Annotated in this window: 48 protein-coding genes and 8 pseudogenes; 26 read left to right on the forward strand and 30 right to left on the reverse strand. The window is 57.6% G+C overall.

Annotated features, from left to right (window positions below; translation table 11 throughout):
• From L9059_RS23305 to L9059_RS23320, 4 genes and pseudogenes are all read right to left on the reverse strand, one after another.
• Positions 1-245: pseudogene (locus tag L9059_RS23305) on the reverse strand (hypothetical protein); the annotation flags it as partial.
• 218 nt (positions 246-463) lie between these two features.
• Positions 464-2,806 (reverse strand): FdhF/YdeP family oxidoreductase, encoded by a 2,343-nt coding sequence (locus L9059_RS23310; protein WP_247293249.1) that lies wholly within the window; start codon positions 2,804-2,806, stop codon positions 464-466.
• Positions 2,803-3,639: a formate dehydrogenase accessory sulfurtransferase FdhD gene (gene fdhD, locus L9059_RS23315; protein WP_247293250.1), complete on the reverse strand. Its 837-nt coding sequence runs from the start codon at positions 3,637-3,639 to the stop codon at positions 2,803-2,805. Before fdhD ends, L9059_RS23310 begins: the two co-directional genes overlap by 4 nt.
• Before the next feature lie 91 nt (positions 3,640-3,730).
• Positions 3,731-4,618 carry a LysR family transcriptional regulator gene (locus L9059_RS23320; RefSeq protein ID WP_045061330.1) on the reverse strand — a complete coding sequence of 296 codons (888 nt, stop codon included), beginning with the start codon at positions 4,616-4,618 and terminating at the stop codon, positions 3,731-3,733.
• Between the two features lie 138 nt (positions 4,619-4,756).
• Here L9059_RS23320 and lysM point away from each other — a divergent pair, with 138 nt between their 5' ends.
• Entirely contained in the window at positions 4,757-5,212 is a 456-nt protein-coding gene (gene lysM / locus L9059_RS23325) for a peptidoglycan-binding protein LysM (protein WP_247293251.1), read from the forward strand.
• A gap of 80 nt (positions 5,213-5,292) precedes the next feature.
• On the opposite strand, the gene yrfG is transcribed toward lysM, so the two are convergent.
• Complete coding sequence (gene yrfG, locus L9059_RS23330; protein ID WP_247293252.1) at positions 5,293-5,955, reverse strand: GMP/IMP nucleotidase; 663 nt, start codon at positions 5,953-5,955, stop codon at positions 5,293-5,295.
• An 89-nt stretch (positions 5,956-6,044) separates the two neighbouring features.
• Between yrfG and nudE the strand changes: the two genes are divergently transcribed.
• Positions 6,045-6,611, forward strand: a complete 567-nt coding sequence (gene nudE / locus L9059_RS23335) for an ADP compounds hydrolase NudE (protein ID WP_247293253.1) — start codon at positions 6,045-6,047, stop codon at positions 6,609-6,611.
• On the forward strand, positions 6,608-7,435 hold the full coding sequence (gene cysQ / locus L9059_RS23340) for a 3'(2'),5'-bisphosphate nucleotidase CysQ (RefSeq protein ID WP_247293254.1): 828 nt from the start codon (positions 6,608-6,610) through the stop codon (positions 7,433-7,435). The genes nudE and cysQ overlap by 4 nt, the downstream gene beginning before the upstream one ends.
• Before the next feature lie 10 nt (positions 7,436-7,445).
• On the opposite strand, the gene L9059_RS23345 is transcribed toward cysQ, so the two are convergent.
• The 3 genes from L9059_RS23345 to L9059_RS23355 are packed head-to-tail and all read right to left on the reverse strand — an operon-like array spanning position 7,446 to position 11,140.
• Complete coding sequence (locus L9059_RS23345; RefSeq protein ID WP_247293255.1) at positions 7,446-7,901, reverse strand: thioesterase domain-containing protein; 456 nt, start codon at positions 7,899-7,901, stop codon at positions 7,446-7,448.
• Between the two features lie 39 nt (positions 7,902-7,940).
• Positions 7,941-9,335, reverse strand: coding sequence for a sigma-54-dependent transcriptional regulator (locus L9059_RS23350; protein ID WP_247293256.1), 1,395 nt, complete (start codon positions 9,333-9,335; stop codon positions 7,941-7,943).
• On the reverse strand, positions 9,332-11,140 hold the full coding sequence (locus L9059_RS23355) for a sensor histidine kinase (RefSeq protein WP_247293257.1): 1,809 nt from the start codon (positions 11,138-11,140) through the stop codon (positions 9,332-9,334). The genes L9059_RS23350 and L9059_RS23355 overlap by 4 nt, the downstream gene beginning before the upstream one ends.
• A gap of 144 nt (positions 11,141-11,284) precedes the next feature.
• On the opposite strand from L9059_RS23355, the gene L9059_RS23360 reads away from it, so the two are divergent.
• The 4 genes from L9059_RS23360 (at position 11,285) to L9059_RS23375 (ending at position 16,962) form a co-directional block, all read left to right on the forward strand.
• Positions 11,285-14,197, forward strand: a complete 2,913-nt coding sequence (locus L9059_RS23360; RefSeq protein ID WP_247293258.1) for an aminotransferase — start codon at positions 11,285-11,287, stop codon at positions 14,195-14,197.
• Positions 14,198-14,514: 317 nt separating this feature from the next.
• Positions 14,515-15,393: an N-carbamoylputrescine amidase gene (aguB, locus tag L9059_RS23365; protein WP_247293259.1), complete on the forward strand. Its 879-nt coding sequence runs from the start codon at positions 14,515-14,517 to the stop codon at positions 15,391-15,393.
• A gap of 5 nt (positions 15,394-15,398) precedes the next feature.
• On the forward strand, positions 15,399-16,505 hold the full coding sequence (gene aguA / locus L9059_RS23370; RefSeq protein WP_247293260.1) for an agmatine deiminase: 1,107 nt from the start codon (positions 15,399-15,401) through the stop codon (positions 16,503-16,505).
• 244 nt (positions 16,506-16,749) lie between these two features.
• Positions 16,750-16,962: an HAD family hydrolase gene (locus L9059_RS23375; RefSeq protein WP_247293261.1), complete on the forward strand. Its 213-nt coding sequence runs from the start codon at positions 16,750-16,752 to the stop codon at positions 16,960-16,962.
• Between the two features lie 134 nt (positions 16,963-17,096).
• Here L9059_RS23375 and L9059_RS23380 read toward each other — a convergent pair whose 3' ends face one another.
• Positions 17,097-19,190, reverse strand: coding sequence for a TonB-dependent receptor (locus tag L9059_RS23380; protein ID WP_247293262.1), 2,094 nt, complete (start codon positions 19,188-19,190; stop codon positions 17,097-17,099).
• A gap of 380 nt (positions 19,191-19,570) precedes the next feature.
• Here L9059_RS23380 and L9059_RS23385 point away from each other — a divergent pair, with 380 nt between their 5' ends.
• The 3 genes from L9059_RS23385 to L9059_RS23395 all read left to right on the forward strand — a co-directional run bounded on the left by L9059_RS23385 (position 19,571) and on the right by L9059_RS23395 (position 22,260).
• Complete coding sequence (locus L9059_RS23385) at positions 19,571-20,857, forward strand: OprD family porin (RefSeq protein WP_247293263.1); 1,287 nt, start codon at positions 19,571-19,573, stop codon at positions 20,855-20,857.
• Between the two features lie 377 nt (positions 20,858-21,234).
• Positions 21,235-21,456 (forward strand): tautomerase family protein, encoded by a 222-nt coding sequence (locus tag L9059_RS23390; RefSeq protein ID WP_247293264.1) that lies wholly within the window; start codon positions 21,235-21,237, stop codon positions 21,454-21,456.
• Between the two features lie 93 nt (positions 21,457-21,549).
• Positions 21,550-22,260: an SDR family NAD(P)-dependent oxidoreductase gene (locus L9059_RS23395; protein ID WP_247293265.1), complete on the forward strand. Its 711-nt coding sequence runs from the start codon at positions 21,550-21,552 to the stop codon at positions 22,258-22,260.
• Positions 22,261-22,375: 115 nt separating this feature from the next.
• Here the strand turns inward: L9059_RS23395 and L9059_RS30765 are convergent, their stop codons facing one another.
• The 3 genes and pseudogenes from L9059_RS30765 to L9059_RS23410 all read right to left on the reverse strand — a co-directional run bounded on the left by L9059_RS30765 (position 22,376) and on the right by L9059_RS23410 (position 24,613).
• A complete protein-coding gene (locus L9059_RS30765) occupies positions 22,376-22,498 on the reverse strand; it encodes a DUF6124 family protein (RefSeq protein WP_345894381.1) in 123 nt (40 codons plus the stop codon).
• 584 nt (positions 22,499-23,082) lie between these two features.
• Positions 23,083-23,394, reverse strand: a pseudogene (locus L9059_RS23405) (cysteine hydrolase family protein); the annotation flags it as partial.
• A gap of 166 nt (positions 23,395-23,560) precedes the next feature.
• Complete coding sequence (locus L9059_RS23410; protein WP_247293266.1) at positions 23,561-24,613, reverse strand: GGDEF domain-containing protein; 1,053 nt, start codon at positions 24,611-24,613, stop codon at positions 23,561-23,563.
• A gap of 505 nt (positions 24,614-25,118) precedes the next feature.
• On the opposite strand from L9059_RS23410, the gene L9059_RS23415 reads away from it, so the two are divergent.
• Together L9059_RS23415 and L9059_RS23420 are read left to right on the forward strand one after the other, a co-directional pair.
• Positions 25,119-26,177 carry an aromatic ring-hydroxylating oxygenase subunit alpha gene (locus tag L9059_RS23415; protein ID WP_247293267.1) on the forward strand — a complete coding sequence of 353 codons (1,059 nt, stop codon included), beginning with the start codon at positions 25,119-25,121 and terminating at the stop codon, positions 26,175-26,177.
• 88 nt (positions 26,178-26,265) lie between these two features.
• Positions 26,266-27,216, forward strand: coding sequence for a PDR/VanB family oxidoreductase (locus L9059_RS23420; protein ID WP_247293268.1), 951 nt, complete (start codon positions 26,266-26,268; stop codon positions 27,214-27,216).
• A 9-nt stretch (positions 27,217-27,225) separates the two neighbouring features.
• Here L9059_RS23420 and L9059_RS23425 read toward each other — a convergent pair whose 3' ends face one another.
• The 3 genes from L9059_RS23425 to L9059_RS23435 form a co-directional block, all read right to left on the reverse strand.
• Positions 27,226-27,939, reverse strand: a complete 714-nt coding sequence (locus tag L9059_RS23425) for a GntR family transcriptional regulator (protein ID WP_247293269.1) — start codon at positions 27,937-27,939, stop codon at positions 27,226-27,228.
• An 84-nt stretch (positions 27,940-28,023) separates the two neighbouring features.
• A complete protein-coding gene (locus tag L9059_RS23430; RefSeq protein ID WP_247293270.1) occupies positions 28,024-29,274 on the reverse strand; it encodes an OprD family porin in 1,251 nt (416 codons plus the stop codon).
• A gap of 67 nt (positions 29,275-29,341) precedes the next feature.
• Positions 29,342-30,676, reverse strand: coding sequence for an MFS transporter (locus L9059_RS23435; protein ID WP_247293271.1), 1,335 nt, complete (start codon positions 30,674-30,676; stop codon positions 29,342-29,344).
• A 636-nt stretch (positions 30,677-31,312) separates the two neighbouring features.
• On the opposite strand from L9059_RS23435, the gene L9059_RS23440 reads away from it, so the two are divergent.
• The 5 genes from L9059_RS23440 to L9059_RS23465 all read left to right on the forward strand — a co-directional run bounded on the left by L9059_RS23440 (position 31,313) and on the right by L9059_RS23465 (position 36,197).
• Positions 31,313-31,609 (forward strand): ArsR/SmtB family transcription factor, encoded by a 297-nt coding sequence (locus L9059_RS23440; RefSeq protein ID WP_247293272.1) that lies wholly within the window; start codon positions 31,313-31,315, stop codon positions 31,607-31,609.
• Positions 31,610-31,664: 55 nt separating this feature from the next.
• The gene (locus tag L9059_RS23445) at positions 31,665-32,675 is read left to right on the forward strand and encodes a zinc-dependent alcohol dehydrogenase family protein (RefSeq protein ID WP_247293273.1); all 1,011 of its coding nucleotides are present in this window, start codon (positions 31,665-31,667) and stop codon (positions 32,673-32,675) included.
• Between the two features lie 327 nt (positions 32,676-33,002).
• Complete coding sequence (locus L9059_RS23455; protein ID WP_247293274.1) at positions 33,003-33,887, forward strand: LysR substrate-binding domain-containing protein; 885 nt, start codon at positions 33,003-33,005, stop codon at positions 33,885-33,887.
• Positions 33,888-33,987: 100 nt separating this feature from the next.
• On the forward strand, positions 33,988-35,097 hold the full coding sequence (aguA, locus tag L9059_RS23460; RefSeq protein WP_247293275.1) for an agmatine deiminase: 1,110 nt from the start codon (positions 33,988-33,990) through the stop codon (positions 35,095-35,097).
• Between the two features lie 2 nt (positions 35,098-35,099).
• Complete coding sequence (locus tag L9059_RS23465; RefSeq protein ID WP_247293276.1) at positions 35,100-36,197, forward strand: extracellular solute-binding protein; 1,098 nt, start codon at positions 35,100-35,102, stop codon at positions 36,195-36,197.
• A 212-nt stretch (positions 36,198-36,409) separates the two neighbouring features.
• Here L9059_RS23465 and L9059_RS23470 read toward each other — a convergent pair whose 3' ends face one another.
• The gene (locus L9059_RS23470) at positions 36,410-36,997 is read right to left on the reverse strand and encodes an NAD(P)H-dependent oxidoreductase (protein WP_247293277.1); all 588 of its coding nucleotides are present in this window, start codon (positions 36,995-36,997) and stop codon (positions 36,410-36,412) included.
• Positions 36,998-37,090: 93 nt separating this feature from the next.
• Between L9059_RS23470 and L9059_RS23475 the strand changes: the two genes are divergently transcribed.
• Positions 37,091-37,753: a TetR/AcrR family transcriptional regulator gene (locus L9059_RS23475; RefSeq protein ID WP_247293278.1), complete on the forward strand. Its 663-nt coding sequence runs from the start codon at positions 37,091-37,093 to the stop codon at positions 37,751-37,753.
• 430 nt (positions 37,754-38,183) lie between these two features.
• On the opposite strand, the gene L9059_RS23485 is transcribed toward L9059_RS23475, so the two are convergent.
• Positions 38,184-39,155, reverse strand: a complete 972-nt coding sequence (locus tag L9059_RS23485; protein ID WP_247293279.1) for a LysR family transcriptional regulator — start codon at positions 39,153-39,155, stop codon at positions 38,184-38,186.
• A gap of 102 nt (positions 39,156-39,257) precedes the next feature.
• Between L9059_RS23485 and L9059_RS23490 the strand changes: the two genes are divergently transcribed.
• From L9059_RS23490 to L9059_RS23510, 5 genes and pseudogenes are all read left to right on the forward strand, one after another.
• Complete coding sequence (locus tag L9059_RS23490; protein ID WP_247293280.1) at positions 39,258-40,361, forward strand: alkene reductase; 1,104 nt, start codon at positions 39,258-39,260, stop codon at positions 40,359-40,361.
• A 143-nt stretch (positions 40,362-40,504) separates the two neighbouring features.
• A complete protein-coding gene (locus L9059_RS23495) occupies positions 40,505-40,888 on the forward strand; it encodes a nuclear transport factor 2 family protein (protein WP_247293281.1) in 384 nt (127 codons plus the stop codon).
• Positions 40,889-41,095: 207 nt separating this feature from the next.
• Positions 41,096-41,751 (forward strand): annotated as a pseudogene (locus tag L9059_RS23500) (alpha/beta hydrolase fold domain-containing protein); the annotation flags it as partial.
• 13 nt (positions 41,752-41,764) lie between these two features.
• Positions 41,765-42,016 (forward strand): annotated as a pseudogene (locus tag L9059_RS23505) (nuclear transport factor 2 family protein); the annotation flags it as partial.
• A gap of 105 nt (positions 42,017-42,121) precedes the next feature.
• Positions 42,122-42,322 (forward strand): annotated as a pseudogene (locus L9059_RS23510) (hypothetical protein); the annotation flags it as partial.
• A 198-nt stretch (positions 42,323-42,520) separates the two neighbouring features.
• On the opposite strand, the gene L9059_RS23515 reads toward L9059_RS23510, so the two are convergent.
• On the reverse strand, positions 42,521-43,306 hold the full coding sequence (locus L9059_RS23515) for a PhzF family phenazine biosynthesis protein (RefSeq protein ID WP_247293282.1): 786 nt from the start codon (positions 43,304-43,306) through the stop codon (positions 42,521-42,523).
• A gap of 5 nt (positions 43,307-43,311) precedes the next feature.
• Positions 43,312-44,013, reverse strand: coding sequence for a helix-turn-helix transcriptional regulator (locus L9059_RS23520; RefSeq protein ID WP_247293283.1), 702 nt, complete (start codon positions 44,011-44,013; stop codon positions 43,312-43,314).
• 377 nt (positions 44,014-44,390) lie between these two features.
• Here L9059_RS23520 and L9059_RS23525 point away from each other — a divergent pair, with 377 nt between their 5' ends.
• On the forward strand, positions 44,391-45,140 hold the full coding sequence (locus L9059_RS23525; protein WP_247293284.1) for a 3-oxoacyl-ACP reductase family protein: 750 nt from the start codon (positions 44,391-44,393) through the stop codon (positions 45,138-45,140).
• A gap of 265 nt (positions 45,141-45,405) precedes the next feature.
• Here L9059_RS23525 and L9059_RS23530 read toward each other — a convergent pair.
• The 3 genes and pseudogenes from L9059_RS23530 to L9059_RS23540 all read right to left on the reverse strand — a co-directional run.
• Positions 45,406-45,507: pseudogene (locus L9059_RS23530) on the reverse strand (manganese efflux pump); the annotation flags it as partial.
• 235 nt (positions 45,508-45,742) lie between these two features.
• Positions 45,743-46,156, reverse strand: a complete 414-nt coding sequence (locus L9059_RS23535; protein WP_247293285.1) for a DoxX family protein — start codon at positions 46,154-46,156, stop codon at positions 45,743-45,745.
• 305 nt (positions 46,157-46,461) lie between these two features.
• Positions 46,462-46,746, reverse strand: a complete 285-nt coding sequence (locus tag L9059_RS23540; RefSeq protein ID WP_247293286.1) for a hypothetical protein — start codon at positions 46,744-46,746, stop codon at positions 46,462-46,464.
• A 988-nt stretch (positions 46,747-47,734) separates the two neighbouring features.
• On the opposite strand from L9059_RS23540, the gene L9059_RS23545 reads away from it, so the two are divergent.
• Both L9059_RS23545 and L9059_RS23550 read left to right on the forward strand, forming a co-directional pair.
• A complete protein-coding gene (locus L9059_RS23545; protein WP_247293287.1) occupies positions 47,735-47,995 on the forward strand; it encodes a PaaI family thioesterase in 261 nt (86 codons plus the stop codon).
• Positions 47,996-47,997: 2 nt separating this feature from the next.
• A complete protein-coding gene (locus tag L9059_RS23550; RefSeq protein ID WP_247293288.1) occupies positions 47,998-48,189 on the forward strand; it encodes a hotdog family protein in 192 nt (63 codons plus the stop codon).
• Between the two features lie 343 nt (positions 48,190-48,532).
• Here L9059_RS23550 and L9059_RS23555 read toward each other — a convergent pair.
• From L9059_RS23555 to L9059_RS23590, 8 genes and pseudogenes are all read right to left on the reverse strand, one after another.
• A pseudogene (locus L9059_RS23555) lies at positions 48,533-49,105 on the reverse strand (transposase); the annotation flags it as partial.
• Between the two features lie 193 nt (positions 49,106-49,298).
• Positions 49,299-50,270, reverse strand: a complete 972-nt coding sequence (locus L9059_RS23560) for a threo-3-hydroxy-L-aspartate ammonia-lyase (protein ID WP_247293289.1) — start codon at positions 50,268-50,270, stop codon at positions 49,299-49,301.
• Positions 50,271-50,325: 55 nt separating this feature from the next.
• Entirely contained in the window at positions 50,326-50,724 is a 399-nt protein-coding gene (locus tag L9059_RS23565) for a RidA family protein (protein ID WP_247293290.1), read from the reverse strand.
• A gap of 89 nt (positions 50,725-50,813) precedes the next feature.
• Positions 50,814-51,440: a helix-turn-helix transcriptional regulator gene (locus L9059_RS23570; protein ID WP_150807006.1), complete on the reverse strand. Its 627-nt coding sequence runs from the start codon at positions 51,438-51,440 to the stop codon at positions 50,814-50,816.
• Positions 51,441-51,486: 46 nt separating this feature from the next.
• Positions 51,487-52,818 (reverse strand): cation:dicarboxylate symporter family transporter, encoded by a 1,332-nt coding sequence (locus L9059_RS23575; RefSeq protein ID WP_247293291.1) that lies wholly within the window; start codon positions 52,816-52,818, stop codon positions 51,487-51,489.
• Between the two features lie 997 nt (positions 52,819-53,815).
• Positions 53,816-54,019: pseudogene (locus L9059_RS23580) on the reverse strand (hypothetical protein); the annotation flags it as partial.
• A 410-nt stretch (positions 54,020-54,429) separates the two neighbouring features.
• Complete coding sequence (locus tag L9059_RS23585) at positions 54,430-55,602, reverse strand: site-specific integrase (protein ID WP_247293292.1); 1,173 nt, start codon at positions 55,600-55,602, stop codon at positions 54,430-54,432.
• Positions 55,599-55,811, reverse strand: a complete 213-nt coding sequence (locus L9059_RS23590) for a DUF4224 domain-containing protein (RefSeq protein WP_247293311.1) — start codon at positions 55,809-55,811, stop codon at positions 55,599-55,601. Before L9059_RS23590 ends, L9059_RS23585 begins: the two co-directional genes overlap by 4 nt.
• Between the last annotated feature and the right edge of the window lie 209 nt (positions 55,812-56,020).

Raw genomic sequence — 56,020 nt, forward strand, 5'->3', positions numbered from 1 at the left:
GCGCCCAGCGCACCACCGATGGCGGCTTCGCCACGGCTGCGTTTGTCTGCACCGACGGCGCTACCACCCGCGCCGCCCAGGGCCGCGCCGATGGTTGAACCTGTATTGCCGCCTAACGATTGACCGACGACTGAGCCCAAAACCCCGCCCAATGCGCCGCCCACGCCTGCTTCGGTGGTGCCTCCGGCAGAAGCTAAGCCACTGACCAGGCCAAGGGACAACAAGAGAATCGAGGAGAACTTCATAGAGGAACCTCAAGGTGATGACGGCGCGATCCTGAGGCTGGGTGACACAGGTTACAATCGAAATCCGACGAGTGACACGGCTTGTACACAATTGCGTAAGTTATTGTTTTTTTTGGGGAACTTAATGCTTTTTCACTGGTCTTTATCTACTTAAGACAGGCCGTTTCCACACAGAAACGGCCTTTTTTGTGGATGTTTGGGGGTTGGGGAAACAACCCTTACCTGGCCATGATCAGCCCGGTTGCGCTCGCCGCTTCCAGCCGAATCGCCACGAACTTTGACGTCGGCGTATGGCTGCCATCTCCCGTGCTCTCCAGCGGCACCAGAGGATTCACTTCCGGATAATAAGCGGCCGCCTGTCCCGCCGGGATATCAAACGCCAGCAGTGTAAAGCCCTTCACCCGACGCTCACGCCCATCGTCCCAGATTGAAATGATGTCCGCCTTTTGCCCTGGCTTGAAGCCCAGGCGAATGATGTCCGCTTCGTTGACAAACAGCACATCACGCTGCCCCTTGACCCCGCGATACCGGTCATCGAGCCCGTAGATGGTGGTGTTGTACTGATCGTGGGAACGCATCGACTGCATGATCAGATCCGGCAACACGCCCGTGGCGCGGGTCCGTTCGTGAACCAGGTCCTTGGGCAGGATATTTGGGCGGAAGTTGGCCCGGCCCGACGCAGTCTTCCACTTGCGTGCACCGGCGCTGTTGCCCAGGTAAAAACCGCCTGGACTCTTCACTTTCTCGTTGAAGTCCTTGAAGCCTGGAATGGTATCGGCAATCAGGTTGCGAATGCGGTCGTAGTCGGCCACCAGCCAGTTCCAGTCCACTGGCTGGCTGCCCAGGGTCGCGGCGGCGATACCGGCGATGATCGACGGTTCCGAGCGCATCTGGTTCGACAGCGGTTGCAACTGGCCATTGGAGGCATGGACCATGCTGAACGAGTCTTCAACGGTCACCGCCTGCGGGCCTTCGGTCTGAATATCGATATCGGTGCGGCCCAGGCACGGCAGGATCAGCGCGTCCTTGCCGTGGGCCAGATGGCTGCGGTTGAGCTTGGTGCTGATCTGCACGGTCAGGTCGCAGCTGCTCAGGGCCTTGAAGGTACGTGGGCTGTCCGGCGTGGCCTGGGCGAAGTTGCCACCCAGGCCGATAAACACTTTGGCGCGACCTTCGGCCATCGCGTGGATCGCCTCGACCACGTTGTGGCCGTTCTCGCGCGGCACCTTGAACTGGAAACGACGCTCCAGGGCATCGAGGAACGTCACCGGTGGGCGTTCGTTGATGCCCATGGTCCGGTCGCCCTGCACGTTGCTGTGGCCGCGCACCGGGCACAGGCCTGCACCTGGCCGGCCGATGTTGCCGCGCAACAGCATCAGGTTGGCGATTTCCTGGATAGTTGGCACGGAATGACGGTGCTGGGTGATCCCCATTGCCCAGCACATGATGACGTTCTTGCCCGAGGCGTACATGCGCGCCGCTTGCTCTATTTCCACCAGGGCAAGGCCTGATTGCTCGACGATCTGCTCCCATGGGGTGTCATCGATTGCGCCCAGGTACTCCAGCACGTTGACGCTGTGCTCATTGAGGAAGTCGTGATCGAATACTGCTGGCCCGCCACTCTTCTGCGCGTCGCGCTCCCATTGCAGCAGGAATTTGGCCATGCCGCGCAGTAAGGCCATGTCGCCGCCGAGCGCCGGACGGAAGTACGCGGTATTGGTTGGCTTGTCGCCATTAGTGAGCATTTCGATCGGGTGCTGCGGGTGCTGGAAGCGTTCCAGTCCACGCTCTTTGAGCGGGTTGACGCATACCACCTGGGCGCCGCGCTTGACCGCTTCCCGCAGCGGCTCGAGCATCCGCGGGTGGTTCGTGCCGGGGTTCTGGCCCCAGACGAATATCGCATCGGCGTGTTCGAAATCGTCGAAAGTCACCGTGCCTTTCCCCACGCCGACACTTTGCGCCAGCGCCACGCCGCTGGCCTCGTGGCACATGTTCGAGCAGTCGGGGAAATTGTTGGTGCCATAGGCGCGCACAAACAATTGATACAGGTATGCCGCTTCGTTGCTGGCACGCCCCGAAGTGTAGAACTCGGCCTGATCCGGGCTGGACAAGCCCTGCAGATGTTTGCCAATCAGGGCGAAGGCGGCTTCCCAACTGATCGGCTTGTAGCGATCGGTTTCGGCGTCGTAGCTCATTGGTTCGGTCAGGCGGCCCTGATATTCCAGCCAGTAGTCGCTCTGCTCCAGCAGCGAGGTGACGCTGTATTTGGCGAAAAAAGCAGCGTCCACCCGGCGTTTGGTCGCTTCCCAATTCACGGCCTTGGCGCCGTTCTCGCAGAACTTCACCATGCCGCTTTCCGGCGAATCGCCCCAGGCGCAACCCGGGCAGTCGAAGCCGCCGTTCTGGTTGGTCTTGAGCATCATGCGCAGGTTCTTCAGCGCGTTGTCGCTGGTTAGCCACGCCTGGGCCACACTGATCAGCGCGCCCCAGCCGCCAGCCGGGCCTTTATAAGGCTTGTAGCGGGGGACGGGTTTCTGGTCGGCTTGATGATGTTGGCTCACGCTAGGTTCTCCATCGCAGGGCTGTAGACCCGCGGCGCACTTTTCTGCGGCAGGTGGATGAGATTGAGGTTGTGTCGGCGGGCCCACTGCACAGCAAGGCCAGTAGGCGAGGACAGGCTGACAAGGGTCTGGATGCCTGCGCGCAACACTTTCTGGATCAGTTCGAGGCTGCAACGGCTGGTGACGATTGCCAGCCCTGCGCTGATCGGGATGTCTTGGCGGATCAGTGCGCCAATCAGCTTGTCGAGGGCGTTATGCCGGCCGATGTCTTCGCGACCCAGCAACAACTCGCCCCGGTCATTCATGAACACGGCTGCATGGACAGCACCGCAATGTTGGCCAAGCGGCTGGAAAGCGCCGATGCGCTGGCGCAGGCCGTCGAGCCATGCGACCGGAGGCAATGGAGCGCCTGGCAATACTTTTAGGTCTGGCAATGCCTGCTCCACCGCCTCGACTCCGCACAGCCCGCAACCGCTGGTTCCAGCCAGTTGTCGGCGTTGCTGCTTGAGGTTCCAGAAGGCACGGTTGGCGAGGGTGACTTGCGCGTACTGCGCCGAACCCGAGCCGCTGAGTTGCAGGTCGTAGATGTCGCTGGGGTCCGTGATGATGCCGCTGCCGAGGCTGAAGCCGACGATGAAGTCTTCCAGGTCGGTAGGCGTCACCAGCATCACGGCTTGGCTGATGCCGTTGTAGGCGATCGCCAGAGCAACTTCCTCGGCCAGCTCGGTACTTGCCGATCCGGACAGATCAAGGTTGCTGTAGCTGTAGGTCTGACTCGCAGGCGCGGGCGTTTCGAGGGCAGGTGCCGCGCAGGCTGGGCGCTTGGCGTTCATGGCATCACCACGGTTTGATCAGCTTTAAGCCTAGGCGCGTCAAACGGTCGCGTCTAATCGCTAATACTGATGTGCCGATAGATGGCGTCGATCAAGCGTCTGTGGATGATTTTTGATAAATCGCAAAACACGCCTCGGCCAATGCCGATCGAGGTGCACTACGCCGCATGATCAACCCCAGGCGCGCAAGAGTCTGGGCGTTTTCAATGGGTTGCAGGCGCAGATGGTCGGTGAGGTTTTCCAGTCCGCCGTCCAGCGGCATCACGGCGCAGCACAAGCCACCGTGCACAGCTTGTAACAGTTGATGCACGGCGTCGGTCTGCAGCAGAGGCTGGGGACTCAGGCCACGACTGTGAAAATTGTGGTCGATGGATTGGCGAAAGTGCATGCCGCTGGTAAGCATGCCCAGCGGCAGTTCGATCAACGACTCCCAACTCAGCGGTGCCTCGCTGAAACTGTAAAAGCGCTGATCGTAGAGCAGGCCCATGCGGGTTTCGCTGAAGGCCAGGGAGTCAAAGCGTTCACCGTCGAGGCGTTCGAGGTAAGACACGCCGAGGTCCAGGCGATTGTTCGCCAGTTGTTCGAGAATTTGCTCGGAGCTGAGTGCCGACAATTCGAAGCGCAGATTCGGGTGTTCAGCATGCAGGCGCTGCATCAGCGGCAATGGATCAAAACTGGATAACGGCACCACTCCCAGGCGCAGGGTGCCGACCAGATTACCGCGGCAGGCGGCCGCCTCGGCTTGCAGCCCGTCGTACGCCGCCAGCACCGTGCGCGCCCACGCCAGCACTCGCTCGCCCGGAGCGGTAAAGCCCTCAAACCGTTGGCCGCGGTTGACCAGTGGTAATTCGAGCTCTTCTTCAAGGCTGCGCAGACGCATCGACAAGGTCGGTTGGGTGATGTGGCAGCGCGCGGCGGCCTGGCCGAAATGTCGCGTTTCGTCGAGTGCGATGAGGAATTTCAGCTGCTTGATGTCCATCTTCGCTCCAGAGCGCAGGAAGGGGCCGATTCTAGCCCCTGGCGGGAAGCGGCGTCATTGGTCGGGTTGGAACCACGGTGTGCAACCTTGGTCTAGGCTTTTGCGTCTGGACCCCTTAATTACCATGGAGAGCACACGATGAGCCTTTTCAGTTTTCTAAAAGAAGCCGGTGAAAAAATCCTCGACGCCCTGACGCCGGACAAGGCCGAAGCCAACAGCGAGGCGCTGAGCAAGCACGTCAAGGATGCGCTGACGGGGATCGATACGTCGAAGATCCAGGTGAAGGTTGAGGGCGACAAGGTAATCGCCAGTGGTGAAGCCGCCACCCAGGAAGAGAAAGAAAAAATCCTGTTGTCCCTGGGCAACGTGGCGGGCGTCAGTGGTGTTGAAGACCAGATCACCGTGACTGGGCCGGTAATGGTGGCCGCGAAGTTTGTCGTGGTCGAGAAGGGCGATACGTTGAGTGCGATTTCCCTGCGGGTGTATGGCAATGCCAACCTGTACAACAAGATTTTCGAGGCCAACAAGCCGATGCTTAAGGATGTGAATAAGATTTACCCGGGGCAGTCGTTGCGTATTCCTGAGAAAGATTGAGATTGCCATCGCGAGCAGGCTCACTCCCACAGGGGGGGAGTCTGTAGGAGTGAACCTGCTCGCGATGCAGCCGACTCGGTCTAGAGCCCTGCAACCAGTTCCCGATAGTTCTCAACCGCCGCAAATTCCTCCGTGTCCTTGGGGCCCTTACGGCTATCCGGCTCGCGCACCGCCAGCAGATGCGCCACTCCAAACTCCCGCGCACTGCGCAGAATCGGCAAGGTGTCGTCGATGAACAGGCTGCGCGCCGGGTCGAAGCCGATATCCGCCTGCAAGGCATCCCAGAACTGCGGATTTTCCTTGGGAAAGCCGTAATCGTGGGAGCTGATGAGCCGCTCAAAGTACGGTGCCAGTTCAATCCGCTCAAGCTTCAGTGACAGCGAATCGCGGTGGGCATTGGTGATCATCACCACCCGTTTGCCAGCGCTCTTGATCGCCGCCAGGAAAGTGTCTGCATCCGGACGCAGGGCGATGAGGTGCGCCGTCTCCAGTTTCAACTCGCGAACTGACAGCTTCAGCTCGGTGCTCCAGAAATCCAGGCAATACCACTGCAACTGTCCCGCATTGCGTTCGAACAGCGGCTGCAATTCCATCTCGGCCATGGCCAGGCTGATTCCGTGCAGCTGCGCATAGCGTCGCGGCAAATGCTCCAGCCAGAAATGGTTGTCGAAGTGCAGGTCCAGCAAGGTGCCGTCCATGTCCAGCAAAACGGTATCGATGTCATGCCAGGGCAGCAGGGGCATAAAAACTTCTCCAGCGGTAAAAAGGATATCCGAGGTCAACATTCAGGATAGGCCGGGTATAGTAACTCGCTATCACCTAGGAGCCGCTCATGCGCCAGAAACCCACTATCCTCGCCCGCGAGATCGTCGCCACCAGTCGCCTGTTCTGCGTCGAAGAGCTGAAGTTGCGCTTCTCCAATGGCGTCGAGCGCACTTACGAGCGGCTGGTCGGCAAGGGCGCCGGCTATGGCGCGGTGATGATTGTGGCGATGCTGGATGCGGATCATGCAGTGCTGGTCGAGGAGTACTGCGGCGGCACTGATGAGTACGAGATGTCTTTGCCCAAGGGTTTGATCGAGCCCGGCGAAGACGTGCTGGCGGCGGCTGAGCGCGAGCTCAAGGAGGAGGCCGGGTATGGCGCGCGGCAGCTGGAGCACCTGACCGAATTGTCGTTGTCGCCCGGTTACATGAGCCAGAAGATCCAGGTGGTGCTGGCAACGGATTTGTACGAAGACTCTCTGGAAGGCGACGAGCCCGAGCCGATGGGCGTGAGCAAGGTCAACCTGCGTGAGCTATCGGCGCTGGCGCAAAACCCGCAATTCACCGAAGGCCGGGCCTTGGCCGCGCTGTATCTGGCCCGAGATCTGCTGACACAACGCGGGGTGTACCTGCCATGAATTTCCCGCATCCGCTGATGGCGCCAGTGATCGAGCTGGCCTTGCAGGCAGGCGACGCCATTTTGCCGTTCTGGCGCACCGGTACTGCCGTGACTGCCAAGGCCGACGATTCGCCAGTCACTGCGGCGGATCTGGCGGCTCACCATTTGATTCTGGACGGGCTGACGGCGCTGGATCCAAGCATTCCGGTGCTCTCGGAAGAAGACGCCAACATCCCCCAGAACGTGCGCGCCGGCTGGCAGCGCTGGTGGCTGGTCGATCCGCTGGACGGGACCAAGGAATTCATCTCGGGCAGCGAGGAGTTCACGGTCAACATCGCATTGATCGAACAGGGCCGCGTGGTGTTTGGTGTGGTGTCGATGCCGACCAATGGGCGCTTTTATGTCGGTGGCGCGGGTATGGGGGCATGGCGTGGTGCTAAAGATGCCGAGCCTTTGCCCATTCAGGTTCGCCAAGTGCCGCCGGCAGGTGAAGCATTCACCGTAGTCGCCAGCCGCCGGCATTCGAGCCCGGAGCAGGAGGCTTTGCTTGCAGGCTTGAGCGCCAGCCTGGGTGAACTGGAGTTGGCCAACATCGGCAGTTCATTGAAATTTTGCCTGCTTGCCGAAGGCGCGGCGGATTGTTATCCGCGCCTGGCGCCGACTTCGCAGTGGGATACGGCGGCGGCCCAAGGTGTGCTGGAAGGGGCTGGGGGCGAAGTGCTGGAGTTGAGCGGGGAAACGTTCAGTTATCCGGCGCGGGAATCATTGTTGAACGGGTTTTTTCTGGCGCTGCCGGCCCAAGCGGCCTGGCGACAGCAGTTGTTGGAGTTGGCTCGGGGTTAAGGATTTTGATCTACCGGTGCAAAACGTACTGCCCGCTAAACGTCACCGCATCCTCAGCACCCTCAGCATTCACAATCCGCGAATGCAGGGTCAACCTCGCTCGCCCGTACCGCCGGTACATCGCCAGGAATTTCTTCCACGCCGCCGCCCCCGGTGCCTGGCAAATCGCAATCGCGTCCATGCTTACCGGCAGCGGATAACTGATTTGCCCCTCCTGAATCACGATGTGCCCGTCTTCAATCCCTTCCTCGCGCAAACGCAAATGTAACCAGCCCCAGCCCGCCAGCACCGCGCCGCAATACAGGCTGCCCCCAAACATCGTGCTCTTGTGGTTGACGTTGGCCTCCAGCGGCAGGTGCAGACGTAACTGCTGGTCGTGCCAGTCGAGCACCTTGAGGCCCATGTCCCGCGTCAGGGGAATGTCGTGATGGAGGATGCTTTCCAGGTAACGACTGTCGCGGCTCATGAACACTCTCTTGTTTGTTGGAGATGAATGGACAGTAGCTCAGTCGAGATCTTCGGTGGCGCTCTGGGCGCCGCTATCGGAAAAGTTGAGCCCGTGCTTGCGCAGTTTGTCGTGTAGCGTTTTACGCGGGATGCCGAGCGCTTCCGCCAAGCTGCGAACCGAACTGTGGGAGCGCACGAGTTCAGCGGCGATCAGGCTTTTTTCGAAGTTTTCCACCTGTTCGCTCAAACCGCCACTGACCACCTCCACGGTGGCCCCGGTCGTGCCATCCGGTGTGTTGTTGTCCAAGGCCAGCTCCAGGCCCAGAGCGAAGCGCTCGGCCGCGTTCTGCAGTTCGCGCACGTTGCCTGGCCAGCTGTGTCGCAGCAGCAGGGCGCGCTGACCCGGCTGTAGTTCATGGGGCGGCAGACCGTGGCGGGCGCTGGCCTCGTCGGCGAAATGCTGGAACAGCATCAGGGCATCTTCGCCGCGCTCGCGCAGCGGCGGGATGCGCAGGGGCGCGACGTTAAGGCGGTAGTACAAGTCAGCCCGAAAACGGCCCTGGTCGGCGGCTTGGCGCAGGTCTTCCTTGGTTGCAGCGATGACGCGGATGTCCAGCGGGATCTGCTGGTTGCCGCCAAGCCGCTCAACCACCCGTTCTTGCAGCAGGCGCAGTAGCTTGACCTGCACATCCAGGCTCATACTCTCGATTTCATCGAGAAACAGCGTACCGCCGTTGGCGAATTCGAACTTACCGATGCGTCGCTTCTGCGCCCCCGTGAACGCGCCGGGCTCGTGCCCGAAGAGCTCGCTCTCCACCACCGATTCAGCCAGGGCGCCGGCATTGATCGCCACGAATGGCCCGTTACGCCGGCTCGACAGATCGTGCAATGCGCGGGCGACCACTTCCTTGCCCGCGCCGGTTTCGCCGAGGATAAGTACATCCGCCCGGGTGGCCGCCAAGGCGCCGATCTGCTCACGCAGGCGCAACATGGGGGCCGACTGTCCAACCAGGCGGGCGCTCAGCTCGTTGCGATCGCTCAGGGCCAGGCGCAGGCTGCGGTTATCCAGCACCAACCGGCGCAAGGCCAGCGCCCGACGTACGCTGTCGAGCAACGCATCGCTGGCAAAAGGCTTTTCCAGGAAGTCGTAGGCCCCGGCGCGCATCGCTTGTACGGCTAGCGGCACGTCGCCGTGACCGGTGATCAACAGCACCGGCAGCTCCGGGTCCTGTGCATGCAGTTCGGTCAGCAATTCGAGGCCGTCCATGCCCGGCATGCGAATATCACTGACCACCACGCCCGACCAGTCGCGCTCCAGTTGGGCCGCCAGGCCCTTGGCTTCGGCCAGTGGCAGGATCTTCAGGCCGGCAAGGTCGAGCGTCTGGCTCAGCGCCTGGCGCAAGTGGGGGTCGTCGTCGATCAGCACGACCTGGATACGGTTGTCGATGGTCATGCACTTCGGTCCTCGGACGGTTGCAGGCTCACGCCCGGTGCGCCTGCGCGTAATTTCAAGGTGATCAGGGCGCCACCTTCCCTGTGGTTGGAGAACAACAGTTCACCACCGAAGGCGCGCATCAGTGTTTCGCAGATCGCCAGCCCCAACCCCAGACCCTGGGTGCGGGTCTTGGTGGTGTAAAAGGGTTCGCTGCCTCGGCCCAGGGCTTCCATGCAAAACCCCGGGCCGTTGTCGCGAATGTACAGGTTGACGCCGTCGGCAGTGGATTGGGCACTCAACCATAGTTTACGCGGCTGGCCTTTTTCCGTAAGCGCGTCCAGGGCGTTCGCCAGCAGATTGCCCAGCACCTGGCGCAAGCGGGTTTCTCCCGCTTCGACCCACAAGGTGGCGGCCGGCAAATCGCGGATCAGTTCGACCTCCATGCTGCGCCGGCGCTTGGCGAGCAGGGCCAGCGCGTCGTCCAGCGCCGGTTGCAGGGCAACACTTTCCGGCGCATGGCGATCGCGGCGGGCGAACGCGCGCAGATGGGCGATGATCGACGCCATGCGCGCGGTCAGTTCGCTAATCAACTTGAGATTGCCGCGGGCGTCGTCGGTGCGCTGGTGATCGAGCAGCACTTCGGCGTTTTCCGCATAGCTGCGGATCGCCGCCAGTGGTTGATTCAACTCGTGACTGATGCTGGCGGACATCGTCCCCAGTGCCGACAGCTTGCCGGCCTGCACCAGGTCATCCTGGGCGCGCACCAACTCCTGCTGGGCCTGTTCGCGTTCCAGCACTTCCTCCTTGAGGCGTCGGTTGAGGCCTTCGAGGTCGCTGGTGCGCTCGGCAACCCGGCCTTCGAGTTCGTGGCGGGCCTTGGCCTCGAAAGCGATTCGGTCCAGGTAATGGCGCCGGCGCTGCATCATCAGGCCAAGCAGCAGCATCAACACCAGCAAGGTGGCGCCGCCAATGGCAACGACCGTGCGCACCGGACGGTCGATCAGGGTGCGTGGCGCGAGGATGTTGACCGTCCAGCCCGTCTCTTCGATCTGGTGGGACTGTGTCAGCCACGCACCGGGGTTGAGCTTCAGCGGCTGGGGATCGCGAGTGGGGTAGGGTTGAATCGCCGTGATTGCTTTGTGCTGCGCCTCACTCAACGTGCGGGTAGAACGAAAGCGCCATTCCGGTCGTGAGGTAAGGATAACCACGCCGTTTTGATCGGTGGCCAGCAGCTGTTCCGGGGTGTTGCCCCACAGGCTTTCCGTATGGTCGAGGTCAACTTTGATCACCAGCACGCCGATGATCTTTTCGCCTTGACGGACGGCGGCGGCGAAGAAATAGCCACGCTTGGCGGATGTCGTACCGAGGCCGAAGAAACGCCCGAGACGTCCGGCCATGGCTTCGCTGAAATACGGACGGAAGGAAAAATTACGCCCGACAAAGCTGTCGTGTTTGTCCCAGTTGGACGCCGCCAGGGTTTTACCGGTGGTGTCCATCAGGTACATGACTTCGGCACCGGTCTGGGCGCAAATATTTTTCAGCAGGCGGTTGGCGTTGCCCTGGCTGACGTCGTCGTCGGGCGCGCCCAGAACGGTGCGCAGGGCTGGAAGGTCGCCGAGAATCTGCGGCAGGACCTCATAGCGGTGCAGGGTGCCCAGCAGGTTGGCCACGTATAGATCGAGCGTCTGGCGGTTCTGTCCGGCCAGTTCGCTGCGGTAATAGCGTTCGGCCAGATGCTCCAGCGGCCACAGTAACGGCGCCAGGCATAGCGCGAGCAGTGCGAGGCTGCGCCAGCGGGGTCTGCGGGGGAGAGTCGGGGTCATGAGGTCGAGCGCCTGTAGCGTTGATGGTCGGCATTCTTGCGCAAAGTGCCGAGTGGCGCGAGGGGTGTGTCATTGCAAGGGGGTTGCGTATCGCGCCGAGCAATGGCGATATAAGTGCCTGATCAAATTCTCAGGGGTCGTTGTATGCCGCTCGCCACGTTGATTCATCGCGCCAGTTTGCCCAGCCCACAAGTGTCGGCCGAGCTGGCGCTAGGGCTGCTCGAAGAGCATTACGGGTTGAGTGGAAACCTGCAGGCCCTTGGCAGTCAGCAGGACCTCAACTACCGAGTCGACAGCGATCAGGGGCGCTTTGTCCTTAAAATCTGCCGCGGCGACTATGCCGTGCAAGAGTTGCAAGCCCAGCATGCTGGCCTCCAGCACCTGGCCGAAAAGGCCGGGGTGCCGGTGCCCCAAGTCATTTGCGCCAGGACCGGCGCCGACCTGCTCACTCTGCAAGTGGCCGATCAGACCGTACATGTGCGTCTGTTGGGTTACATCGAAGGCCAGCCGCTGACAGGCCTCGATCATCTGCCTGGTGCAGTCGTTGCCGGGTTCGGACGCCTCTGCGGCGAAATGGACCTGGCGCTGGCCGGCTTCGATCATCCCGGCCTGACCCGCACGCTGCAATGGGATGCCCGTCACGCGAACGCGCTGATCGCGCACTTGCTGCCGGTGATCGAAGATGACACGCAGCGCCGGCAAATCGCCGATGCGGCCGAACGAGCCGAGCGGCATCTGCAACCGCTGGTGGACAAGCTGCCGGTGCAGGCCATCCACATGGACATCACCGACGACAACGTGGTCTGGCAACGCGATTGCGAACGCCTGTGGCAATTGCAGGGCGTGATCGACTTCGGCGACCTGATCCGAACCTGGCGCATCACCGATCTGTCGGTGACCTGCGCGGCCTTGCTGCACCATGCCGGTGGCGATCCGTTTTACATCCTGCCGGCGGTGCAGGCGTACCACGCGGTCAATCCACTGGCGCACGAAGAACTCCTGGCGCTGTGGCCGTTGATACTGGCCCGCGCCGCCGTGCTGGTGCTCAGTGGCGAGCAGCAGGTGAGCATCGATCCAGGCAATGCCTACAGCCGTGACAACCTGACCCACGAGTGGGAAATCTTTCGCGTGGCCACTTCGCTGCCATTGGAATTGATGGAGGCGGCGATCCTGGCTTCGGTCGGCCAGCACCTGCCGGGCATTGGCAGTGAAGGGTTTGCCCCGCTGCTGCCGGGCCTGGTTGGACGTGAATTTGCCCTGATTGACCTGGGCGTCTTGAGCCCGCATTTCGAAGCCGGCAACTGGGAGCAGCAGGGCATTGATCAGCGCCTGCTGGACGAGGCGGCTGCCGTGCATGAGCTGGCGGCCAGTCGCTACGGGCAATATCGCCTGTCGCGCACCCAGCCGGATTCGTCCAGCGAGCCGGACACTTGCCCGCTGCATGTCGAATTGCGAGTGCCCATCGGCACGGCAGTCGAGTCGCCATTTGCTGGCATGGTCCATGAGCCCGAGGCGGGTGTTCTGCAGCTCGACGGTCCGCAGTTGAGCCTGCGGTTGTGGGGCGTCAAGCCGTCGCTGCACACAGGCGCAGCACTGGTCAAAGGCCAGGTGCTGGGTTCGGTGTGCGGGCCGTTGCGGGTGCAACTGTGCCGCGGTGCCTCGTTAAACGCGCCGTTGTTTTGCACACCTTCCCGCGCTGCCGCCTGGCAGGCGCTTTGCCCTTCGCCGGCGAGCCTGCTGGGGCTGGCCTGTGATGCGGAGCAGGAGCTCGACTCGCAGACGCTGCTGGCACGCCGCGAGGCCAGCTTCGCGCGTACGCAAAAACACTATTACGTCGACCCGCCACGCATCGAGCGGGGCTGGCGCAATCATTTGATCGACATGCAGGGCCGCTCCTATCTCGACATGCTCAACAACGTCGCGGTCCTGGGGCACGGACATCCGCGCATGGCGGCGGTCGCCAGTCGCCAATGGTCGCTGCTCAATACCAACTCACGTTTCAACTACGCGGCGGTCGCCGAGTTTTCCGAGCGACTGCTGAAGCTGGCGCCTGATTCCATGGACCGAGTGTTCTTGGTCAACAGCGGCAGCGAAGCCAATGACCTGGCCATTCGTCTCGCCTGGGCTTACAGCGGCGGGCGCGACATGCTCAGCGTACTGGAGGGCTATCACGGCTGGACGGTGGGCGCGGACGCCGTCTCGACCTCGATCGCCGACAACCCCCAAGCCTTGAGCAGCCGCCCCGACTGGGTGCACCCGGTAACTGCGCCGAACATCTATCGCGGCGAATTTCGTGGCCCCGACAGCGCTCCCGACTACGTGCGCAGCGTCGAGCACAACCTGGCGAAGATCGCCGGACAGCATCGCCAGCTCGCCGGGTTCATTTGCGAGCCGGTGTATGGCAACGCGGGCGGTATCTCGTTGCCGCCGGGCTATCTGAAGCAGGTTTACGCCCTGGTGCGCGGCCAGGGTGGCGTATGCATCGCCGATGAAGTGCAGGTCGGTTACGGTCGCATGGGTCACTTCTTTTGGGGTTTTGAAGAGCAGGGCGTGGTGCCGGACATCATCACCATGGCCAAGGGCATGGGCAACGGCCAGCCATTGGGTGCGGTGATCACCCGCCGGGAAATCGCCGAAGCGCTAGAGGCCGAGGGCTATTTCTTCTCGTCGGCGGGTGGCAGTCCGGTGAGCTGCCAGATCGGCATGGCGGTGCTGGACGTGATGGAAGAGGAGAAACTCTGGGAGAACGCTCAGGTCGTGGGCGGGTACTTTAAGGAGCGACTTGAGGCCTTGATCGATATTCATCCACTGGTGGGGGCGGTGCACGGTTCCGGGTTCTATCTGGGGGTGGAGCTGATTCGTAACCGCGAGACCCTGGCGCCGGCGACGCAGGAGACTGCGGCGCTGTGTGATCGGCTGCGCGAGCTGGGCATTTTCATGCAGCCGACGGGGGATTATCTGAACGTGCTGAAGATTAAACCGCCGATGGTGACGTCGCGCAGGAGTGTGGATTTCTTCGTGGATATGCTGTCGAAGGTGCTTGCAGAGGGCCTTTGACCCTGATGCCCATTGCGGTGTAGGCGCTGTCGAGTGCAACGAGGCTGCGATCTTTTGATTCTGTTTTTTAAGATCAAAGATCGCAACCTCGTTGCACTCGGCAGCTCCTAAGCGTGCGGGGCAGGCTAAAAAATCGATTATTATCGGTGTTTTTAGCGTGAGCATTCGGTTATTTTAAAATATTCGCTTCTAAAGCCGATTTTTATCGGCTATAAAGTCGCCATTGCCTCGGCATGGTGAAATTCCGCCTGGGCTTCCGCTTTCTGTCATGGGTCGGCGTCACACCCGACCCCAACTGCTTGCCCAGGAGATGATTCATGAGTCGTATCGTTACCGTCGCCGCTACCCAGATGGCTTGTTCCTGGGACCTTGAGGCCAACCTCGAGACTGCTGAAAGGCTGGTCCGCGAGGCTGCAGCCAAGGGCGCGCAAGTCATCCTGATTCAGGAACTGTTTGAAGCGCCGTACTTCTGCCAGAAGCCGAACGCGGATTACCTGCAACTGGCCACGACGGTTGAAGACAACGTCGCCATCAAGCACTTCCAGAAAATCGCCAGGGAACTGCAAGTGGTTCTGCCGATCAGCTTCTACGAACTGGCGGGCCGCGCGCGTTTCAACAGCATCGCGATCATTGATGCAGACGGCAGCAATCTCGGGATTTATCGGAAAAGCCACATCCCGGACGGCCCTGGCTACCATGAAAAGTATTACTTCAATCCGGGTGATACCGGCTTCAAGGTGTGGAATACCCGCTATGCGAAAATCGGCGTGGGCATCTGCTGGGACCAGTGGTTCCCCGAGTGCGCCCGCAGCATGGCGTTGCAAGGAGCGGAAATCCTCTTCTACCCAACTGCCATCGGCAGCGAGCCGCACGACAAGAGCATCTCGTCCCGCGACCACTGGCAACGCGTGCAACAAGGCCATGCCGGCGCCAACCTGATGCCGCTGATCGCCAGTAACCGTATCGGCAATGAAGAGCAGGACGGGTACGACATCACCTTCTACGGCTCGTCGTTCATCGCCAACCAGTTCGGCGAGAAGGTCCAGGAGCTCAACGAAACCGAAGAAGGTGTATTGATCCAGAGCTTCGATCTCGACCTGCTGGAACATACCCGCAGCGCGTGGGGCTCCTTCCGTGACCGCCGCCCGAACCTGTATGGTGCTATCAAAACCCTAGACGGTGCCCTGGAGTCCTGATCGTCATGACCACTTTAAACAGCACGCCCCGCGCCGATGGCTTCTACATGCCGGCCGAGTGGGCGCCACAAACCCAAACCTGGATGATCTGGCCAGAGCGCCCGGACAACTGGCGTCTGGGTGGCAAACCGGCGCAAGCCGCCCACGTTGCAGTGGCCAAGGCCATCGCCCGTTTCGAACCGGTGACAGTGGCAGTATCTGCCGGCCAATATGAAAATGCCCGTGCGCGCCTGGACGTGCCAAATATCCGGGTCGTCGAGATGTCCAGCGACGACGCCTGGGTGCGCGACACAGGTCCTACTTTCGTGATCAACAACAGTGGCGAAGTCCGCGGCGTGAACTGGGACTTCAACGCCTGGGGCGGCTTCGACGGTGGTCTCTATTCACCGTGGAACCGCGATTCGCAAATCGGCGGCAAGATCCTCGAGATCGAACGCAGCCCGCGCTATCGCACCGAAGGCTTCGTGCTGGAAGGCGGTTCGATTCACGTCGACGGCGAAGGCACGCTCATCACCACCGAAGAGTGCCTGCTCAACCGCAATCGCAATCCGCACCTGGACCGCGCAGAAATTGAAGCGGTGCTGAGTGCCAACCTGGCTGTGGATAAAATCATCTGGCTGCCGGATGGTTTGTTCAACGACGAAACCGACGGCCATGTGGATAACTTTTGCTGCTACATCCGTCCGGGTGAAGTGCTGTTGGCCTGGACCGACGATCCGCAGGACCCGAACTACCCGCGTTGCCAGGCTGCAATGAAAGTGCTGGAAAGCGCTACTGATGCCAAAGGGCGCCCCTTCACGGTGCACAAGATGCCGATTCCGGGCCCGCTGTATGCGACCGAGGAAGAATGTGCGGGCGTGGATCCGGTCGACGGCACCCAGGAACGAAATCCTACTGTTCGATTGGCCGGTTCCTACGTGAACTTTCTGATCGTCAACGGCGGCATTATCGCCCCAAGCTTCGACGATCCATTGGATGGTCCGGCACGGGAAATTTTGCAGAGTCTGTTCCCACAGCATGAAGTGGTGATGGTGCCGGGGCGTGAACTGTTACTGGGCGGCGGCAACATTCACTGCCTTACCCAACAGCAGCCAGCGTCGCACAATGAGTGAGTGGTGTTGTAACAGATTGAGTTGAATGGAAAATTTTCATCTCAATGATTTTCCTGCTTGCTGATACGAGAAGCCCGCAGTCCATCAGGACTGCGGGCTTTTTTGTGTCCGCTCATCGACAACGTCAACACATTGGCACATCTCTTGTATCGATCTATGGGTTAAACAGGGAGGGGAGAACTGCGATGTTCTGTCACAAACCTTGGATAAGTTAGCCCCTCACAAAGCGGGAGAAAGTGCGGAGATGAACGCCGAAGTAAACGTAGTGAGCGAGCAGGCGTCGCATCCCCTGGCAGTCAACAACGAATCGCTCCAGCTCTTGGCGCACTGGTTGAAATCCAATGGAACGCGTCAGATTAGGGAACCTGATCCGCGCCGGATGATGATCGAGCGCTACCCCGCTGATTTATTCAGCGAAGCGGAACTGGAAGCGTTGTGGGATGTGATGGAAGGATAAGAAGCAAACAACGGATTGATAAAAGCGCTGCCGGGATGGCGGCGCTTTTTTTTGCTTTCGAGCCGGGAGCGCGACCCCTGTAGGCGCTGCCGGAGGCGCGGGCCGCGATCGGACGATCCCTTGATCTTGCTCTCTTAAAAACTATAGGTCCCAGTGACAACCAGGCTACGCGGCGCCCCCGGCTGAATTTGGAACTGACTGGTCGCCGACTCGTAATATGCCTTATCCGCAATATTGTTCAATGCCGCGCGCAGGTCCCAATCCTTCTGCCGGAACCCAGCCAACGCATCCCAACGACCATAACCCGGCATCACCACCGTGTTGAGGTTATCGGCATACCGATCACCGACCAGTGTCAGACCGGTTTCCGCGTACCACCCCATCTCCGGTTTCCAGGTCACGAACAGGCTGCCGTTACGCTTGGCCACGTCACTGATGCGCTTGCCCTCGAAGCCGTTGTTGTCCTTTTCGACAGTCGCATCCTGAAGGCCGATGCCACCGCGCATATACCAGTTACCGGTGATACGGCCGGTTCCGGTCAGTTCGATCCCTCGGGACCGTTGCTTGCCGGTGAGCAAGGTGATGGTCGGATCCAGCGGGTCGCGGGTGCGGCGGTTGTAGAGTTCCAGTTCGTAGATCGCCAGGGTGGTGCTCAGTCGGTCGTCGAGCCAGTCGGACTTCACGCCGATTTCTTTCTGCTTGGTGAGCTCCGGGCTCAGGTCATTGCCGTTACCGGTGGCGCCCGGCGTGATGCCGATGAGTCCTCCGCCCACAGGCGAGAAGGCCTTGGACCAGGACGCATAGAAGGAATGATCCTGCAGCGGCGTCCACACCAGGCCTACACGGGGGCTGTTGCTGTGGCTGTCACGGTCTTCGGAAATGTCCCGCAGCTGGTTGGTTGATTCGATGTCGAAGGTGTCGTAGCGCAGGCCGGCCAGAATCTGCCATTGATCGTTCAAGCGCAGCTGATCCTGCACGTACACCGCGCGGCTTTCGACTTCGGTGTGGTTGTTGCTCGACACCTGCATGCGCCCGGTATGGCGCAGCTCGCGGTTGGGGTTAAACAGGTCGAGTGTCGGTACCGGTGAGCTGCCTGGCCCCGATGTGGCGGCGTTGTACAGCGTCGGATCACGACGCTGGCTGCCAATTTCGATACCCGTGAGCAACCGGTGTTCCAGGCCGAAGGTGTCGAACCCACCTTCCATCTCGACGTTGTTGAAAACGTTACGAGTGGTCAGGTCCTGTTGCCAGTGCTGGCGCGTGACCTGGTGGGTGACCGGGTTGTAGCCGGTCTGGTAGGTGTTATCAAAATCACTGTTGAGCTTGAATACGCCCAGGGTGTGGCGAAGCTGCCAGTTATCGCTGAGTTCGTAACTGAGTTTGGAGCGCAGGGATTGAGACTTGTCGTCGATGAAATCGTGATCGCTGCCGTAGGTGGTATCGCGTCCTACATCTGCCGGGCGGCCATTTACCCCAGGCACTCCGCGATCCGGGGTTCGGTTGTAACGGCTATATTCGTACTGCACCAGCCAGTTGAGGTCCGGGGTCAGCTGCCAGCTCATCGACGGTGCGAACAGTTGGCGATTGCCGCTGACGCCATCGCGGAAGCTGTTTTCGTCCATGTTGCCCATGTTCAGGCGCAGGCTGATGTTGTCGGTTGGATCGGTGCTCAGGTCGGCGTACAGGCTGCGTAGATCTTCGCTGCCGCCTTGCGCTTCAATGCTGGAGCGGCGGCCGAATTCCGGCTGCTTGCTGACCCGGTTGACGATCCCGCCCTGGCTACCCCGGCCATACAGCACCGCTGCCGGGCCTTTGAGTACCTCAATGCGTTCGATGTTGTGCAGGTCACGCACGTACTGACTGTCGTCGCGAATGCCGTCGAGGTAAAAGTCGTTGCTGGCGTCGAAGCCGCGAATGCGCAGGCTATCAAAACGGGTGTCGGCGCCGCTGCTGACGTTGGGGATGCCACTGAGTGCCGTGCCCAGGTCGTTGGTGCCGTAGTCCGTCACGTTCGCGGTTTTCACCGAGTCGATGGCCTGGGGAACGTACCGTACCGGTGTCGCCGTGCGGGTCGCCGTGCTGGTTTCTTTCACTCGCGGGTCATCGGCCTCAGCTTCGGCGCTGATGGAAGTCGCCGGTAATGTGGTAGGTGCGGCGTAGGAAAAACCGGCAGAAAGCAAAGCTGAGAGACCCAAGCTGAAGGGCACAAGGCGAAGAGGGGCAGGCATTTATAGGAGGCGTCCGTGGGATTTTTGGGATGTTGCTAAAACGGCGCGAATGATAATGCGTGCTATTTACTTTCGATGTTTATTCCTGAAAAGCTCCTTGGTTCGATTGTTACTAATTATGTCAAAAACCTTACATTGATGATTCTTTAGACTTTTTTCGCCTATTCACAGACGATTCTTGAAATTGACACATAGTTAAGGCCGCGGCTAGGATTCGCCCAACGCCTGTGGCCAACCGCCATGACTGACAAAATAATAAAAGGCCCGCCTCGATTTCTCGTGGGCGGGCCTTTTTGTTTTGCGTTGAAAAAAGAGCGCAATAGCGCCGTTTCGGCTGTTTGGCACAGCGCGTATCAACCGGTAATAAGGAAAAGAACAAAATGTTGAATAAGCGAATCAGCCTGATCGCTCTGGGGATGTTGAGCGCTACACAGGCTATGGCTAACGACCAGGCCGAGTCCAAGGGTTTTGTTGAAGACAGCAGCCTCAAAGTACTGCTGCGCAACGCCTACATCAATCGTGATTACAAAGACGGCAACCCGGACAAGGCCGAGTGGGGCCAAGCGGCCATCGGCACTTTCTCGTCCGGCTTCACCCAAGGCACAGTGGGTGTCGGTGTTGACGCCTTCGGTCTGTACGCACTGCGTCTGGACGGCGGCAAAGGCCGCAGCGGCGCTGGCGGTATCGACTTCTTTAAACGGGGCGACAGCGGCAATGCGGCGAACGACCTGTCCAAGGCTGGCGCTGCGGTCAAATTCCGTCTGTCCAGCACCACGCTGACCTACGGCGACCAGATGCCGGCCCTGCCGGTGCTCAACTACGACAGCTCGCGTCTGCTGCCGGAAAGCTACACCGGCACCCTGATCACCTCCAAAGAGATCAAGGGCCTGGAACTGAACGCCGGTCGTTTCACCGCCGAATCGCGCAAGAGCGCTGAAGGCCGTGACAGCGGTGGCCTGAAGTCGATCAACGTATTGGGCGGCAGCTACCAGTTCACCGAGCAATTCAAGGCTGCGGTTTACGCGTCCGACGTTGAAGACGTGTTGAAGAAACAGTACCTCAACGCCAACTACGTGTTCCCGATCGACAAGGATCAGTCCCTGGCCCTGGACTTCAACGGCTACCGCACCAAGCTGGAAGACTCCTACGTCCGCGACAGCGGCGCCACTGGCGACGACAACAAGATCTGGAGCCTGGCCGCCACCTTCGCCACCGGCCCGCACTCGTTCACCATCGCCCACCAGCGCAGCACCGGCGACAGCAACCTGGGCTACGCCTACGGCGGCTATCAGCGCGGCCAAGGTCGTGTTGGCGACGGCGGCAACACCATCTACCTGGCGAACTCCTACTGGTCCGACTTCAACGCCGAAGACGAACGCAGCTGGCAGCTGGGCTACGGCCTCGACTTCGGCACCTTCGGCGTGCCTGGCCTGAGCTACAACTTCGCCTACGTGCGCGGCGACAACATCACCACTTCCACCAGCGAAGGCGGTACCGAGCGCGAAATCTTCAACCAGTTCAAATACGTCGTCCAAAGCGGCCCGGCCAAAGACCTCAGCGTGAAACTGCGCAGCTCGATCCTGCGGGTTTCGCAGAAGTCGAGCGAGTACAACGTCAGCGGCAACGAAGTGCGTGTGTTCGTGGATTACCCGATCAACATCTTCTGATGCGGATTTGAGTTTACGAGCATGAGAAAACCCCGACTGGTTCGGGGTTTTTTCATTTCAGGACGGTGGGTTTTCGTCTGCAGGATGTCATGTCGCTGAAATCGCCTTTCGAGAACACGTGTCGCGAACATGTCGGCGGCGGCGACACGTTCCAATAACGTGTCGCTAAAAGTGGCAAATTGCGACACGTGATGGGCTCATTTCTTCATGTGCGACGTGGAGCGGATCGGAAAGCAAGCATGCGTCACCCATCGCATTGATTACCCCACGTAACTAATGATGTTCCCGCCCCCATCTTTATCCCCCCCACCCGACTCCCTACATTGAGCTCCAACACCTACCCATCATTCCGACGGGCAGGTCACTGGAGATTCCTCATGCCTTTCGTCAGCGTTCGCATTACCCGCGATGGCGTTACCCCAGAGCAGAAAGCTCAGGTGATTGCCGAAATCACTGAAACCCTGGAACGCGTCCTCAACAAACGCCCGGACCTGACCCACATCGTGATCGAGGAAGTCGACACCGATAACTGGGGCTACGCCGGCATGACCACCACCCAGTACCGAAAGCAATTGGCTGAAGAGGAGGGCAAGTCATAAACGCGTCGATTTCGTCTCCGACGTGGCGGGCCCCTGGTGCTGAAGCCTGATCACTTATTAATTTAAACCATCATTTATTAGTAGAGGTTCATCATGAGCAATTCGAAAAAAGTCATCGTCATCACAGGCGCATCCCAAGGCCTCGGCGCCGGCATGGTCAAAGCGTTCCGTGATCTGGACTACCAGGTGGTCGCCACTTCGCGCTCGATCAAACCCTCCACCGATCCGGACATCCTCACCGTGGCCGGCGACATCGGCGAACCGGAAGTCGCGCAACACGTCATCCGTGAAACCATTGCCCGTTTCGGTCGCATCGACACCCTGGTCAACAACGCTGGCATCTTCGTCGCCAAGCCGTTCACCGCCTACACCGCGCAAGACTATGCGGCAGTGCTGTCGGTGAACCTGAATGGCTTCTTCTACATCACCCAGCTCGCCATCACCGAGATGGAAAAGCAAGGCAAAGGGCACGTGGTCAACATCACCACCAGCCTGGTCGATCACGCCATCGATGGCGTGCCGTCGGTACTCGCATCGTTGACCAAAGGCGGCCTGAACGCGGCGACCAAATCCCTGGCCATCGAGTACGCCAAGCGCGGGATTCGGGTGAATGCGGTATCGCCTGGCATCATCAAGACGCCGATGCATGGTGAGGAGACGCATGCGGCGCTAGGTAGCCTGCACCCGATGGGTCATATGGGTGAGATCGATGATATTTCGCAGGCTGTGGTGTATCTGGACAGTGCCAATTTTGTCACTGGAGAGATTTTGCATGTTGATGGTGGGCAGAGCGCGGGGCACTGAGGTTTGGTGCTTCGTCCTTGGAAAAAACCAAGCCCTCTTATGAGGGCTTGGTTTTGCAGGGGCGAAACTAAAGACGAGGTTTACCTGCAGAGCCTCATCTCACGCAACGGAACGCTTAGGCGATCGGGTCGAGTTGATCCAGAGCCCGGTTCATCGAGAGCTCTGCCAGCATGAGAATCTGATGAACGCCCAGCAGGGCATTGCGACTTGGCCCGGTTTCTCGGTCGGCAATATCCATGGTGATACGCTGGCGGAGGCCAGGGATTCGCTCACGGAGCCCAGGAGGGTTTGGATATCGACTGTGGGGTTGATGGTGTACATCGTGGAAGGGGTGCGGGGGGTGGACTGGATTTCTGCGTTCGGAGGATCGGGAGTTACCTTATCCATTTCAAAGTTCCAAATTGGGTGCCAATCCTTTCCACCGCTAAGAGGAAAGGGTGGCAGCTGCACGCAGGTTAGCGGACCGGGGAACTTCGCAAAGCCGGTGCGCCCGAAGGCGCCCTGCGTACAGCCACCATCAAACCGCAGGTATGGAGAACACCTGTGGGATGGTTGCACGTGCAAACGAAATACCGCGAGCCGCTAAGCCCGACCACTGATGAGCATTGGCAGGTCAACGATAGAGCCCGGTCTACGGCCGCACAAGCCGGCGGATTCTGGGGTAGCCGTAGGCAATGTCGCAAGGGTTTGTAGCTTTCAGGAAGTGACTTGTCATGCAATCAAACAAGCTTTGCTAAGCAGGCCGTACGTCTGATGATCGTGCCTTTCCAGCGTGCATTCCTAACGCCCAAGTCTGGCGCATTACCGCACTTTCGGGCTCTGCTAGAAGCTCCACGCCTCAGCTCGAACTTGCCGGCAGAACGGGCCATCAAGCGTTGGATTGTGATGAGCGCCGATGTTCTCAGCTTCTATCACTGGCGTATCCGAACAAGCATGGCTTTCGGCGATGAGTACCGCATCGAAGCCAAGATCACGAGCAGCACGGAGTTTTCATCCCAGTGACTACCACACCGGTAGCGCCGCAAGAGCGCAAGTTGTCAGCCAGGTCGGTCATTCAAAGGCGCTGGGCCGCCGTTTTTCGAACACCACTTCTCCACCCGGCAGCTTCAGTGGCGTTTGAACCAGCGACACAAGGGCATGAACAAGGCCCTGTCCATCGCTGGCTGACCTTTGAAGTTCGTTTGCTATTGGCTCACGAAACCTCGTAATTCTCTGGTTTTGACGTATCTAGCGCGTTTTCACACAGCCAGGCCCCATTGCCGCCGCTCGGCACTGGCAGAATTCGATTAAAAGCAGATATCTAAGCCTCGGCTACCTCTACCCTGTTGCGTCCAGCTAACTTGCCTTCGTAGAGCGCGTAATCGGCCCGTGCAATAGCGTCGCTGAGCACCTCATCAGCACGATATTGAGTGACGCCGATGGAAAGAGTCACGCTTACTTTTTTGCCATTGCTGTCAATCTCCAATGCCTGGACCGCCTTGCGTATACGTTCTGCGCTATCAGTTGCATTGCTAAAATCCGTATCCGGCAATATGGAAAGAAATTCTTCGCCGCCCCAGCGGCCGATAAAGTCTTGCTCTCGCATTGAACGTTTGAGTAATTGACTCACCGCCTCGAGTACACGATCACCGGTATCGTGACCGTATCGATCATTGACCTGCTTGAAGTGATCTATATCCATCAACATCAAGGTGAGATTGCTGGGGCGCCTATGATGCCGTGCCAAAATTTTCTCGGTCAGCGCAATCATGTGCCGACGGTTGAATAGCCCGGTTAATGAGTCCGTCGTTGCCATACGCGCCAGGCTCTTGTGAGCGCGGGTTACCGTGACCACATAGAACAACGCAAGATAGCTGAACATGCAGAAAACTATTGTCAGGTTGAAAACATGCACACCCAACAGGGCATTGGAGGAGATGGGTTGCAGAGGACTTACGAACCACATCAATACATCCAGGCCTACGTAGTAAGCCCAAAGGCAGCCGGCGTATATCCAGGCGCTACGGGCACGCATACTGACGAACAGGGCGGGAATAAACATTAACAAGAAATAGTGAAAACCACTTCCCCAGCCGACTAGAACTGTGCCCAGCCCGGCGTGCACGAGCACTTCAATACGTATCAGTAGAACTGCCAGCCGATTTCGTCGCTGCTTGAACGCGTGATAGGCATAGACATACATGGCCACACTGACCACGTTTATCCACGCCAAAATGGGAGAGCCCAGAATGAGAAAAATGAAAAAAAACGCAACGTCTACGCTGCCCGCCAATTGGCAGCAACGCATGGAAAGTTGCCAAAATTCTGGCCGAGCGTCGCGGTTGGGCAGGCTTTCTGAGAGTGTCCCTTGCATCGAACCTGTTACCTCAATATCCGGGTATACGTCGGTTTTTTAGGTTGGCTATCTCAAACCAGCAAATGAGGCGTAAAAAAGGTTTCGCAGGGCGTTTAGGATGAAGGTACGAGTCTAAGCATCAGTTGTCTAGTGGCTACTGGCCGCTTTTTAGCGGGAAAGGGGGCCGGAAAGGTCGGGAAAGGGACGTCGTGTGCGTTGCGCACGGCGCGCTGTTCAACCCGATGATGGTTCCTGGGTGCTCGGCCCCCCTCCGCCAGTCGGGCCTGCACTTCCTCCAATACAGCTTCACGCTTACAGCGTCGAACGCGTCATTCAGTGCGCAGTGTGTATTGCTATCTCAAAATGCAGCCCTGGCATTTCAAACTCGGTTAACGGTCTATTTCAGGTGTTTTTCAGACTTCAATGGATCCATTGATGTCTGAGTTCAGGCGTAATGCTTGACTGATTTGAGAGTATTCAGATTTAATGGATCCATAAAAACAAGCCTGCCCTGGAGATCTTCATGTATCCGAGAAACACTTGGTATGTCGCCTGCACCCCTGACGAGATCGCTTCCAAGCCTCTGGGGCGGCAAATATGCGGTGAGAAAATCGTTTTCTATCGAGGCCTTGAAGGGCGCGTTGCCGCTGTCGAGGATTTTTGCCCACATCGCGGCGCTCCCCTTTCGCTTGGTTATGTCGACAATGGCAACCTGGTCTGTGGATACCATGGCCTGGTCATGGGCTGTGACGGTAAGACCGTCGCAATGCCGGGTCAGCGCGTACGGGGTTTTCCGTGCAACAAGACTTACGCGGTCGAAGAGCGTTACGGTTTCATCTGGGTCTGGCCTGGGGAGCAGGACAAGGCTGATCCTGCACTGATCCACCCTCTGGAATGGGCTGTCAGTGATGAGTGGGCCTACGGCGGTGGGCTGTTCCATATCAACTGCGACTATCGACTGATGATCGATAACCTGATGGATCTCACCCACGAAACCTACGTGCACGCCTCGAGCATCGGCCAGAAAGAGATCGATGAAGCGGCGCCAGTCACCACCGTCCATGGTAACGAGGTGGTCACCGAGCGGCACATGGAAAACATCATGGCGCCGCCGTTCTGGCGTATGGCCCTGCGTGGCAACAACCTGGCCGACGACGTGCCGGTAGACCGTTGGCAGATCTGCCGCTTCAGTCCGCCCAGCCACGTCTTGATCGAGGTGGGCGTGGCCCACGCCGGCAAGGGCGGTTACAACGCCGAGCCGCAACACAAGGCCGCGAGCATCGTGGTCGACTTCATTACCCCGGAGACCGAAACGTCGATCTGGTACTTCTGGGGCATGGCACGCAATTTCAATCCCGGCGACGAAGCCCTGACCGCCACCATCCGCGAGGGCCAGGGCAAGATTTTCAGCGAAGACCTCGACATGCTCGAACAGCAGCAGAAAAACCTGCTGGCCAACCCTGAACGCAACTTGCTCAAGCTCAATATCGATGCCGGGGGTGTGCAGTCCAGGCGCGTGCTGGAACGTCTCATCGCCCTTGAACGAGCAACGGCGGTCGAGCTGATTGCGGCGGCCAAATAGCCAAGGGCAGCGCCCTTTAGCGCTACGCCAGTCCACTCCCAATGATCCTGTTCGCGGCCACTGCGGTGGCCGGTCTTGAAGGTGCGCCATGATTGAAGTCGTCGTGTCATCCCGCAACAACGAAGCGTTGGATATCTGCAGCTACGAGTTGACCTGTGCGCAAGGCGGGGCATTGCCCGGCTTCAGTGCCGGGGCCCATATTGACGTGCACCTGCCCGGCGGACTGATCCGCCAGTACTCGCTGTGCAATCACCCGCAAGAGCGCCATCGCTATGTGATTGGCGTACTCAGGGACGCCGCCTCGCGCGGTGGTTCCCAGAGCCTGCATGAGCAGATCAACAGTGGCGATCGGCTGTTGATCAGTGAGCCGCGCAATCTGTTCCCTCTGGTGGCTGAGGGACGGCGCAGCCTGTTGTTTGCCGGCGGCATCGGCATCACCCCGATTCTCTGCATGGCCGAGCAACTGGCCCACAGCGGCGCCGATTTCGAGCTGCATTACTGTGCTCGCTCCAGTGAACGAGCGGCTTTTGTCGAGAGACTCAAAGGGGCATCCTTTGCCGATCGTGTGCACCTGCATTTCGATGAACAAGCCGACTCTCGCCTGGACGCCGCCAGGGTTTTGACCAATCCGCGGCCTGACGTGCACCTGTATGTCTGCGGCCCCTCAGGCTTCATGCAGCATGTACTCGACAGCGCCAAGGCTCAGGGCTGGGGCGATGGGCAGTTGCACCGTGAGTACTTCGCCGCGGCGCCGGTGGATACCGCCGCCGACGGGGCGTTCCAGATCAAGCTAGGCAGCAGCGGGCAGGTGTTCGACATTCCCGCCGACAAGACGGTGGTCCAGGTGCTGGAAAGCCACGGTGTCGAGATTGCAATTTCCTGTGAGCAGGGTGTCTGCGGAACCTGCCTGACCCGTGTACTGGAGGGGGTACCGGATCACCGTGACCTGTTCCTCACCGAAGACGAGCAAGCGGCCAATGATCAGTTCACGCCCTGCTGTTCGAGGGCTAAATCCGCGCTATTGGTGCTGGATCTCTGAACGCGCCGGTCATTCGCCGCGCGCGATTACTTTTACCCGCTCGCCATTGCTGATTGCACCGAACACTTCGGCGTAGCGCAGCGTGGCGTTGGCGTGTTCACGCATAATGGCTTCAGCGCGTGCGCCCTGGCGGCTGACCAGCGCGTCGTAGACCGAGTGGTGTTGCATGTGCGCGAAGTTGAAGCGCCGGTATTCACGCGCCATGTCTTCACGATCGATCGCCAGCGCTGACACGGAGGCGAAAGGGCGATGGTCGTTGCGCGACAGGGCTTCGGCAATGGCCGGGTTGGCGCTGCTTGCGACGATCACTTGATGAAAACGCATGTTCAGGTCATGGAATACCTCAAGGTCTTCTTCTGTCACAAAGCCTTTGTCGAACAGTGCATCACCCTGCACCAGGCATTCGAGCAGCGCCGCCTGCGCTTGCTCACTCAACCCGCGCTCGGCGCTCTGCCGCGCCGCCAGACCCTCCAGCACCCCGCGTACTTCCACGGCGCCGGCGATATCGTCGGCGCTCACTGAGCGTACCTGATAGCCCCGTCCGCCATGGCGCACCAGCAAGCCTTCCTGCTCCAGGGTCAGGAAGGCCATGCGCACCGGCATGCGCGAGACGCCGAAGCGTTCCGCCGTCGGAATCTCCATCAGCCGTTCGCCGGCCGCCAGTTCGCCCGAGGCGATCATTTTGCGCAGTGCGACCAGCACCATTTGACCCGGTTTGCTCATGCAGGCGACTTCCAGAGGGGGGGCGCCATAGTAACGCAAGGAGAGGGGCAGATGCAGGGGCGACAAGCGCCCCCGGCGGGAGGATCAGAGTGACAGTGGGTAGCTGACGATCACACGGGTCTGATCGAGGTCACTGTTGAAACTGCGGCGGTTGGTGGCATTGTTGACCCGCATGCTGAGGTTCTTCAGCGGGCCACTTTGCAGGGTGTAGCTGAGCTCGGTGTCGCGCTCCCATTCCTTGCCATTGCTGCCAGCCTTGGTGGTGGCGTTGGCGCCATGGCCGTAACGGGTCATCAGCAGCAGGCCGGGAATGCCGACGGCGACGAAGTTATAGTCATAACGAGCCTGCCAGGAACGTTCATCGGCGTTGCTGAAGTTGCCGTTGAACATGTCATTGCCCAGGGTGCGCCCACTGCTGCCATACACGGACATCCAGCCGGTATCGCCGCTGACTTTTTGTAGCCCCAGATACAGGGTATGGCCATCCACGTTGGCCGAGAACAGCCCGTAGGCGGTATGGCTTTGCACGTTGCCGATACGAGCGCTGCCGTCATCCTTGTCGATGAAATAGCCCAGGTTCGCGCCGAGGGTCCAGTCACCGAACTTCTGTTTATGCAGCAGGTTCAGATAGCTTTGCTGGTAGATGTCTTCGAGTTGCGAGTGCCAGGCGCCAATCAGCGTCTGTTGTTCGTTGAAGCGGTATTCGGCGCCCCCATAGTTGAAACTGTCCGACTTGACGGTGGGAGCCGCCCAGGCCGAGAGGTCTTGCATGTCCGAGGAATTACGCAGGCTCACGGCGGTGTATTGACCTGCCTGCAGGCTCAGGCCTGAGAGCTCTCGGGACACCAGCATGGTGCCCTGGAAGGTCTGTGGCAGCAGGCGCCCGTCATCGTAGCGCAGTAGCGGAACATCCGGCATGAGCTCGCCGAGCATCAGTTCGGTGTCGGAAACACGCATTTTTGCCGCCACCCCCGCACGCCCATAGTTGTCGGCGGAGTGACCATCGTCGTGCACCGGCAGCAGCTCCGATCCGGAGCGTTGAGGGCCGCTGTCGAGCTTGACGCCAAGCATTGCTATACCGTCAAGGCCAAAGCCGACAACACCTGGGGTATAACCGGAACTGAACTTGAGGATCGCGCCCTGGGCCCATTCCTCGATCTTGCTCTTGCTGGCGCCGGGATCTTTGAAATCACGATTGAAATAGTAATTTCGCAGCATCAGGCTGGTCTTGGAGTCCTCGAAAAAACCACTGCTTTCAGCTTGCGCCGAAGGAATCAGGGCAAGCGCTATTGCACCGCCGAGCAGAGCCCGGGGAGGGAGGGAGAGGTAAGTCATTATTGTTGTTTTCCTGGAGGATGTAGTCAGTAGCGGGGACGGCCCCCACTACCTCTTTGCCAAGGTGTCAGGCCTGGCTGAGTTGGGTGCCAGGCTGTGGTTGGGCGGCAGGCCGCAGTGCCAAAAGCACAGCGGCAGCGATGATGAAAACCACCGCAAACACCCCATACAGGTGCAGGGGTTGCCAGCCGCTGTCCAGCAACAGACCGGCGACGGTCGGCGACAGGATCGCGCCAATGCGTCCGATACCGATGCCCCAACCAACCCCCGTCGCGCGTACCGAAGCGTCATAGACAATCGGCGACAACGCGTACAGGCCCGCCACGCAGCCGTTGGCAAACAGGCCGATCAACAGACCCAGGCCGAGCGCCATTGATACCGATGAAGCCGAGCCGACGAACAACACCAGCAAGCCTGCGGTCACCAACATGAACAGCGACAGCACGCGAGTCAGCCGCCAGCGCGAAGCCATAGCGCCAATCATTGCCGCGCCAAAAATACCGCCAACACTCAGCAACACCCCGCCGCTGATGCCTTGTTGTGCCGATAGCCCTGCCGCTACCAGCAGCTTTGGCGTCCAGCTCATCACGAAGTAGAAGCCGAACATCACCAGGAAGAACAGCAACCAGATCAGCAGGGTGGTGCGCCGCGAGGCCGGTGAGAGCAACTGCGCCAGGCGTCCGCGGCCTGAGGTCGGCGCTGTCATGGCGAGGGGCAGGACGTGCAGTTCCGGCTGGCCGAGGCGGGTGGCCAGACGATTGATCCGGGCCAAGGCGTTGACGGGACGGCGGGCGATTAGAAAATCCAGCGACTCAGGCAAGTACAGCAGCACCAGGGGAATCACCGCCAGGGTCACGGCGCCACCGAAGATGAACACCGAGCGCCAGCCAAAGTGCGTCAGCAGCCACACCGACAACAAGCCCCCAAGCGTCGCGCCCAAGGCATAACCGGTGGACTGCAGGCTCACCGCCAATCCTCGCCAGCGTTTGTTGGCGTACTCACTGGCAATCACGTTACTGCTGGCCAGGATCCCGCCAATACCCAGGCCGGTCAGCCCGCGCATGAGCGCCAGTTGCACGGGCGTCTGGGTCAGCGCGGACAACAGCATGCCGACCCCCGAGAGCAGCAAGCAAAACAGAATCAGAGGGCGACGACCAAAGCGATCCGCCCATGGGGCAATGAACAGAGAGCCTGCCGCCATGCCAAACAGCCCAGCGCTCAACAACAGGCCGATCTGTGCACCGTTCAAGTCCCATTCGGCAGACACCGAGGAGGCCGTGAAGGCCATTACCAGCACGTCGAAGCCATCAATCATATTCAGGACAATACAGATGCCCACGGCCAGCCACTGGAATGGCGCCATTGGACGCTCGTCCACCACTCTCTTCAGATCGACGGTCATGGTCGCCCCTCGAAACGAGGCTGCGTACAGGTGAAGCTGGAATAGCACACGAAGGTGGCTACAAGCCAAGGCTTGAGCCAGATTGAGAAGTCACTCATCACGAGACCCTTGTTATTTTTATGAGCGGGCAGGTGTGGTACCTGACACCGTGTGGCGCCAGTCAATCAATTTATGGATCCATTGAAAAGTGATTGCTATAAAAATACTATCTGGATTTTTTAATTAATCGGATAAAATCGTTTAAAAACAATTGTTTGCATTGTTTATGAAAGTGTTCGATTATCGGTCGAATGAAGAATTTTGTTTGTGGGGGATCCATTAAGAGTGGGTGAGGGGCTGATTGGGTAGACCCCGGGGACATACTTTGCGTTTTAAGCCGCAGCACCGCAGACATCGTTTACACCGTTCGCTTTTGGCTGTTTCTGCCCCTCGCCAAGGGCAGTCAGCAGCCATAGGCGGACGATCAGGCATAGACCGGGGATGTCTACGAGCGCGGGGTCGTCCAAGCAGTCACTCAATGCGTTTACAAAAGTAGGGTCGATTCAGCTGGATGCGTTTTTTTGATTTCAACCCCCCCAGGGAAGGGTAATCGATTACTTATTGAACATTTTGTAAAAACCCGTAACATTGCCCGCCATGATACTCGAACAGCTCAAAGCCCTGGGCAATGACACTCGCATGCAAATGATGGAGTGGCTCAAAGACCCACTCAGTAATTTCCCACCTCAGGATCATGGCGATCCTGCCATAGGGGTGTGCGTAACCCATTTGCAGCACAAGGCAGGGCTTTCACCTTCTACCGCGTCTGCACACTTAGCTATCTTGCAACGTGCAGGCTTCGTGCTAACCACCCGCATCGGAAAATGGACTTACTATCGACGCAACGAGGAGGCGATTGATGACTTTGCGGCTAGGTTGACCATCGAGTTGTAATTTTTAACCTTTCATTTCGTTATTTCGCGTAATTAGAAAACACAAGGAAGCCCCTATGAGCATCAAAACAATCTTCGTCCAACCCGGTGGCGGCTATGAAAAGGTTGTGGTTGGCAGCAGCGAAGCCCGAGCCGCAGCGCATGGCGAAATCACCGTGCGCCTGCACGCCAACTCGCTTAACTACCACGACTTCGCGGTGGTCAGCGGTATGTGGGGCCCTAGCGAAAAACGCATCCCCATGGCCGATGGTGCAGGTGAAGTCATTGCTGTCGGCCCAGATGTCACTGAATTCAAGGTAGGTGACTCGGTCGTCAGCACCTTCTTCCCAGAGTGGATCAGCGGCGCGCCACTGGTTGAAGGCTTTGTTAGCGTGCCAGGTGATGGCATTGACGGCTACGCTCGTGAGCAAGTGACGGCCAAAGCCACATCGTTCACCCTCGCGCCGACTGGATACAGCCATGCTGAAGCGTCGACGCTTACCACCGCCGGCCTGACTGCATGGCGCGCCCTGATGGCCGATGATTCACTCAAGCCGGGCGACACCGTGCTCGTCCAAGGCACTGGTGGCGTTTCAATTTTCGCCCTGCAGTTCGCTAAAATGGCCGGTGCTACCGTCATTGCTACCTCTTCAAGCGACGAAAAACTTGAACGTCTGAAAGCGCTAGGCGCTGATCATGTGATCAATTACCGCAAAGACCTTAACTGGGGCGAAACTGCACGCGCTCTAACGGGTGGCCGTGGTGTTGACCACATCATCGAAGTCGGCGGCCCTGCGACGCTTGAGCAATCGATGATTGCAATTCGGGTTGCTGGTCACATCTCCGTCATCGGGATATTGAGTGGCGTAAGCGGTGCAATGAATTTTGTACCGGCTCTGATCAAGCAAGTGCGCCTGCAGGGTGTATTGGTGGGCAGCCGCAGCCAGCAGCAAGACATGGTCCGAGCCATCAATGTTAACGGTATGCGCCCGATTATTGATCGTCATTTCCCTATGAGCGAGATTGTCGAAGCGTTCAAGTATCAGGAAACCAACCAGCATTTCGGCAAAATTTGCCTGGATATCTAAGCGCGCATGAATGGGCATTATCCGTATGCCTATCTCAAAGATGTGCGGGCGCCGCTGCCGAAGGAGCGCGCGAGATAGACTGGGCCATTGCTGCCTGTCGCACCGGCAGCTTTTGGTCGTTTTCAGCCGGTCGCCACAGGCAAAAAGCGACCCAAAGCTGACGTTGGTAACAGGCAGAAATCGGCCTATCGCCGCCCTTCGCCATAGGCAACAGTCAGACGCAGAAAACAAGGAGCACCGCCTGGTCGCGCAGAACGAAAATACGGTCTTGCTGGACCTCCGCTAATGGCCAAGGCAGCATGCGCGCTCCACTACCGGGGTTGGCTCATGCGACGACTACCTTCACTGGCAGCACTGCGAACCTTTGAATGCGCCGCCCGCCATGCGCACTTCGGCCGGGCTGCCACCGAATTGTGCGTGACTGACAGCGCTGTCAGCCATCAAATCCGCCAACTCGAAGAACAGTTGGGCGTTTCGCTGTTCATCCGCGAAGGCCGGAAAATTCGCCCGACAATGGCTGCCGGCAGACTGATGCAAAGCTTGCAGCAGGCTTTTGAACTCATCGGTGACGCCTGCGATGAGATACGCGATCCGTCATCGCTGGCTGTCTTGCGCCTGGCCGTTACCGCCGAGTTGGCGCAAAAATGGTTGATGAGCCGCCTCACGGATTTCTACGCGCGCTATCCGCACATCACGTTGCACCTCTACGAACAGCCGATTGATGCGACTGCGCCAGGGGAAGACATCGACCTGGCGATCACCTACGGCACCGGTCCGGTGGACAGCAGCGCGTATTTCGTCAGGCCACTGCCGGCGTTGCAGTTCTTCCCGGTGTGCAGCCCCGGCCTGTTCAACCAGGGCACGCTGAAGACGCCCAGGGATCTGGCGCGCCATTGTTTGCTGCACGACGACCAGGATGGCAAAACCTGGACCGCCTGGTTGACCAGCCATGCCGGTGACCAGCGGCCAGAGCGCCAGCTCTATTTCGCACATGCCGGCCTGGCTCTGGAAGCGGCAGCACAGGGGCAGGGCGTGGCCATGGGCGATAACCTGACGGCGCAGGAAGATTTGCTGAGCGGTCGACTGGTCCGGCCGTTCACCTCCAGCATGACCGCCCTCGGGCAATATGCGCTCGTATGCGAACGGGTGCGGCTGGAGCGTCCGGCGGTAGCGCAGATGCTGGAATGGTTCAACGATCAACTGATCGATTGATGAGTTGAATTCAACTGTTCCGAAGTAATCATCGTTGGCGGGAAGGGTATCGGCGACCATAGCCTGTGGTCATTCCAATCCCGGCTGATGAGGTTTGACCATGGCACGTTTGCTCGACTCCACCCCCAAGCAAGACGGTTTCCGCTTGCCCGGCGAATTCGAAACCAAGTCCGGCTGCTGGCTCGGCTGGCCGGAGCGTACCGACGTCTGGCGCAACGGCGCGAAGCCTGCGCAGAAAGTCTGGGTGCAAATTGTCACCGCCATCTCACACAGCGAACCGGTCACCGTCTGCGCCTCCGCCGCGCAATTCGCCACAGCACGTCGCCAATTGCCGCCGCAAGTGCGAGTGGTGGAGATGACCTGCAACGATACATGGTTCCGAGACAGCGGCCCGTGCTTTGTGGTCAATGACAACAGCGGCGAAGTGCGCGGCGTCGATTTCGAATTCAACGCTTACGGCGGTCTCGACGGTGGTTTGTACTATCCATGGGACAAGGATGATCAGATCGCCAGCAAAATTCTCGAAATTGAACGTTTCGACCGTTATCGCGCACCGCTGATTGCCGAACTGGGTGGCATCCAGACTGACGGCCAAGGCAGTGTCCTCACCACCGAGCAATGCTTGCTCAACCGTAATCGCAATCAGCATCTGGGCAAGGAGGAAGTCACTCGCCGCCTGACCGATTACCTGGGCGCCGAGCAAGTCATCTGGCTGCCACGGGGCTGTAAATTCGACGAAACCGACGGGCATGTCGATGACCTCGCTTGCTTCGTCCGTCCGGGCGAAGTGGTGCTGCAATGGACCGACAACCGCGATGACCCTCAGTGGGAAATCTATCAAGAGGCCTACGACATTCTGCGTGGCACTCGCGATAGCCGTGGCCGTGAACTGATCGTGCACAAACTGCCACAACCGGACGTGCTGGAATGGACCGCTGAAGAAGCTGAAGGCCTGGATCAGCAAGAGAGCACGCATACACGTCAGGCTGGAACGCAAATCTGCGCGTCTTACATCAACTACTATGCCGGCAACACTTCGATTGTGGTGCCGTTGTTTGGTGATCGTAATGATCAAGTCGCGATGGCTACGCTCGCCGAACTGTTCCCGCAGCACAAAATCGTCGGCATCGAAAACTCCCGGGAAATCCTCCTCGGCGGTGGCAACGTCGCCTGCATCACCATGCCGCAATACGCTGGCAAAGGGGTATGAATATGGGCCTGCACAAACTGACTCAAGCGCTTTTTCTGGTGCTGGCACCCCTGTGCGTGCAGGCAGCCGAAACGGCCAAACCGGTGGTCAACCTTTACATCTGGGGCGAGTATCTGGCGCCGGACACACTGACTAACTTCGAGAAAAAGACGGGCATTCGTGTGGTGGCCGATCATTTTGATTCACTGGAAACCGCCGAGACCAAACTGCTGACCGGTCGCAGCGGTTATGACCTGGTACTGACGGCCGGGCAACACCTTTCCCGAGCGATCCAAAGCGGCGCGATCCAGACGCTGGACCACAAGCAACTGCCACATTTCCAAGGCGTCGGTGATGAATTTCGCCAGCACATGGCGGTGTTCGATCCAGGTAATCGTTACGCCGGCATTTATGCCTGGGGCACGACGGGCGTCGGCTACCAGGACGAGGCAGTTAAAAAGCGCCTGCCCGAAGCGCCACGGGACAGTTGGGCGATGCTGTTCGACCCGGCCGTGGTGTCGAAATTTGCCGATTGCGGCGTCAGCTTGCTGAATGACCCGAACGAGGTGTTTGCAGCGGTCATGAAGTACATGGGCCTGGACATCAACCGCCAGAACCTTGATGACCTGAAACTGGCCGAACAGCAATTGGCGAAAATTCGTCCGTACATTCGCTATTTCGACAATGACCTGAACATCAGCGACCTCGCCAACGGCAACACCTGCGTGGCGATGTCGTGGAACGGGAATGTGGCGATCGCAGAGGCACAGGCCCAGGCCGCGAAAAAACCATTTACGCTGAATTACCGGATACCCAAGGAAGGCACATTGATTTGGTTTGACGCCATGGTCATTCCCAAGGATGCACCGCACCCCGAGGCGGGGCTGGCGTTGATGGACTACCTGATGACGCCTGAAGTGATCGCGCCGATCACGGACACCATTCACTACGCCAATGCAATAACTGCGGCGGATGGCCTGATCGATCCAGCGATTCGCAATGACCCGGGAACGTATCCGACGCAAGCGGTGAAGGCTACCTTGTATAGCAAGAATGATAATGGGAAGGAGTTTAACCGCGCGTTGACTCGGGCATTTAGTCGGTTGAAGTCAGGGTTGTGATGGGCTTTTAAAAGTGTGTCGAAGGGGGCAGCTCACGAGCAAGATTGGCTCAATAATTTGCACATTTCTATTGAGGTAACGGTTCAGGTCAGTAAGCAATAAGCCCGAATGGCGTTAGGTATGCATGTGAGCATTCACTATCGGGCGAAATCAGAACCGTGCTGACTGTCTGCTATTGGCCGATTTTGTTGAAAAAGTCGGCCATGGTTTGCTTAGCAGAAAAGTTTGCGACCGAGAGCTCGTGCAGTGTCCATATGACCAGTCGGATCCTGCGTTTCCGATTCGAGCAGGAGTTCGGACGTCACGACGCATACGCCGCAATAATCGAAGATTCCATGGTCAATCTGCGTCTTCATGGCGTCGGCATAACCGTGCCGCTCATAGGTTCCCCCGTCGGCGCCGCCGACACCGACAAGATGAACCCGCAGGTGACGAAGCTTCTTCACCAGCTTGGCATCCGAACTGAAATCGAACGCCCAGCCATTGGCGAACACGCGATCGATCCATCCCTTGAGAAGCGCTGGCATCGACCACCAGTAGACGGGATAGACGAGCACAAGGGCATCGGCGCGATCGATCCGCGCCTGCTCGGCGGCAACATCGGCGGGGGGCGGTGCCTCCCGGTGATGGACAGCGAGATCAGCCGCAGTGAACCTCGGATCGAACGCTTGCGCCGAGAGGTCCGCGATTTCGAAGGAGTTGCGGGGATCGGCCAGGGATAAGCCTTCGGAGACTTGCGCAGCGAGGCTATGGGTGAGGGACTGGGGATCGTGATGAGCGACAACGATGAGTGCGTGCATGTCGAAAACGCCTGCTACTGATTGAGGGCGAAAGGGCAAACCTTATATACTATTAGTAAGTTACACCCAGTAAGTTACTTTTGGTATATAGCCATGTCAAGCATCGAGACAAGAGAGCAGGATTCCAGTCCGCAGCCGCGTCGGCGCATGTCAAGGGAAGACAGGCAACGCCAGTTGCTGGACGTCGCCTGGCGGCTAGTCCGGGAGGAAGGCACGGAAGCCTTGACGCTTGGACGGCTCGCCGAGCAAGCGGGGGTGACAAAACCCGTGGTTTACGACCATTTCAGCACTCGGCCCGGGTTGCTGGCGGCGCTCTATCAGGAGTTCGATGCTCGCCAGACCGCACTCATGGACGCCGCGCTTCAGACGAGCGAACCCACCTTGCTGGACACGGCGACGGTCATCGCATCGTCTTACGTCGACTGCGTGCTTCTCCAGGGCAACGAGATACCTGGCGTGATCGCGGCGTTGGCCAGTTCACCGGAGCTCGAAAAGATCAAGCGCGAATACGAAGCGATCTTCATGAACAAGTGCCGGATGGCCCTCTCCCCATTCACCAGAGAGGGTGCAATCTCGTCCGCGAGTCTTCGGGCGATGCTTGGTGCCGCCGAGGCCTTGTCCCATGCTGCCGCAACCGGAGAAATCACACCCGGGCAGGCGCAGGACGAACTCTTCGAAACGATCATCGCAATGGTCGACAGAAGCGCGCGCGGTGGCACGCAAAGTGCCGACGAGGGCGGTGAACTGAGCGCCTAGCGAGTCGGCTGCGCATTTCGCAGTGCCAGGAACGTGGTAATCGAGCTCTCCAATCCGCGTAATAACGTAATAACGGGACAGATTTATTGTCCATGGCCAGCGGACGGTGACATTGAATCGTCCCTAGTTTCGTAGACACATCTGACCGGCCTGTTTTGGCCGTTTTCCGCCCGTCGCGACAAGCCGCTTTTGGCGCTGGAGATCGGAAAGAGGGACAGTACGCTCACTACCCACTACGAGCATGTACAACGCCTGAAACAGCGAAACGACCCTTTCGCGAAACGCCGTTGCCCGCGTTGTGGGAGCGCTTTCGAAATTCGTATTCGACATTACTGACTATTCATAGTCTTGGAATTTCAACAAATATGTTCTAACTTCATTTGTGCGGATTACTCGATATTTCTGAACATGCTGCAGTGGGAAAGTTAAATCATAACTTTCCCACCTTATTAGCACTGCGCATGAAATCAACAAACGCACGCAGCTTGCCTGGCATGTGTTTACGATGCGGGTAGTAAAGATGAAACGCATCGTCCATGCCGCTGTGCTGCTTCAATATCTGACTAAGCGTACCGTTTTCTAACGCTTGCTTTGCGAAGTCCTCGAAAACGAAACCAATGCCTTGGCCTTGTATTGCCGCATCAAGGACGGATCTCATTTCGTCAAAAATAAAACGCCCTTGAACATCGATTTGAACCATTTGCCCGCCATCTTCGAACTTCCATTCAAAGAATCTTCCCCCAACTGAATACCGCTGGCGAATGCAGTTGTGCTTCAGCAGTTGCTCCAGCGTCTGTGGCTCAACCCGCGTGCTGAAGTAATCCGGCGCAGCCACCACAATTCTTTTTTGTGCCGCTCCCAACTGTACCGCGACCATGTCGTTTTGCACTCTTTTCCCCATGCGTATGCCGATATCGAAACCGGCATTGACGATATCGCCAAGTTGGTTATCCAGTGATACCTCGACATTAATCAGCGGGAATTTTTCCATGAAGGCGTTTAGATGCGGTTCGATCAAGATGCAGTAGGCAACGTACGAAGAGTTGAGGCGCACTGTGCCAGATGGTTGATCAGTCGCGAGCAAGACTTGTGACAAGGAGTCTCTGATCAAAGCAAGCGCAGGTGCTAATGCTGCGTTCAATGACGCGCCGGCCTCGGTCAGGCTGACACTGCGTGTTGTTCGATTGAATAGCCGCACATTGAGTTGGGCTTCCACACTTTTGATCGTGCGTGATACCGCAGTTGGCGTGACACCGATTTCTGCGGCGGCGCGAGCGAAGTTCAAATGTCTGGCGGCAGCCTCGAAGGTTAAAAGACCGGGGAAATGCACCGGCGGTAAAGGAAGTGAACCCTCTATGCCCTCAGCGCGCGTCGGGCTCGGCATTATGACGTTTTTGCTCATACTGTATGCACGCCTATGACTATTTACGTCATTATCATTGACCTCCATAGTTGATATAGCAAGGAGTTTCATCCGGCAGAACAGTTATCACTAGGAATCACAATGACACTCAACAGCCCATCAACGGATCTTTTCACTCCAATGACTTTAGGCGCCTTATCTCTGGCTAACCGTATTGTCATGGCCCCGTTAACGCGCAGCCGCATGGGGCCAGAAGGCGTACCCAACGAAATGCACGCTCGCTACTACGCACAACGCGCCAGCGCCGGTCTGATCATTAGTGAAGCGACCAATATTTCCGCGCAAGCGCGGGGGTATGCATTGACGCCAGGTATCTGGACTGAAGAGCACGTAGCAGGCTGGAAACTGGTAACCGATGCGGTGCATGCCGCGGGTGGACTTATTGTTTGCCAACTGTGGCATGTGGGGCGCTTCTCGCATGTGGACCTGCAGCCCGACGGCACGGCACCGGTAGCGCCCTCGGCGATTAAAGCCGAAGGCCAGACCTTCACTGAAAATGGAATGATGGACGTCTCCATGCCGCGAGCGCTGGAAACATCCGAGATCCCAGGCATTATCGAGCAGTACCGACACGCCGCCGCATGCGCAAAACGCGCCGGCTTTGATGGTGTTGAAGTGCACTCTGCCAATAGCTATTTACTCGATCAATTCCTGCGCGACTCTACCAATCAGCGAACCGACCAATATGGTGGTTCGATTGAGAATCGCACACGACTCACGCTGGAAGTAACCGCCGCAGTTGTCGAGATCTGGGGGCATGACCGCGTTGGCATTCGCCTCTCTCCCGTGACGCCAGATGCCGGCAACACGCCCTTGGACAGCCAGGTAATGAAAACCTATGGCTATCTGATTGAGCAACTGAATCGCTTCCAACTCGCCTATATGCATTTTGTCGAGGGCGCTACCGCTACATCACGCACTGTTCCCGAGAACGTAGATCTCGATGCGTTACGTGCACGGTTCAAAGGCCCATACATCGGCAACAACAATTACGACATCGAACTGGCCGTTACCCGCCGTGCTGAAGGCAAGGTCGATGCAGTGGCTTTTGGTCGCCCGTTTATTGCCAATCCGGATTTGGTGCGTCGATTAAAAGAAGATGCAGAACTCGCTGTTGCGCCACGCGAAACCTATTACGGTAACGGCGCAAAGGGTTACACCGATTGGCCTACGCTCGCTGGATAAGCCAACTGGACAACACTTCAAAAGTGGGACCTTGGGCCCCAGCGGTGGACGCCGCTGCAGAGGGTCGCAGGGGTTGATCTCAATGCCAGCCAAAAGTGGCCGGTTTTTTAACATGACTCGAATTAACAACCAGGAATACAAACATGAACAAACCTACTTATGTGCCGGAATATCAAGCCATCGTCGAGGTACTGAACAAATACAACGAAGGCTGCAAGCAGGCCAAAAGCAGCATCATGAAGCCAGCTTTCAGTGAGCAAGCAACGATGTTTAGCGTCGATGGCGACGGTAAACTGACCGGCGGCCCGATTCAGTCATTGTTCGATGGCATTGACAGCGCGTTCCGCCCGTCTCCTGAAGCTCAAGGTGTAATCGTCAAAATCGACATCGTAGGCACCGCTGCCAGCGCGCGTATCGACACCAATGACGTATCGGGCTTTTGCTTTACAGATTTCTTCAACCTGCTGAAAGTCGATGGCAAGTGGACGGTCGTCAGCAAGATCTTCCACACCCATGTCGCGCCTTGAATATCTGCCTTCCTTGAGCACGCGGCAGATGAGGCTTTCAACCCTATCTGTCGTGTTTTTCGTTGCAGCCCAGCGGCGCTGCAACTGTGCGTCCGGCACACCGCCTGAAATCCGCTGACTTCGATCGCCTGACCCCAGGCGCAACAAAGTAATAAAACAGGCCGCTATTTAATGACGCACACACTCAGGCGACAAAAGGGAGGCATCATGAAATCTCTCACCTCCGCTTTCGCCCTTTCCGTCGTGGCCCTGTCGCTTGGTAGCGCCTCTGCAGCCGAACGGCCCGGCGTCGAACACAACGTAGCAAAATTCTTGCAGTCCCTTGAGGGCGGCCAGACGCTCGACAGCCTGTCGCCGACCGAAGCCCGCGCCGCACTGGCGGGTGCCCAAGCCGCCTCCAACGTAGCCTTGCCGGCAGTTGAGGTCAGCGAGAAGACGATTCATGTCAATGACAGCGACCTGAAACTGACCATCGTGCGCCCGGCCGGCAGCCAACAGAAGACCCTGCCCGCGTTCATGTACTTCCACGGCGGCGGCTGGGTGCTGGGCGAATGGTGTGGTTCTGGGACAACTACACAACCGACGCCGAGGCACGCAAGCAGATTTACGCATCGCCGCTGCAGGCGACGCCCGAGCAGTTGAAAGGCTTGCCGCCGACGTTGATCCAGACTGCTGAATTCGATGTCCTGCGCGATGAAGCCGAAGCTTACGGCCGCAAGCTCGACGCTGCGGGTGTGCAGGTGAAGTCGGTGCGCTACAACGGCATGATTCACGATTTTGGGCTATCGAACGCGTTCAACCGTCTGCCGGCAGTGCAAAGCGCGATCGCGCAAGCATCGCAAGAACTCAAAACGCACCTAAGCCAGGATGTACAGCGTCGGCGCCGATGGCCAACTGGCAGGCGGCCCGATTCAAAGCCTCTTCGATGGGATCGACAAGGATTTCCGACCCTCTCCTAACGCACAGGCCGCTATCACCAGCATCAATATCGTCGGTACGGCGGCGAGTGCTCGCATCGACGCCAACGACATGTCAGGTATTTCCTTCACAGACTTCTTTCACCTGCTGAAGGTCGATGGCAAGTGGACTGTGGTTAGCAAGATTTACTACACACATCCAAATCATTAAATTCTTAATCAGCGCGGGCAATTCACAAGCACATCTAAAAGAACAAATCATAACCAAGAAATTACGACACATATCGATGCACTTGCAATTACACCGAGCAATACTGAGCCACATAACCAGCAGACGTACGATCTGTTCATTGGCGAGATCGTTGGCGCATGGCCAGATACCCGTGTATTCAAGAATGGGCATTGGAAATTCGAAAAAGCGGATCCCGCTTTAAGAAGTCTGCATTACATCGCCGGTGGGCATTTCTATGGCATTGGCGACGCACTATTAGTCCCCAATCCGACAAAATTATTCTGAAATTAGCTTTGTAAATACGTGTGGTTAATGTACGTTTTCGGCCCAAAGTGGACATTCAAAAGCGAAATCAATTCCTTAGTGAATACGATTCAACCGAGTCCTTTACAAAAGGTACCTTCAAGAGTGTGGTCGCAGAAGAATGAACGTCGCAGTGGCCCCCATTCCTCTGTTAAGCAAGTCCGCCTGAATGAACTGGCCTCAGATAAAGATAGTGCCGCGTAAGTACAGCGCGCCGTGGCCGCTGATAATGACTCGGTCGCTGTCCAGGACTTCACAGTGCAGCTGACCCTTGCGCGCCCCACCTTGCTCTGCACTCAGGCTGCGCTTGCCTAAGCGCTTGGCCCAATAGGGCGCCAGGGAGGTGTGGGCCGAGCCGGTGACCGGGTCTTCATTCACGCCCACCCGAGGGCCGAACCAGCGAGAAACAAAGTCGAAGTGACGACTCGGCGCGGTAACCGCGACACCGCGCACGTGGAACGCGGCCAGCGCAGCAAAGTCGGGATTGAGGCCGGCGATGATGGCTTCATCCTCGACCACTACCACGTAATCATCTGTGCGATAAAGCGCATCGATCCGTTCCAGGCCCAAGGCTTGCAAAAGGCCTGGCGGGACAGCTACGAGTTCAGGCTGCTTGGCCGGGAAGTCCATGGCCAGGCGTCCGCCGTCACGGCGTACCCGCAATTCACCGCTGCGAGTGGAGAAGCGCAGTATGTCGCGGTTTTCACCAAGCTGTTCGAACAGCACCCAGGCCGCTGCCAGGGTGGCATGGCCACACAGGTCGACTTCCACCGTGGGAGTAAACCAGCGCAACTCGAACACCTCACCGTTACGCACAACATAGGCAGTCTCGGATAGGTTGTTCTCTGCGGCGATCTGTTGCAGCGTCGCATCAGGCAGCCAGGCCTCCAGCGGACAAACCGCCGCCGGGTTGCCGCCGAAAGCCTCAGAGGAAAAAGCATCCACCTGGAAAATATCGAGTTGCATTTTGATCATTCCTGCCCGCTAGCGTTTTCTGTAGCCCGGATCTGCTCCAGGTAGTTGTAGATGGTGTATCGGGTTACGCCGAGCGCGGCAGCGGCTTTTTCAATCCCGCCTTTGACAATGAATATCCCGCGATCCTGCATTTGCCGCACAGCCTCAACCTTTTGAGGTTTTTTCATCCCTACCACACCGCCGGGACAAGCGACCTGAATGATTTCCGCCATCAGCTGCTCCATATCTCTTGGCTCATCGACGCGCGATTCAGGCGCGCCTTCCAGGCCCAGAAGTCCAGCGAGAACAGCGTGGGCGGCGGCAACACCGCTCAAGTCGGCATTGATACACAGACTGGCGAAAGGCTGCCCGCTGCTGTCGCGATATACCACGGTGGAACTGCGGAGTGGGCGGCCGTCAGGCGCGAGTGTCGAATAGTTCTCCACCATTACGGGATCAGAGCTTGAGTGATCTTCCATGGCGCGCCTGACGGCGATGAACCCTAAGTCCTGGCGTGGGCCGCCCAATACTGACCCGCCCACCTTTCGTCCAGTGACATGACCATTGGCGATGGCAAGGATGGATCGCTCCGGATTGGTCAGGTCATGTAACACGATCTCCGTATGAAGGCCAACCGCATTACTGAGCATTTTGAGGGTGCTGTGAAGCACATTAAGAATCAGCTTCCGCTCGGTTGGTGATACTTCAGAAACCTTCATTGGTGCCTTCAAGTGATTTATAGAAGGCTGCGAAAAATATCAACAATAAGTTTAATTATCAATTTTTTGTTGAGTTAATCGGATTTCCGAATCGTCCCAGCCGCTTTCCTGACGGGCAGCTTTTGGCCGGAAGCACCCTGTCATGGATGGCTGCTTTGGGTAGTTTTCAGCCGGTCGCCACAGGCAAAAAACGACCCAAAGTGGAATCCAATAATTCTGACTTAACCGCCAACTGCGATGATCTGCGCCTCGACATTCACAGACGTGGCTATGCATACATACGCCAACAGGCCATGGCTAAGCGAGCCCATGCCCATGCCGATAGATTGCTCACAACGTAGTCAGACTGACCTAACTTTTTGTAATGGAGATACACCATGACCTCGACCCAAACTCTGCAAGGAAAAGTGGCTTTCGTCCAAGGCGGCTCTCGCGGTATCGGCGCGGCCATCGTCAAACGCCTGGCGCGTGAAGGCGCGGCGGTGGCTTTCACCTATGTATCGTCTGCCGAGCGGGCCAATGTTTTGGCCAGTGAAGTGATTGCAGCTAGTGGTAAGGCCCTTGCCCTCAAGGCCGACAGTGCCGATGCCGCAGCCGTGCAGCAGGCCATTCGCGCGGCGGTTGAGCACTTCGGCGGCCTGGATATTTTAGTCAACAACGCCGGCGTGCTGGCCTGGGGTAGCACCGAGGAGCTCACCCTGGAGCAGCTTGACCATACTCTAGCGGTCAACGTGCGCAGTGTATTCGTCGCCAGCCAGGAAGCTGCCAAGCACATGGTCGACGGCGGGCGCATCATCAATATCGGCAGCACCAACGCCGAGCGCATCCCGGTTGCCGGCGGCGCAGTGTACTCCATGAGCAAATCGGCGCTGGTCGGCTTGGTCAAAGGCATGGCCCGCGACCTAGGCCCGCGCTGTATCACCGTGAACAACGTGCAACCCGGTCCGGTAGACACCGAAATGAACCCGGCCGATGGCGAGGGCGCAGAGTACCTGAAAGGTCTGATGGCACTGGATCGCTACGGCAAGGCAGAGGAAATTGCCGGCTTTGTCGCCTATCTGGCAGGTCCGGAAGCAGGCTACATCACCGGGGCCAGCTTGACGATTGACGGTGGTTTCTCCGCCTAGTTCTTTGCGCCCCGGGCCAGCTATTCGCTCGTCCCGGGTCGCCTCTATTTTTCGTAAGCACCTGAATGGCTACAATCGACCCAGCGTGTGTAAAAACGCTCATAGCCTCATCGTCTTGGATCATCAACGTTCGTTTGCCGAGCAACAGCACGGTCAAGGTTGCGGACCGCATCGGTCGCGACCTGAAACACGTTAATGCTGTTTTTACCGCCTCTGGGATGGGCCAAAATCAGCCTTTTTTATGCCGACAGCGCCTTCATCAAACCGGCTTTTCTTCCCCTACATCCTCGTGTTTGATCCCGTTGTAGATCATGTGCATGCCCAACATTAACAGCAGCGTGAAGGCAATTCAGTCATCCCAGCTCTCAACTTATGGGGTGGCAACCTGAGATCTGATAGACGCCGTGATCTTCGGGTGTGGTTTGCCTGCCTGGGTGCTGGTCCGCGCTTGGTTCAAGTGGGCCGAGAAGCGCCTAGACAAGGATCTGGGCGAGATCGCTTAAAACCTGGCCCAGATCCGGAAGGCCGTGTGCGGTACCGATCAATAGTCCGCGCCACGTTTTCAACTGCGCCAATTCATGGCGCGACATATTTGGAAGAGGCTATCGTCCATCGATCGAGTACTTGCCCGGGCCTGTAATGCCGAGGAGCAGCAAGCCGCCCATGATGCTGAGATTTTTGAAGTATTGGGTCATGTTGGCTGCTCGCGCCTGATCAGCCATGGTCCAGAAGTGGTGCCCAATCAGTGCGGTGCCGAGTACGAACAAAGCGAAGATAAATGCGAGCGGGCGAGTATAGAAGCCCACGAGGATTGCGATTGCGACGAAGAACTCCATTATGACGGCAATCCCTGCGGCGACCATGGGCACGGGCGCGCCGAGTGACTCCATGTAGGCGACAGTTCCTGTGAAACCAGTCATTTTGCCCCATCCGGAGATGACGAAGAGGATCATCAGAAGGATGCGGGCAAGCAGGATGATCTCGTTTTTCTGATTCTCGAACAGGGTGTATCTCATGGCGACCTTCCTTTTGTGGTGGACGGTTTTACATTAGCACCCGCCTGGAAGTTCGCCCGTCCGCGACAAAACGTCTGCTCTGTCACGGCTGTTAAGGATTTACCATCATCAACAAACAATTCAGAGCCACGTACGGAGCATGTCCTTGTGCGATCGCTCTGAAAACAAGAAAAAAAGCGCAGTTACGCTACGAAATGCTAGTTAACGTAATCGCCAAAATCAAATGGCGAGGAGGCGGCTGGCTTTGCTTGAATCGTTGGGGTTGGCGGCTGGGGGAATGGCGTCGCAGCCGCCAGATTGGCATGCTACACGAATGATTGACCGGCAAAGCCACGGGGCAAGCGTTGTCGCCCTTTCATGGCGGTGAGTCGCTCGGTCCACGCCGCCCGCCAGTCCTTAGCCGTGTGGGTGATTTTGGCTTTGCGAGACATGCGTCTTGCCAAATTGCGTTGGTTTTTGCGTGCGTCCTTGAACGCGTCGGTGTTGCGGCAGCTTCTGCATTTCACGCGGGCCAGTTCAGTGGTCGAGGTGAGTTGGTTGCCATTGTGACCGCAGGCCAGATGCCCGCCTACTTTGAAGTGAGTAACCATCAGACGTCTCCTTAGTGACGTGTATCCGTTTGACCTCTGGCTACTCAAGACGTTCGTCGAGCGGACAGCGGGCAAAATAAGCCCGAGTCTCAACCGTTTTAGCTGTACGCGGGTTTCCCCCAACAAACCCGAACAACCGCTCGTCATGAGGTCATAGCCAATAGACTTGCTCCCCGAGCGGCCCGAGCCAAGACTCGCAGACATAACCTTCAGGGAGTCCGGGGGATTCAGGTCGCAATTACCCATGCATCAAGGGAACAGGCCTGATTACTCTGAACGTTGACCGGCAGGCGCTGCGTGATGGAAAAATTCTACCGACGGATGCGGCATCCTGCCAAACATGGGTGGGTTCGGGTAAAGCGCTGCCGGGAACACGTATAGAAACTGTTGATTCGCTAACCCGAAAAGCCCGCACACCATTCGAAATTGGAGAGATCTGGATAGCGGGTTCCCACATTGCACGGGGTGACTGGAACCAGGAACCTCTCACCGCAGGCACCTTCGCAAATCATTTATCAGTGGACATTCAACCGCCTTATTTACGTACTGGAGACCTTGGATTTGTTCACCAAGGAGAGTTATATGTAACGGCAGAATAAAAGATATGGTCATTATCTGCGGTAAGAATTATTACCCGCATGATATCGAGCACAATGTTTCGACAGCTCACCGTAGCCTAGAGAATTCGGCGTGCGCGGTGTTTTAACTCTTAGATGCGGAAGGCAAACTGATTATCGTTCAAGAAGTGCGAAGAGAGTGGAGAAAGAAAATCGAGAGGGACGAAATTATCTCGATCATTCGACAGGCAGTGGTTTTAAATAATCAGATTACTCCCCACGACATTGTTTGAATAATGCCTGGGAAACTACTGAAAACCATTAGTGGCAGGGTCATGCGCAATGCAATACGCACTCAATACATCGTTAAAAAACTCGAGCGATGGCTTGGTTAGTGTCGTTCACAAATGCAGACTATAAGGATGAATACCATGGAAGATTTCGCTGCCAGCAATCCCGACTTTGACAAGCACGTCCAAGGAGCGGTACTCAGTATGCCAGCGGCAAAATTACTGGGATTTCGTTACAACTACCTGAAGCCAGGTCATTGTGAAATCGAACAGCCAGCGCGCAAAGAACTCACCCAGCATAACGGCTACTTTCAAGGTGGTATCATCGGAGCGTTGGCTGATTTTGCAGGAGGTTCGGCTGCCGGAACCTTGCTGCCACCTTGCTGCCACCTGGCTGGATAAATATGACTACAGATTTCACTGTCAAACTAATTGCCCCGGCAGATGGTGAAAAGCTACTAGCTAGGGGACGTGTCATCAATGCATCGAACAACACTACGGTTGCCGCTGCCGATTTGTTTGCTGTGAAACAAGGCAAGGAAACCCTTTGCGCCACCGCTCTGGTGACTATGCGAAATATTCCCCTCAAAGCCTGAAGGTAATGATCTGACTGCTCATTAGATAGCAGCAGATACACCTGAAAAACCTGATGCCGACAGTGCTCCCATGGGCATTTTCGGTGATCTTCCGTAAGGCGCTGGCAGCACCTTCGAGAACCAGTAAATCTCATTCCAACCATCGTTTTCATTTTGAAGCCTGACCATCAAATCAGATTTCTTTCGATCTATTTAAAGCCAGTACCGAGCCTTCAAGTTTTTGCATGCCTTGATAGTGAGTCGACCCTCAATCCGTAGATACAACCGAATGTCTGCTTCTGGCCCAGAGTGTGTAAAAACGCGCTGATGCACTATCGGCGCGTAGCGCCGACGGCTGTTAGCGCTGAGCGATCGAGGGTTCTTGCCGATCGGCTTTCGAGCGCAGTCAGGTACCGATTGATACTCGATTCAATTTCTTCCATCCGCCGCTTCAGCTTGGTGCTGGTGAAATTGCGGTCGCGGTTGTTGACGGCCTGAATTTACTGCCGTCGATGGCGACCAGATTTTCTCCGAATAATCCCAGCTGCTGGCACAGCCCCACGAATTGGCGGCAGACGCCTCGGATGGCCTTGCTGTTGTCTTTTCGGAAGTTAGCGAAGGTCTTGAAATCGGGCATCAAACGTCCGGTCAGCCACATCATCTCGACGTTGCGTCGGGCTTCTCGTTCAAGACGCCGACTCGATGGAATGCGGTTCAGGTAGCCGTAGATGTAGATCTTTAGCAGGATCGCGGGGTGGTAAGCCGGCCGACCCGTATCAGCCGGTATGGCGCCTTCGAAACCCAGTTTGACCAGGTCGAGTTCGTCGACAAAGACGTCAACCACGCGCACCGGATTGGTATCCGTTATGTAATCGTCGAGGCTCTCCGGAAGGAAGGTTCCTTGGCCTCGATGTTCACCTTGGATAAAGCGTTTCATGAGCGATCCTTGCGATGAAATCCTCAGAATTCATAGCAAGGGTTTGCGAAAGCGTTTTTACACACTCTGGGCCAAAAGCGGTCACTCAAACCTATGTGCATCTAGATTGCAGCGGTCGCTAACAGAAGCTACAGATCGCACAGGATCTGTTCGGGTCCGCCCCGAAGAGATCGACTAGCGTCAGCGTTAAAGGCTACGCCAGCAACCGGGCATACCGATCTAGGTCAATATTGCCTCCGCTCACGATCACACCGACGCGTTTACCCTCCAGTACCTTGCCCATTTCACGTACAGCGGCCAACCCCAGGCATCCGGTAGGCTCCACGACCATCTTCATGCGCTCGGCAAAAAATCGCATACCCTCGACCAGCTGTACGTCTGTGACAGTCAGGATGTCATCAACGTCGCGGCGAATGATTGGGAATGTATAGTGCCCCAGATGCTGGGTCTGGGCGCCGTCGGCCAAGGTGTCCGGTGTGTCGATATGTACAATTTCTCCCCTGCGAAACGACTGTTGACCGTCATTCCCCGCCTGCGGCTCTACACCGTAAAGTTTGCAGTCAGGCGACAGTGCACGGGTTGCCAAGGCACCGCCCGCCAACAGTCCGCCGCCACCGAGGCAAACGAATAGTGCGTCCAGCGGGCCGGTCTCTTGCAATAACTCCATGGTCGCCGTCCCTTGTCCAGCGATGACATCCGGGTGGTCATAGGATGGAATCAAGGTGTAACCATGCTCCTCAGCCAGTTTTCGACCAATGGCTTCGCGGTCCTCGCTGTAACGATCATAGAGCACCACACTGGCTCCGTATTCGCGTGTCGCTGCCATTTTCGAGGCCGGAGCGTCATGGGGCATCACGATGGTCGCGGGAATACCCAGGATACGTGCAGACAATGCGATGCCTTGGGCGTGGTTACCGGAAGAAAATGCCACAACCCCGGCCTTGCGTTGGCGATCGTCGAAGCGAGCCACTGCGTTGAACGCACCGCGGAACTTGAAAGCGCCCATGCGTTGATAGTTCTCGCACTTGAAGAACACCTCGGCCCCCAGCTGTCCGTTCAGCGTACGTGAGGTCAGCACCGGGGTGCGATGAGCGTGACCCTGGATGCGTTCGGCGGCGTCAAGGACGTCTTGATAGGTAGGGAGCGTCAGTTGCGTCGTGGTCATGGGGTCCTCGCTTTTTGATAATGAAAAATTTCAGAAGTGTGCGCAATAAATACGCTCAGGCAGTCGCCGCAAGTGCCATAGCTTCCACCTCGACGGCTGAGCCAAAATGCAATTGAGCCACTCCTGCAACAGCTCGGGCGGGCCGGTGATCACCCAACCATTGTTCGTAAAGGCGATTGAAAGCTGGCCATTGATAAATATCGGTGACATAGACACGCACTTGCACCAGGCTGTATTTGTCGACGCCTGCCTGGGCAAGGCAATGCTCAAGATTGGTCAGGACCTGCCGAGTTTGTTCCTCGAAACTCTGGTCTGCCAATGCCTGCCCCTCGGAATTGATAGGCAACTGACCGGAAATCATCACAAATCCGCCGACGATACAGACATGAGAATAGTGCCCCGCAGGAGGACTGATGGAGCTACTGTTGGCGCACTGGATAGCGGGATTAAGCATGGCGATACCTTTATTCAGGGCGAGGAGAACTATCCCCTCACGCGGGGGAAAAATTTGCCGGAGTAATGCCGGTACGAGACCGGCCAGTGTTATTTCACGTAGCTATAGGCAGCCGCGCGGGACACGCCCAAATGTTGGGCGATGACCTCCATCGACTTGCGAACTTCCAGATAACCGCTGCCCTTCAGTTCGCGAAGCAGCAAACGTTTGTCTTCGGTCTTCAGTGCGCGTGGTGTCGTGGCCTGACGCGCAGCGAACTCGTCGATACGCTGGCGAATGGCGTCAGCATTGCTGGTATCCAGGTTTTCCGTAACACCATTCTTGACCACGTTGGTGAATTGCCCCATCGCGCTTTGCAGGCTCTGGAACAGACTCAAGTCCAGGTTCATGCACAGTGCCGCGACATACCGGCCGTTCGAATCCTTGATCCCTATCGAGGTGCTCTTGGCCTGTCGACCATCAGGAAAGCGGTTGGCGTAATTGGCGATCACTTCCGGATACTGTGTATCAGCAATGCGAGCCAGGCCGAGTTCGGTTGCCGGATCGCCTACCTGACGCCCCGAAAGGTTGTTGTGAATCGCATGAATGGCGTGATTGGGGTCTTGCAGGTCATGCACCACCACTTCGCAAAAAGGCGCGAATGTTTCACCCAGCCCCCGCGCAATCAGCCCCAATTGGTTGAGGATGTTAGTGGCTTCGTCGTTTTTTGCGCTCATGGTGCAAGCTCATGCCAGAGGTGAATTGATAGGTTGAGAGAACTATTCAGGCGACCGGGTTGGACGTTGGGATGGGCTCCAGCACCGACTTACAAATTTGACCTGATTCTGTCAGCGCGGCGTGCGCCGGGTCATCGCCGCCGCGTTGCCCCATCCATCGGGCAATAGCCATGGTCGCGACCCCGTTACCCAGAACGTTGGTGAGTGTACGCATAGTGTCCATCAAGCGGTCGACACCCAGAATCAAGGCAAGGCCAGCCAATGGGATGTCTGGAAACATCGTCAGGGAAGCCGCCAGTGTTATGAAGGCCCCTCCGCTCACGCCAGCAACCCCCTTGGAGGTCAGCAGAAACACCAACAATAACGACAACTGCTCGGACCAACCAAGATCAAGTCCAGCTGCCTGAGCAATGAACAGCACAGCCACTGTGAGATAAATGGATGACCCGTCCAGGTTGAATGAATATCCGGCAGGCACTACAAATCCGGTAACGCTCTTGCTGCAACCCGCTTCCTGGAGTTTGGTCATTAAACCCGGTAGAGCCGCTTCCGATGAGGTCGTTGTAAAGGCGATAATCAACTCCTTGCGGATAAGCTTGATGAACCACCACAGACTGAATCCGGTGAGCCGCGCAATACTGGCGAACACCAGCACAATCATCAACGCACACCCCAGATACACCAGACCGATCATCTTGATCAGTGGCAGTAGTGCCGCAAGTCCGAATTTTCCTATCGTAAATGCCACAGCAGCGAAGACGCCGATAGGTGCCAAACGCAGAATAACACCGACCACCTTGAAGCTGACTTCAGTCCACAAACGAAGATTTTGTGCCAAGGGCTCGGCACGTTCACCCAGTGCAAATAATGCGTAACCAAACAGCAGCGCGACCAACAGGATCTGCAACATCGCTCCACCAGCCAGAGCATCAAGCACGGTTTTGGGAATGACATTGAGCAAAAAGTCGACCGTAGACAACGCTTGGCCGGCTTGAGCAAACGATGCCACGGTTGCAACACCATCCGCAGGAATCGACAGACCTGCGCCTGGTTTGAAGAGGTTGCCCAGCAACAATCCCAACACCAGCGCTACGGTACTGATGACCTCAAAATATATCAGCGTAACGGCGCTCAGCCGCCCAAGACCTGTGCCTTTCCTGATCTGAGAAAACCCACTGGCCACGGTAAGAAATACGATCAGGCCTGCAACCATTTTAATCAGTTTGACAAAAGCTCCAGCCAGCGGATTGAGCTGTGCGGCGAAATGCGGCCATAGAAGTCCAACGAGGGTGCCAAGCAGCAACCCAATGAATAACTGAAAGGTCAGCGAGTAAATCAGTGGCGAACCTGTGTTTGCAGCGGATGAGGATGTTGACATTACGGCACTCCAATCAGGGTGGCAGAAGTCAGAAATGCGTCGATACGGCGCTGTTTATTGTTATGAGCAGCCTCTCTTGGGGCCGCGATGACAAAGTATCCACAAATAATCAATATGTCCAGATTCTGGACGTTATGTCTTGAAAAAAAATGGCTTGCGGGGCGGGGGACGGCTACGCGGGCGTCACGGGCTGACTGCTGGTATCGCGCAGAGTTCGGCCCTGGTGGTTCGGGCGATAACCCTATGAGACCTCGATTTCCATTGTCAGCTTCGGGATAGCAGTCCACGACGAATGACTGCAATGGGTCGACAGTCGCCCCTCGATACCGGCGAATCTCGGCCAGAAACGGTCATCAAAAAACCACAAAAGCCTCCTCAGCGAATAACCGAGCTATTGAGGAGCCAAGCTGAAGTGTCCAGGAAATCAGAGCCATCTTTGTCCGACGCCCAAGCCTGGATACGCATAATCGGAAGCGAAATCGACCGCGCATCTTTGTCGTTCGCGTCGAGGCTGGACGCACCAAATCATCGGAAGGCCGCATGCGCCCTTAGCCGGCTTCCTCTTGGTCGACACGCATGTTTTATCAACCAACTAGACCATTGCAGGCATACAAAAGACGCGCTTGGCGGGCGCTTCCCGTCTAACCGCGAAAGCTCCGTTGGCTGAGGTTGGAATACGGTTTACAGGGAATTATAGAGTGATTATAGGACGCAGTGCGGATGGCCATTTCTTGGTCGATTACTGCCTGTTGCGATGGACAAAAAACGACTCGAAGCTGACGGTGGCGAGAGTCAGCAATCGACCGACTCTGTTGAAAAAGTCGGCCATGGTTTCCACGGCAGAAAAATACGCGTTTGAGATTGAATTCTTTACTTTGAGCAGAGGATTCCGGGCTCAGATTTCGCGTAGCTGCGCGCAAAAAAGGCATTTTCAGGAGTCAGTGCGCGGGCAGTCTGGAGAACCGACTTTTTCAACACAATCGGCCGATTGCAGTCGCTCAGGCGCCATCATTACTGCGAGTTTCATCTTGATGAGCTCTTCGTTTTTGTCGATTCCTTCTAGTGTACCGCGCACGTTGGCGGCGATCTTAGCCGAGCCACGTTGTTCGACCCAGTTCGAAAGCTCCATGATGGCGCCTTCGAGGGCAAGTCGATTTTCGGATTTGAAAAGCAGTGAGGAAGCTAGATCTGAGTTTGGCAAGGCGTGTCCTCCGCGAAGAGGAAAGGGTAACAGGATGTTGTTCGGTGAGTCAGAAGTGGGTATCGGCTTTACTGCGCGAGATGGCCATCCTTTCATTGTGACTACGCGCAGGATTCTGGCCGATGGTGTAGCTAGGTATTGATAAAGAAGGGTGCCTCAGGATTCAACCAATTGAGCAGCTGTGACCAAAGCTGTGACCAAACTGGGCATGAAACCCTGCAAACAAAAAAGGCCCACCTTCCGGTGAGCCTAAGTTGTTGATCTATATGGTGCCGGCACCAGGAGTCGAACCCGGGACCTACTGATTACAAGGCAGCTGCACACAACAATGAAATCAATGACTTAGGTCACTTTCTTGTTACGTGCAAACGCCCGAAAGCCTAGTGTTTTCAGGGGGTTGAGTGAGCTTGTTACGCGAGGGGTTTAAAGGGGGTTGGCGTTGAGGAGGCGTCTACCAAAGGAAGGCTGAGGTCATAAATATCAAGCATGGATTCGTCACGGTGGCCGCTGGCCTGCTGCTTGTCGGCACGGTTCCCGGGCGTGTCGGTGATCCCGCGCCGCTTGAGGTCGTGGAGTCCATAGCGTTGCTCCTCGAGGAGCACGCCAGCTTCGATAGCCTTTGTCATGAAGCGCTGCCATGCGGTATCCAGCCCCGACTTGCTCAGGGCCGTACCATGGCTGCTCACGATCAGCGGGCGCCGCTCGGGATGTAGCGGTGTGGGAAAGCTGCGGACCGTCCAGATCTTGGTTCGGTAGGCCTTGGCATCGTCCCAGGCGGCACGCAGGCGCGGGGTCCAGCGCACGATGTTGTCGCGGCTGCCCTTGCGCCGGTTAGTCTGCACCCCTTCCTTGAGCTCATTGGCGTCAGTCAGGGTCACTACCTCGATCCCCCGGAGCCGGCACAGATAGGCCAGCTCCATCACGATGCTCAGGTAAACGGGACAGCTGTTGGGTTCATTACGATGCAGACGCCCAAATGCCTTGGCCCGGTCGATTAAGGTTTCCATCATTTCTACCGCAGGCAATCTGCGCTGCTTCCGCTCGGCCGGTGATTCAATGCCCAAGGCAGGATTGGTGTCTAGGTAGTCACGGTTCCTGCCCCACTGCAGTACACGGCGTAGGTAACGCAGCACGTGAGCAGCTTTCGAAGGCGTGCCCTCGCCGGCGATCTTGTCGACCAAACGTTGTACCAGGGCGGGGGAGAACCGACGGACCGCCAGGTCACCCAAGGGCTTACCCATCTTGGTGTCCTGGTTGACCAGGACGTCGTGGCAGTAGCTGTAATCGTCTTGGGTTCGTGAGGACAGTCCCTTGAACTTGAGGCTTTCGTGGAACTGCTGGCACAGGTAGCGCAGGGTGTCGCGATCCGTGTTGCTCACCTCGTCCATGATGCGGTGCAGCTCGGCCATCGTTGCATCGGCAGGGGCGACGTTGCGCCGACGTTGCTTGCCATTTTCATCACGATGAGAGGTGTACCAAATCCCGGAGCCCCGTTGGTCAAAGTAAATAGCCGCGGGGAGCGCGGCTTGATCGATGTGGGCTGGGATGTGCGGATTGTGCTTCCGCTTACGGGCTTTCTTCATAGAATGTCGGCGTCGTAACGTTCCTGCCGGCCTCGCCCTACGCCGCCGGCCCGGTTGATTAAGTCAATTGTAGTCCATGGCCCCGTGCGGCCACGGAACATGCGAATGCCCTGCTCGAGCAGGGTCCGTTCCACGTCTGATCGGCGCTGGTAACCCGTGATGCGCTGGAGGTCCTCAAAACTGAGAACATCACTGCTTGAATTCCCCATGTGTTTCTCACGAAAAAGCCCCACCAGCATTGTGGTTCAACGCAGGTGGGGTAGTTATTAGAAGTTGTGAGCAAATTTTCTAGCGTTGTTACGTGCTACTACTCAGGAACTCCGCGATTGGGGGGAAGTGTCGAATCTCGGTTCAGAGCCTTAGCGTTGTAGCTAACTTCGAACCATCCTCCGCAAGTGCACTGATATTGCTCTCCGCG

Origin of the sequence: Pseudomonas violetae, assembly GCF_023072615.1 — a bacterium.
In the GTDB taxonomy this organism is placed as follows: domain Bacteria; phylum Pseudomonadota; class Gammaproteobacteria; order Pseudomonadales; family Pseudomonadaceae; genus Aquipseudomonas; species Aquipseudomonas violetae.

Coding starts and splice junctions, on each gene's coding strand:
- lysM (WP_247293251.1), top strand. CDS start 4,757: ATGAGCCTTTTCAGTTTTCTAAAAGAAGCCGGTGAAAAAATCCTCGAC.
- L9059_RS23415 (WP_247293267.1), top strand. CDS start 25,119: ATGTATCCGAGAAACACTTGGTATGTCGCCTGCACCCCTGACGAGATC.
- L9059_RS23590 (WP_247293311.1), bottom strand. CDS start 55,811: ATGGGGAATTCAAGCAGTGATGTTCTCAGTTTTGAGGACCTCCAGCGC.
- L9059_RS23570 (WP_150807006.1), bottom strand. CDS start 51,440: ATGAGCGCAAAAAACGACGAAGCCACTAACATCCTCAACCAATTGGGG.
- L9059_RS23475 (WP_247293278.1), top strand. CDS start 37,091: ATGTCAAGCATCGAGACAAGAGAGCAGGATTCCAGTCCGCAGCCGCGT.
- L9059_RS23425 (WP_247293269.1), bottom strand. CDS start 27,939: ATGAGCAAACCGGGTCAAATGGTGCTGGTCGCACTGCGCAAAATGATC.
- fdhD (WP_247293250.1), bottom strand. CDS start 3,639: ATGAACGCCAAGCGCCCAGCCTGCGCGGCACCTGCCCTCGAAACGCCC.
- L9059_RS23320 (WP_045061330.1), bottom strand. CDS start 4,618: ATGGACATCAAGCAGCTGAAATTCCTCATCGCACTCGACGAAACGCGA.
- L9059_RS23470 (WP_247293277.1), bottom strand. CDS start 36,997: ATGCACGCACTCATCGTTGTCGCTCATCACGATCCCCAGTCCCTCACC.
- L9059_RS23355 (WP_247293257.1), bottom strand. CDS start 11,140: ATGACCCCGACTCTCCCCCGCAGACCCCGCTGGCGCAGCCTCGCACTG.
- L9059_RS23490 (WP_247293280.1), top strand. CDS start 39,258: ATGACACTCAACAGCCCATCAACGGATCTTTTCACTCCAATGACTTTA.
- L9059_RS23360 (WP_247293258.1), top strand. CDS start 11,285: ATGCCGCTCGCCACGTTGATTCATCGCGCCAGTTTGCCCAGCCCACAA.
- aguB (WP_247293259.1), top strand. CDS start 14,515: ATGAGTCGTATCGTTACCGTCGCCGCTACCCAGATGGCTTGTTCCTGG.
- L9059_RS23375 (WP_247293261.1), top strand. CDS start 16,750: ATGAACGCCGAAGTAAACGTAGTGAGCGAGCAGGCGTCGCATCCCCTG.
- L9059_RS23520 (WP_247293283.1), bottom strand. CDS start 44,013: ATGAAGGTTTCTGAAGTATCACCAACCGAGCGGAAGCTGATTCTTAAT.
- nudE (WP_247293253.1), top strand. CDS start 6,045: ATGCGCCAGAAACCCACTATCCTCGCCCGCGAGATCGTCGCCACCAGT.
- L9059_RS23560 (WP_247293289.1), bottom strand. CDS start 50,270: ATGACCACGACGCAACTGACGCTCCCTACCTATCAAGACGTCCTTGAC.
- cysQ (WP_247293254.1), top strand. CDS start 6,608: ATGAATTTCCCGCATCCGCTGATGGCGCCAGTGATCGAGCTGGCCTTG.
- L9059_RS23525 (WP_247293284.1), top strand. CDS start 44,391: ATGACCTCGACCCAAACTCTGCAAGGAAAAGTGGCTTTCGTCCAAGGC.
- L9059_RS23445 (WP_247293273.1), top strand. CDS start 31,665: ATGAGCATCAAAACAATCTTCGTCCAACCCGGTGGCGGCTATGAAAAG.
- L9059_RS23465 (WP_247293276.1), top strand. CDS start 35,100: ATGGGCCTGCACAAACTGACTCAAGCGCTTTTTCTGGTGCTGGCACCC.
- L9059_RS23515 (WP_247293282.1), bottom strand. CDS start 43,306: ATGCAACTCGATATTTTCCAGGTGGATGCTTTTTCCTCTGAGGCTTTC.
- aguA (WP_247293260.1), top strand. CDS start 15,399: ATGACCACTTTAAACAGCACGCCCCGCGCCGATGGCTTCTACATGCCG.
- L9059_RS23380 (WP_247293262.1), bottom strand. CDS start 19,190: ATGCCTGCCCCTCTTCGCCTTGTGCCCTTCAGCTTGGGTCTCTCAGCT.
- L9059_RS23455 (WP_247293274.1), top strand. CDS start 33,003: ATGCGACGACTACCTTCACTGGCAGCACTGCGAACCTTTGAATGCGCC.
- L9059_RS23535 (WP_247293285.1), bottom strand. CDS start 46,156: ATGAGATACACCCTGTTCGAGAATCAGAAAAACGAGATCATCCTGCTT.
- L9059_RS23495 (WP_247293281.1), top strand. CDS start 40,505: ATGAACAAACCTACTTATGTGCCGGAATATCAAGCCATCGTCGAGGTA.
- L9059_RS23345 (WP_247293255.1), bottom strand. CDS start 7,901: ATGAGCCGCGACAGTCGTTACCTGGAAAGCATCCTCCATCACGACATT.
- L9059_RS23390 (WP_247293264.1), top strand. CDS start 21,235: ATGCCTTTCGTCAGCGTTCGCATTACCCGCGATGGCGTTACCCCAGAG.
- aguA (WP_247293275.1), top strand. CDS start 33,988: ATGGCACGTTTGCTCGACTCCACCCCCAAGCAAGACGGTTTCCGCTTG.
- L9059_RS23410 (WP_247293266.1), bottom strand. CDS start 24,613: ATGCAAGGGACACTCTCAGAAAGCCTGCCCAACCGCGACGCTCGGCCA.
- L9059_RS23435 (WP_247293271.1), bottom strand. CDS start 30,676: ATGACCGTCGATCTGAAGAGAGTGGTGGACGAGCGTCCAATGGCGCCA.
- L9059_RS23550 (WP_247293288.1), top strand. CDS start 47,998: ATGACTACAGATTTCACTGTCAAACTAATTGCCCCGGCAGATGGTGAA.
- L9059_RS23395 (WP_247293265.1), top strand. CDS start 21,550: ATGAGCAATTCGAAAAAAGTCATCGTCATCACAGGCGCATCCCAAGGC.
- L9059_RS23420 (WP_247293268.1), top strand. CDS start 26,266: ATGATTGAAGTCGTCGTGTCATCCCGCAACAACGAAGCGTTGGATATC.
- L9059_RS23585 (WP_247293292.1), bottom strand. CDS start 55,602: ATGAAGAAAGCCCGTAAGCGGAAGCACAATCCGCACATCCCAGCCCAC.
- L9059_RS23440 (WP_247293272.1), top strand. CDS start 31,313: ATGATACTCGAACAGCTCAAAGCCCTGGGCAATGACACTCGCATGCAA.
- L9059_RS23485 (WP_247293279.1), bottom strand. CDS start 39,155: ATGAGCAAAAACGTCATAATGCCGAGCCCGACGCGCGCTGAGGGCATA.
- L9059_RS30765 (WP_345894381.1), bottom strand. CDS start 22,498: ATGGATATTGCCGACCGAGAAACCGGGCCAAGTCGCAATGCCCTGCTG.
- L9059_RS23350 (WP_247293256.1), bottom strand. CDS start 9,335: ATGACCATCGACAACCGTATCCAGGTCGTGCTGATCGACGACGACCCC.
- L9059_RS23565 (WP_247293290.1), bottom strand. CDS start 50,724: ATGCTTAATCCCGCTATCCAGTGCGCCAACAGTAGCTCCATCAGTCCT.
- L9059_RS23545 (WP_247293287.1), top strand. CDS start 47,735: ATGGAAGATTTCGCTGCCAGCAATCCCGACTTTGACAAGCACGTCCAA.
- L9059_RS23385 (WP_247293263.1), top strand. CDS start 19,571: ATGTTGAATAAGCGAATCAGCCTGATCGCTCTGGGGATGTTGAGCGCT.
- L9059_RS23575 (WP_247293291.1), bottom strand. CDS start 52,818: ATGTCAACATCCTCATCCGCTGCAAACACAGGTTCGCCACTGATTTAC.
- yrfG (WP_247293252.1), bottom strand. CDS start 5,955: ATGCCCCTGCTGCCCTGGCATGACATCGATACCGTTTTGCTGGACATG.
- L9059_RS23430 (WP_247293270.1), bottom strand. CDS start 29,274: ATGACTTACCTCTCCCTCCCTCCCCGGGCTCTGCTCGGCGGTGCAATA.
- L9059_RS23540 (WP_247293286.1), bottom strand. CDS start 46,746: ATGGTTACTCACTTCAAAGTAGGCGGGCATCTGGCCTGCGGTCACAAT.